Here is a 47084-nt window from a genome sequence, read left to right as displayed (position 1 = left end):
TGTAGTATGATGCGGATGAAGTTTTCCATTTGCATCCCAATTTCGTAATGTCTGAGCAGATACGCCTATAATTTTTGAAAATTCGTGTATAGAATAATATTTACTCAAAGTATCAACTCCTTTCAATAATATTCTAGTCTAATATCTTATAAAACTCAATATCTAGTTATATGATTTTATAATTTATCTTTAACTGTTAATGACCTCCCATATTTCTTCCATCATTCCTCTGGCAATCTCTTCCTGTTCATCCGTCATGGGCTGGTTGTTCTGAAGCTCATAGAACTCTCTTAAAAGCTCCATCGGGGATTTCTCCTCTACTTCTGCCGTTCCTCTCACTGTCCCTGCCGCTCTCGTCCGCAGATTGTCATAAGACAGCTTCATGATATTCGGATAAATGCATCGTAGCTTCCCGATCGCATCCGGGATATCCTCTTCATCAGTCAGCGTAATATGAAGATAATCGTCCGTGTTCATATCCTTGTAAAAATCCAGCGCAGTCACTTCCATATACGTGCCTCTGACTTCCCGCATATCATGTTTCGGCAAAAATGGAATCTGCTGAATATTTATTTTGCCTTTTCCTTCTACATCAACGATGACTGCTGCTTTTTTGTGATTGGTTTCAGAAAAAGAATATTTGAGCGGCGTCCCCGAATACCGCACTGTCTCTTTCCCGATCTTCTGCGGGCCATGGAGATGTCCAAGCGCCACATAATCAAACCCGTCAAAGACAGATGCGTCCACATCATCCACACCGCCTACAGACAGTTCTTCTGAATCACATCTTGTTGCACCGGTCACGAACTGATGCGCAAGCAGGATATTTCGTTTGTCTGTGTCGATCTGCATATGCTGCACTGCCGCATTTACAGCATCCTGATAGGTGATGATCTCTTCCTCTGGATACACTCTTTTTACCAGAGACGGCTTCACAAATGGAAGCATGTAAATATTGATCTCACCGTACCGGTCACTTATCGTTACCGGTTCTACATCCGACTCAAATACCGGTGAAAGATAGATCTGTCTGCTGCTCATCAGTCTTGAACCGAAAGCAATTCTTTCTGCAGAATCATGGTTTCCACTGATCAGAAACACCGGAAGCTCTCTCGCGGCGATCCTTGTCAGGAAATCATCCAGAAGCCTCACCGCCTCTGCGGACGGAATCACCTTGTCGTAAATGTCGCCCGCGATCAGAACCGCTTCCACCTTCTGCTCATCGATAATGTTCAGTATCTCTTTTAAAATATATGCCTGATCCTCCAGCATGGAAAATTCATTCACACGCTTGCCGAGGTGCAGGTCTGATAAATGAAGAAATCGCATGGTTTTCTTCCTCCTTCTCGAATAATTCTTTTGCAGAGCAAACACAGCTTCTTTTATCTACTACTTATGTTAATACATGCTTATTTTCTTTAATAATCTCTATCTTTGTATCATCTACAATTCCCTGATTCAGATTACACATAACACTCACATCCTTTTTCAAACTTCTCTTACCCACAATTCTTCTCTCAAACTGCTCGTTCCCACATACACTTCATACGGAATTGAAAATTCCGCCACAAATTCATTTCTACCCTCATCAAAATATGCCATCTCCCGAATCGGGCAAACCAGTTTCACTTCTTTTTCTTCTCCGGCATCCAGCCGTATTTTCCGGAAATCCTTGAGCACATACTCCGGTCTTTCTACTTTGGAATCAGCTGCTCCCACATACATCTGTACCACTTCGCTGCCTTCCCGCTTCCCTGTATTTTTCGCGATCACAGACGCATACAGATTTTCTTCATCTCTCCATGCTTTCATGCCGGCAAGCGTAAACGTCGTATAAGAAAGTCCATATCCAAACGGGTAAAGCGGCTTCACATGGCTTTTATTCAGGAGTGTATATCCGTGATAGTAATCGTATCGGAACTCTTCTGCATCCCAGTCAATCTCCGGCAGATCTTCTTTTTTCTTCGGAATCACAAATGGAAGTTTTCCACCCGGATTCGTTTTCCCGAATAATACATCTGCGACTGCCTTTCCACCTTCCATTCCCGGATAGTACGCCATCAATATCGCTCCGACTCGATCTTCCCACTCATCCATCAGGATCATGCTTCCGCCAACCAGAACCACCACTGCATCCTGCCGGACTTTTCCGACTGCATCAATAATTTTCAGCTGTTCTTCTTTTAATCCCAGGCAGTCTGTCCTGTCGCCTCCCTCATTCTGAACCGTCACATCTGCCGATTCATTTGCCACACATTCTCCTTCATCCAGATAATCATTTCCCGCTATAATCACAACCACATCTGCCTCTTTTGCAAGCCGCCTGCAATGGGATGCACTTTCTCCGGAATAATAGATCACTTCCGCCTCTGAAGGGTATTCCGTAATTCCCTGCAGGATTGTCACCACATACGGTGCATAGACCTGACTGGAACCCCGGTCACCAATATTTTCTCTGTCAGCGTAACTTCCCAAAACTACGATCTTTTTTCTCTTTTTATAATCTATCGGAAGTAACTGATCTTCATTTTTCAGAAGCGTAATTCCCTCTCTTGCACACTGCAGGGCAAGTTCCTGATGCTTTCTGTAATCACAACTTCCTTCTTTTTTGTGTTCTTCTATAAAATGTTCATGTGCCAGTAAAGTCCGGATGATCCGGAGTGCTGATTCATCAATCGTCTGCTCCGTAACTTCTCCTTCTCTTACTACTTCCAGAAGCTTTTCTCCATAAAAATGTGTGATCGGCATCTCTATATCAAGCCCGCTTGAAGCCGATGCAACGTTATCTTTCACTCCCCACACAAAATCACAGATCGTAAATCCGTCAAAATCCCACTCATTCCGAAGCACTTGTCTGAGCAAATATTCATTTTCCCCACACATCGCTCCCTGATACCGATTGTAAGCACTCATCACAGAACCTGCTCCGGCATCAATACACTTTTTAAAATGGCTGAGAAAAATCTCTCTTTCTGTCCTTTTATCACATTCGATCGACACTTTAAATCTTGCATTTTCCATAGAATTAAAGGCAAAATGTTTGACACAGGCGATCACGCCATTCTCCTGTACTCCGCGGACCAGTGCACTTCCCATCCTGCCAAGAAGATACGGATCTTCTCCATATACTTCCTGCGCCCGTCCCCATCCCGGATGATAGGGCAGGTTCACACATACGCCACCAAAAAAGTTTGCACCAACGTCCAGAACTTCCTCTGCAATGGCGCGCCCGATCTCTTCTTCCAGCTCCGGGTCAAAAGCTGCTCCTCTCATGGACGCCACCGGAAAACATGTTGCTTTTTTGCATCCGCATACAACACCTCTCGTCCCATCTGCAAAAAGCATTGCCGGTATGCCTTTCTCTTTTATACCACCTGCACGATATGGATGTTCATTATAATGTACTTTTAATTTTTTCCGAATTGCTCCCCGAACCTCAGAACGGATTTCTGACCCACTCATCAAAGAAACTTTTTCTTCCAGTGACAGCGTTTTCAAAATATCCTTCGCCTGTTTTGTATATGTCAGCCGGTATGCCTTCCAGTCCATTTTCTTATCCATTCAGAATCTCCCTCAAAATCCTTTTTACCTCTGAAGTCTCATAATTCAGATACCCCTTCAGTGCCTCATCATATTCTTCCACCTGTCCTTTCTCGCGAAAGGCTTTCGGCGTAAACCCGGTTTCTTCCCTGAATACCCGGTAAAACGTTTTTTCCGATCCAAATCCACATGCATCCAAAATATAATTCATATTTTTATCCGTATTCTTCAGAAGATTCTTTGCCTGCTCTATACGCAGATTTTCCATAAGTTCTTTCCCGGTCAGATCCAGTGTTGTCTTCAGATTGCGATCCAGGGATTTACGGCTAAGCCCGATCTTTTTACATACCAGATCCATTACCTTTTCTTCTCCCATATGTTCTTCCATAAGCGTGATTGCCTTTACCGTCAGTTCCTGATCATTCTGTGCAGCTGCATCTTTAAACCTGATATCATAAATAACCTGATCAAAGAGATCTGCGATCATGGTGCACACCTGTGCCCTTATCCGAAATACCTGATGTCTGTCCTCGCGCATAGATTCATATACCAGTTCAGCCATCTTTTTATAAAAATATGCGAATCCTTTTTCCGGCTCTTCCTCGTCTGTACTATCAAGATAAAACCGTACCTCTTTATTGTCCTCCTCATCAAACGCCAAAAGCTCACGGCTCATCTGCACGAACATACACAGATTTTCTTCATTTTCTACTCCTTTTATCGCATGGATCACATTCGGATTCACCAGATAGATATCCCCCTTTTTTAATCTGACCTGCTCCGACTGCACCTGCATCCAGATACTCCCTTTTAATATTCCGATCATTTCATATTCATTATGCCAGTGATAGGTACTGCTCTGAATTGGCGCAACAAATATATTTACAGGAAAACTCTGATTATTTGTTATTGACTCATAAATAGAATGTGGCATATGGACCTCCCGTGTTCATTTCTCCTCAAAATATACTTAAACATTCTTACAAATCATTATACAGGATTTTCTCCCATACTGAAATATATACGCAAAGAATAGCCGCCAATCCTGACGACTATCCTCTGTAATTTTTACAATTTTCTATTTTTCGTTCGCTCTTTTTTCTTCCAGTCCTTTTGCGATCTGTGGATAGATCTTATCCAGATTACAGAAGAACAGTGCAACCATTCCGATAACAATCAGAACTGCCGGAACCATTGTAAATACAGTCTTGATTCCTGAAATGGTTACTGCTGCCTGACCAACTCCTTTAGCGGTAAGGCTTCCATCGTATGCTGCCCATGCAAGTCCCCATCCGACGATTGCGGATCCAAGACCGGCTCCGACTTTCATACCAAAGGATGTAACAGAGTTTGTCATACCATCAAGGCGGACACCTGTCTTCCACTCGCCATAATCAATAACGTCTGCAACCATTGCGAAAAGTCCTGCATTGTGCGGAATTCCACCGATTCCAAGGCAGACAAGTCCGATGACTGCTGTTGTAAATGAAGTTCCTGTAAATGCCATGATCAGTACACCAAGAAGTTCAATTGCATATCCGATCATCATGCTCTTCCATTTTCCAAGTACTTTATTGATATAAGGGTAAATCAGGTTACCGATCAGTTTTGGTAAAATAAAGCATAATGTAAGTGTTCCCATCAGTCCTACATTTCCAAGGACATCTCTTGCATAATAAATACGAAGTCCGTTATTTACACCAAGAACTGTATAGTTGATAACAAATACAACCGTCAGAAGCCAGAAATATCTGTTCTCGAAAAGAAGCTTGAATGATTCTCCGACACTGATTTTGTTTTCCTGTTTCTTAGAAGTATTTTCTTCTGCATGTGTACGCTCTTTTGTTCCTGCAAATGTGATCAAAAGCAATATTGTAGCAATTACACCAAAGATTGCTGCCATTCCGGTCCATCCGAATTTTCCTACCAGGTTATTGCAGTTGTAGTTGATGAAAAGTACCACTGACATTGTAACAAAGAAACGGATAGAACTCATTGTTACACGGTCTTTCGGATCCGGTGCTTCCAGTGAAAGCAGTGTATTATATGCCAGGTTACATGCGGTATAAATAGCAACTGCCATCAGGATATAGGTAATGACCGCATAAACCATCTTTCCTCCGCTGCTCAGTCCGGACGGCACACTGAACATCAGAACCAGTCCAAGTCCCATTGGGATTGCAGTCCATAAGATCCACGGTCTTGCTTTTCCCCATTTGGTATGTGTACGGTCGATAATGCTTCCCATGATCAGATCTGAAATTCCGTCCAGAAGTCTTGTGAGAAGCATCATCGTACCAATCGCTGCTGCTGCAAGCCCTACACTGTCTGTGTAGTATAATGTCAGGTAAGAACCGATTGTTGTCCATACCAGGTTGCATCCACCATCTCCGACAGCAAATGCAAGAATCTCTTTCCATGTTGGTTTACTGTTTTTCATGTTTCTTCCTCCTTAGTTCCTTTTTCCTTTTAGATTTAATGTCAAAAGAGAAAGTACTCCTTCCCCTTTGTATACCAGATACAATTTCTTTTCTTCGGTAAATGTTACTTCTGTTTCAGCGGTTTTCCACCATTTACATGGCTTCAAAGAAATAACTGCCTTTCTTTCTCCATTCTCTTCTGTGTAAATTTCCAGTTCACCCGGGGCATCTGTCTGATAAACGACTTCAATTTTTCCGGTTTCTTCCAGATTGATATACTTATATCCAATTCTCGTTCCATCTTTAATGTTCGTGATATAACGTTCTTCATTTACACTTGTCATATAAGGGAAATCAACTTCCTGGTTGGTTCTTCCAATGGAAGACAATGCTCCCATGTGTCCATTCGTCAGATTACAACAATAAACTGCCGGATAAGATGCATCTCCGGAAAGAGGTCCTGGATTCATTCCGCTTGTCGTAATCGTTACCTGCGGAATCTGTCCGTTCTCATCAAAATACACCTTTTCTGCACATCCCTGTCGGTTATACTGGTTCAGGAAAGTATGACGGTGATAGAACATATACCATTGTCCGTTTATCTCCACCAGACCACCATGATTATTTCCAACAGACATCAGTTTGTCTTCTTCTTTTCTTCCGTTGTATCCGACATCCCCATTGCTTACGATGACTCCACCAAATTCAAATCCTTCCATCGGTCTGTCACTGATCGCATAGCAGAGCTGATGCGTATTTACGGAAGAATAGATCAGATAATATTTTCCGTTTATTTTTCGAATAGATGGCCCTTCAAAGTATTCGTTTCCTTCAAATGAAGTTCCTTTTCCATAATTCAGACTCGGAATGATCACTTGCGGTCCTTTTTTTACGGTGATCATATCGTCTTCCAACTGAAGTACACTTCCGCCTTTCAGATCCTGATCTTTATAACGCGGGATATTGATCATACATGGTGCAAATCCAAAATACAGGAAATTTCCTTCCTCTGTACAGATCACAGATGGATCATAGGTCTGATTTTCCATCATCGTCTGACCGTCTTTGTACTGGACACGTCCGTAAAATTCATACTGCCCTGCCGGTGTATCACAGACAGCCACATTGATGGAATCCTGGAATTTGATGCAATAATATAAGTAATATCTTCCATCACGCCCCTGTACTACATCCGGCGCATATAAAGGAAGCACATTTACGTTATACGGATCCTGATCTTTTCGGTAGATCACACCTTCATAACGCCAGTCAGACAGATCATCCAGCGGTGCCGACCATGATACATAATCCTGCTCACAAAATTCATTCCCATTCTCCAGATCATGACTTCCGAATACATATAATCTGTCTTCAAACACATGCGGTTCCCCATCCGGAATATGTTCCCACAACGGGAGATATGGATTATGACATTGCGTTTTCATACGCTTCTCCTTTCGCTTTTTTATTATTTTTCTTTGTTTTAACGTTTCTTTTTCGTTTGCAATATGATTCTATCTTGAATTTTAAATCTTGTTCTGTCATTTTAGACCTTTCTCACTGTCAAATTTGGACATGTTTTGTGCTTGTTGGTCGTTTTTAACAATTTTATAGTTTTATTTTTATGTATTTTCACTAATCGCATTTTGAAAAGCAGAAAATATCCGATGATTTTGAAAAAAGTCAAAAAAAGAAAGTGCGTGTGAAAAAACAAAAGTTTTTTCACACGCACTTCACACGGCATAGCCGTGAATAATCTAGGCTAATTATACGCAAGTATTTTCTTTTTATCCCTACGCTCTCATTATTATAAACAAATTTCCAATCATTTAATATCAAAAAAGAATGTACCTTTCCGCACATAGTTCACAAAAAGATACCACCCATAACGTGATATGATATTTTTAATTTTTTATAAGAGATCCTTTATTTTTTATCCGGTTCTTCTCTGAGTTCTTTCATCTTTCTGAAATACGAACTCATCTCATCTGCCATTCCCGAAAGCCTGTTCAGCAGTCCGGAAAACTCCGTCAGCATCTCATCGTCCTTGTAATACGGATACACAATATCATGGTCAATCTCGCTCCATCCTTCTTCAAAAAGCGTTCTGCCCTGGATTTCCAAATAGTATCCGTGATACTTGATGATATAATGCAGTGAACGGTAATACCCGCCTGTCCGCACTTCAATCTGCGTACTGTCATAAATCCTCGTATCTCCGGAACGCTTGTATACTTTTGGACGTTCTGCGATATAGCAATGCTCCGGATCCTCATCAAAATCCCGCAGCCTGTCCTCTACATAATTGTTCGGATCATTTTCAAACATCGAAGTGATGAACTTATGAAAATGGATCCAGTCCTCCCGGTAAAGGAAGAAAACCCTGATACCAATCAAATCCGTGATGTATTTATGGTAATTCGATTTATTGATATGTTCAAATTTTGCATAATTTTCTTTCCGCTTCCGGATGATCTTTTCCAGAAGGTGCATTGGATTCTTGGTTCTGTAACGATAGGAATGGATCCCTGCCCGCTCAATATCATAGATATATTCATCTACAAATTCTTTTCCCAGATGACGGAACAATTTCGTTTTTGACATATAATCTTCGTAGATCTCTGTCAGCTCCTCCCAGGAAATCCGGGCAGCCGTAAGGTCGTCCTCTGTCAGATTACAGGTTTTCAGAAATTCCTCTTTATTGATCATTTGCTCTCTCACCCAATTCTTTCCGGCCCATGCGGACCTCTTCCATATGACCGGCAAGCTCCCTGTCCATATGATCGAACAGATAATTTTTCGCACTCTCTTTGTGAAGTTCCCATTCTTCCTGAATCTGCCGGTTCACGATCTTCACCTCTTTCAGGAACTCCCGGGAAGATATGATCGTACCTCCCTGCCCTTGTGTGATCACCTGCTCCACACCGTCTGATGTAACTACCGTCACATGATACTTTCTTCCGACCTCATGTACTACCTTTTCGATGTACATATCCGCCGTCTCAGCTTCTTTTGTATACACAACATGAATGTTGTGGTATTTGAAGATTTCCATTGCTTCGCCTTCAACCTTGTAGGCATCAAATACCAGGATCAGAGGATAGTTCTTGAACCCCTGATAATTGCAAAGCACATCCATCAGTTTATTTCTTGCTGCTTCAATATTCTCTTTTGCCAGTTCTTTCAGATCATCCCATGCGAAAATAACATTATAACCATCTACAAGCAAATATTCCTGTACGCCTTCTTCATCTTTCTTTGCTTTTGGCATTTTCCCTGCAGTCACAGTCTTCGGAAGACGATCGGCTTTTCGCTCTACCCGTCCGTAAGTCCGGATAAAAATCTCTTCCAGCTCCCTGTCTTCTCTGGCATTACGCGCATAATGCCTGCCGCCTCTGGCTGCTGCTTCAGCTGATCCGCTTTTCTCCTTGCGTAAATTTACCGGTACAGTCTCATCCAGACTTTTTTCTGTCTCTCCTGCCAGCCTTTTCCGCTCTTCCAGGATCTTCGGAAGCTGTGCCTCAATATGCATATGTTCCGGCACTTCCTGCCACGGTACATTATATCCTGCTCCATGAGCACAGAATACAGAGCCCGTCGGATTCTCCACATCCCGCTCCGGATCGTAACCAATCGCCTCTACAACCTCGTCCTGGTTATGGCATGGAAAATATCCCTTCAGCGTACAGAACAGTTTCCCTCTTCCTCTGCTGTATGTGGTTACTTCTCTCTGATAATCCTGCATTTCAGACACCGGTGCACTTCCGGTGACCACAGCCATATCATCTTCCGTCTCCGGTCCGTCAAATTCTCCATTCATCCGCTGAATATCCGTAAGTGCACGGCCTGTCAGCTCTGACGGAATTTCCAGACGAAACGCATAATACGGTTCAAGCAGTACATTCTCTGCCTGCATCAGTCCCTGGCGGATCGCACGATACACCGCCTGGCGGAAGTCTCCGCCCTCTGTATGCTTCAGATGTGCACGTCCACTGGCAAGTGTGATCTTCACATCAGTAAGCACCGATCCCGTCAGAACGCCCCGGTGCTCTCTTTCCAGCACATGTGTCAGGATCAGTCGCTGCCAGTTCTTGTCCAGCACATCCTCACTGCAGATCGTATCGATCGTGATTCCACTTCCCGGCTCTCCCGGTTCCAGTATCAGATGCACTTCTGCATAATGACGCAGCGGCTCAAAATGCCCTACTCCTTCAACTGTATTTTTAATCGTTTCTTTGTAAACAATATTCCCACTTCCAAAAGAAATATCCACATCAAACCGTTCTTTTACAAGACTTTGCAGAATCTCCGTCTGCACTTCGCCCATCAGCTGGACCTGAATCTCTCCTGCCTCTTCATTCCAGACTACACGGAGCATCGGATCTTCTTCCTCCAGTTGTCTAAAATTCTGCAGCATCCGGTGGACATCACAGCCTTCCGGCAGCTCCACCCGGTAATTCAGAACCGGCTCCAGTATCGGTGCCGAAGAACTTTGCTGCATCCCAAGCCCCTGTCCCGGATAAGTCCGGGTAAGTCCTGTCACAGCACAGATACAGCCTTTTTCTGCTTCCTGCACCATCTCGTACTTGTCCCCGGAATAAATCCGGATCTGGTTGACTTTCTCCTGCAAAGGTTCTTCCTCTGCCATATATTCCAGGATCTCTTTGACCTTCAGTACTCCGTTTGTGATCTTCATATGTGTCAGGCGGCTGCCCTGTGAATCTCTGGATATCTTATATACCTTCGCTCCAAAAGCTTCTTCAGAATGCGTCCCGCTTACCGGTCCGTCCATGTATTTTTCCAGTCCGTCCAGTAATTCCTGCACACCTTCCAGCTTCAGTGCAGAACCGAAATAGCATGGAAATACCTTTCGTTCCCGGATCAGCGTCTGAATCTGACCTGTCGTGATCTTTCCATTTTCCAGATAGCTTTCCATTACCGTCTCATCGCACATAGACAGCTCTTCCAGAAATTCTTCACCCGCTTCTGTAAAGTCCACACACTCTCCGCTGAGCTTCCGCTTTAATTCAGCAAGTCTGTCCTGTCTGTTCGTACCGTCCTGATCCATCTTATTTATGAAAATAAAGGTCGGAACCTGATACCTTGCAAGAAGATTCCACAGGGTTCGTGTATGTCCCTGCACACCGTCCGCTCCGCTGACAACCAGGATTGCATAATCAAGAACCTGCAGGGTACGCTCCATTTCTGCTGAAAAGTCCACATGCCCCGGTGTATCAAGAAGAGTCACCTGCTTGTCTCCAAGCGCAAAATTCGCCTGCTTGGAAAAAATGGTAATCCCCCGGCTTCTCTCCAGCGTATACGTGTCCAGAAACGCATCTCCGTGGTCAACTCTTCCAAGCTTCCTGATCTGACCGGTAAGATAAAGGATTCCTTCCGAAAGCGTCGTCTTTCCAGCATCCACATGTGCCAGGATCCCGACAGATATATATTGTTTTGGCTTATTTTCAGATGTTGCTGCCATCGAAAAAATGCCCCTTTCTGCTCATAATAATCTCTTGATTATCATATCACAGAAAGGGGCATAAGTCGACACGCGAATCTTTTTATCTGTCCTGCTTTTCATTTGACATTTTTTGCGGTAAGATACAATCAGAACAAATTTCTAAAAAAGGAGAGCGCTATTTACTTATGAAAAATACTGACTTAACCAATACTTACCGCGAACTTGACAGAGAACTTGCCATTTTACATGACCAACTCGAAAGTCACCGTTCTTTTGAAAATATCCTTTTTCTCCCGACTCCCGAAAAGATCAGGTCGGTCCGCGAGAAATGGAATGATTTAAAAACACAGGTTGAAAACCTGGATGCACCGGACAATGTCTATCGTCTGGTGAAGCATCATCTGAAAGACTTCCTGGATTCTCTCAAATTTACTATCGAAGAAAAAGAACACAATCCGGAAGCACCTCTCCTGGATTTTGTCTATTATCTTCAGGAAATTGCTCGCTGTGACAGGCGTTCTAATGAAGTACGTCTCGATGTCCTGACCAGAAAATTACAGGCATTCCATGAAAATCAGGATTTGATCCTTAATCTGATCCATACACAATACGGAGAAAATGAAGCTTCCCTTTCTTCTGCCTTTGCCCGCGCAAGGCTGGATATGCAGCGCGACCAGAAATTGTTAAATGAATATTTCCCGGATTTCACAGAAGAACAGATTGCATCTTTATCACAGTCCTTCCGGATTTTTATCGATCAGCTTCAGGAAATGGCAGATTTACTCGGTTCAGACTGCCAGTCTGACTCTGAAGAATTATTAAAGGATGATCTCTCAAAGACCATCAAGATGGATCCGGAAGCTTACCGCAGCCTTCTGAAAAACCGTCTTGGTGTATCTCTCGACGAACTGCTTGCATGGCATAAAGAAGAAATTGAAAAGACCCGTGCTGAAGTATTCGAAATCGCCTCCAAATTAGAGCTTCCGGAAGGAACTCCGAAGACAATGAAAGAAGTCAGCGATGTGCTTTTCCGCTATGCCGGTCCTTGTGACAGTGCCGAGGAAATGTATACACGTGCCAGAAATTATCTGAAACGTACCCGTGCTGTCGCTCATGAATATGTACGTCTTCCGGAAGATGAAACCTGTCTGTGCGTTCCTCTTCCGCCTTGCTATAAGGATTCTTACCCCTGGGGCGGTTATGAGGGTGGTGATTTCCGTGTCAAACCGCTCCGCGGCCAGATGTTCCTGAATCAGTATAATTATCAGAACATTACCGATGGCTGGATCAAGATGAATACCATGCACGAAACTTATCCGGGACATCATGTCCAGTTTATCCGTGCAGCGATCGATCCAACACCGGAAACTGTAAAAATAGGAGCAAAAAGTGTACCTCTGGAAGAGGGAACATGTATTCGGACTGAACGCGCATTTACCTTTATCTTTGCAGAAGACCCGTTCTTCCCTCTGTTCGTTGCATTCCGCCGTCATCATGCCTCTGTCCGTATCCTGGTTGATCTGCAGCTGTATTATTTTGGAGTGACACTGGAAGATGCTGTAAAAATCTACGAAGAAGAGCTTGGCTTTGACCGCGTAACTGCCCGCGCCCAGGTACAGGCACACCAGAATGCGCCGGGATATTTCACCTGCTATTATTATGGAATGAAGAAAATCTGCGACTGGGAAAAAGAGTATGGATATACGAAATGGGATTATACGGAACTGCTGTTCTCAGCCGGACGGATCAGTATGGAAAGCCTGGAGATGCTGGTTAAGATGACCAAAGAAGAGCAGGGACGTTTCTTTACGGAGTTCCGGAGCTTGCTGATGGATGAATAAGGTAGGTTTTAAGGTGTTGGAGGGGGACGAAAAAACGGATAAATAAATGAATCGGGTATGCTTCCCACGCACTGGGCATTCCGATGAGTCTCTGAAAGCGTATATTGTGTCAGCAATGGCTTCCACAATATACTGAGTCTCATCTCCATAGTGCTCAAGGGAATCTGACCCGATTCATTTATTTATCCGTTTTTTCTGGTACTCCTGCAACTTGAAAATTTTCCCTTATGGAACATCAGCTCGCTGCGCATGGCTGATGGTGATTTGTTTGTCTAGGGTTTTAACCATATTCATAAATTTGAGTATAATGATTTGTTTTAGTTTTTAAAAATTTGTATCTTTAAAATATTTCCAACAACACATTATTATAAAGATATAAGTCTACCAAGTTCTTCACGTTTCTTTTCAGTTATGCCATAGATATTTATGTGGTTCAGGTCACCGCTGCGGTCTGTAAAGGCGGGGAAGAGGAAGCCGGATGTTGGGGATCCGGGTTCGTATTCGCCGACAAGGGGACAGATGGCGCAGATGAGGTAAGGGAACATCTCTTCGGATTCTCCAAGGCGTTCTTTGTCGGTGGCTTTGGCTGGGATATCGTAATTATCATGGAAAACATAGATCGCGTAAGGGGTGGTGATCCGGATGTTTTCCATGATGATATCATAAAGAGTATCCATCAGGGCATCGTTTTTAAGTTCACAGTCTCTGAGCGCCATCAAAAGCTGCCACATACTTCCGGCTTTCTGATTTTCCGGCTGGATCTCGTATTTTTTCAGTTCTGTGTTTGTCTCTGCAAATGGAATCGTTTTGGCGATTGCGAGATTTTTTGTTTTTTCTGACGCAGAGAGTTTGAGGAAGTTGATGTTAAAGCTTCCGTCAAAATCTCCGTCTGCATCTACATAACAGCCTGCTATTCTTGTGAATGATGTTCTTGCAGGCGTCATCCGCCGCGTCAATTCCAGCATATCTTCTCGGTTGATCATTTGTATTTGTTCCTCTCTTTGAATATCAATTGAGTCTCACTCCGTTGACCTGTTTCTATTTTCTAAGTTCTCATATCATCCATTGCTAAAATTCTTCTATTTCAGCAACACGGTCCCCCTGCTTTTCTTTCCAAATCATCAGGTACACTTTGAAATCTACCGAATCTCTCGCCGCAGCAAATGGCTCCTCACGTACAAGTGTAACTTTCTGTCCATTTGACTCCAGCTCTGCTTTTCTTTTTTCGGCTTTTTTCAAAATGTTCTGATATTTCTGATTAAATTTCTCCCCAAAATCCCTCCGTGGATAATTTTCCGCTTCTTTGGCAAGTTTTTTATTTAGCAAGTCTACAACCGCCGCATGTTTCTCCCGATGTAATAGTCGGGCAATCCATCTGCTCATTCTTTTTCCATGATATCTCCGGTATCTTTGCAGCCACCACAACAGACTTTTATCCCCTGCTTCTTTAACAAGCTCTTCCATTACATCCATTGCCTCTTCGGTCGGATTCCACGGATCTTCCATCGGGACAATATATTTTGCCGGAACTGCCGGATAACAGGTATAGTTCAGCGGAGGAAAATGTACCAGTTTTGCAAGTTTCCGTTCTGTATCACTTGTTGCCTTTTCTCCAAGATATTCACATTTATCACTCAGAATCGCCAGACGATATTCCAGAATCCGCAGATACTCATACCCTTTCAACCAGAAATGTCCTATATCTCCGTAATTATAGAGATTCATCTCCAGCGAAAGATCCTGGAAGAAAATAGTCACAACCGTTTCGCCCTGATATACGACAAGTACATATTCTCCATCCTCCTGGCTTAAAGTTGCGTCCAGCTCTCCTTCATAATCCTTCTGATAATGTCCGGTCATCCTCGCACCGATAAAAACCAGAAAGCTTTCCACTGCATCATTCATCAGATACACCAAGCGGATCTCATCCTGGTTTTTGGCATCTTTATCTGGAAACAGAACTTCAAACTGATCCTGACCGAGTAACTGGGCAAGTTTCTGGAAGGCCTCCGGAATTTCTTCATATGCATTTTCTGTATCCATGAACGCTTCCTCTGCTGACATATTTTCCTGTATTTCCAGTTCACTCATCTATTCCTTTTCTCCTTCATTTGCCTCTTCCATATCCACACAGGCAAGTCCTCTGTCCTCCACATAACTGACACGGATCACTGCCTGCGACCAGTTGAGGCTGATCCTGGCAGCCTTCTGCTTCTCTTCTCCGGCTTTCCGGAGCAGATCCAAAAGTTTCTCCAAAACTTCTCTTGTCAGATAGCCACCTCTCCACTGAAAGGTCAATGTCCTGCCCTTCTTAGCCGCCTGCAGCGACCGTTTATAAACATCTTCTTCTTTTGTAAAGGAAAGTTTCTTCTCCCGATAATAAAAATGATCCCCATTCGTACAGACCGGTGCCGGTGCGATCAGCGGTTCATGATCCCGGAAAATCTTCTTGTCGTCCAGATTGAAATAATCATAGCGGATCTCCTGTCCTGCCGCACTGTGTTTACCAAGCGTATTGTCAAAAGTTGCATCCAGATGATAATATGTACCACCAATTTTTACGATATTCCAAGTATGACGGTACTTGATCCCTTTTTCCGGATTGTTACCACAGACTGCGATCATGCACCAGATTCCAAGCGCATCACAGAGTACTTTCACAGATTTTGCAATTCCTTCACATACGCCAACTCCATGTCCAAGTGGACCGATGATCTCATGGGAATACGCCTTTTTCAGCTTATCATAAGTCACATTATCACAGATAAAATCATGAATATATTTCTCCTTTTCCCATTCAGACAAATCTTTTGCCGCCCGCGCAAGTTTTTCTACTCTGGAGGACATTGCCCTCTGATGCTCCCGGATTTTATTTTTGTCAAACAGATACTCCGGTACAAAGATCAGATTCGGAGAGTCCTGATAGTATTTATACTTATATCCTGTCATCCAGAAAATCTCCGGATGATCCAGCCGAAGCCTGAAAAAGACATCATAAAGCTCCGCAATTTCTATGCGCGGTATCTGAAATTCATCCGCAAGTGCATTCGCTCCCTGCATGATTACATGGTATGCTGCCTGCTGCTGTTTCGTCATTTTGGTATAATAGAATGGTTCCATGAAAGTCCTCCTGCGCAATGTTTTGATTCTCCTATTATACATTTTTTCACGAAAACACGAAATGTTTTTCCTTGCTTTTTAACGAAAAACAGAAATGTTTTACGCTAGTTTTTAACGAAAATAGAAAATGTTTATACCCATTTCTTAACGAAATCACAAAATGTTGGCCCTTTTCCACTTCTTTCAGACACATAAATTCCCTTCATTACTTATATAAAAAGGCTCCATATAACAGTTTTTACTGCTACATAGAACCTCTTCCATTCTTTTATTTCTCAGTTTCACTTGATACAATTGCCGGAATCCGGATCGTAACGATCGTACCTTCGCCCTCTTTTGACCATATCTGAAATCTGTATTTATTTTCATAAATATAGTCCAGTCTTTCTTTAATATTTTTTATACCGATATGTTCTCCTCTTTCCATACTTGACAGTTTACGCTGCGGTTTGCTTAATTCATCTAGTTTGTCCTGAGACATCCCTGCACCATTATCTTTTACAATAATCTCAACTTCATCTTCTTCCATTCTGATACGAATCGTAATGCATCCGTCTATTACTTCGCCTTCTTCATCCGTATTACATAGAATTCCATGAAAGAACGCATTCTCTACAAGTGGCTGCAAAATATTTTTTGCAATCAGATATGGCTCAACCCCCGCTTCAATATCAATAACACTTTTAAATATTCCTGTATATCGATATTTCTGAATCAGTAAATATTCTCTCACTACTTTAATTTCCTGCTCTACTGTATCATAAACATTATCCACCTCTATACGTAGTCTGTCCCTTAAAATCTGAATCATAGCTTTATTCACTGCAATCACATCTTCATTCCGGTTTTTCTGTGCCAGATATGTAATCATATTCATGGTATTATAGATAAAATGTGGATCCACCTGCGAAATCATCAGACCATACTTCAGTTGCTGCTCTCTCTTTTCCTGTTCGACCATTTCAACAATATTTTCCTGCAAACGTTTTGCCATAACATTAAATGAAGCGCCTACTTCTCCTATTTCATCTGTTGAATTCACCTCAATTCGTGCATCCAGATTTCCTTCTGCTATTTCATTCATTTGTTTTGATACATCCGTAAGCGGACCGGTAAAATGATTTACAATCGGGATCATAACTAACACAATTCCAAGCCCAAAACATAAAATCAGTATTTCTACCAGAAAAATCAGCGAACGGTTATTGTCCAGAATATCTTTTCTGCTCTGCCTGCAAATAATCTTCCACCCATCTTCTTCCGAAAAACGTACTGTAGTAATCCCATCTTCCTGCTGCCAATAACCTTCCTTATAGCTTTTTCCATACTTCATGTTTTTCAGAGTTGCGTTTACATCTATTTGTGTTTCCTTAACACTTGGCTGTAAAATCTGATTATTTTTATCAAGAAACAGATAATCGTTACTGTAATCTTTCATCTGGTTTGCAATATAGTACAACTGGTCAAAAGATGCTATAACAGTAAGATTGCCTTTCTGCCCATGATATATATATTCCATCGTATATCCATAAACCATGTTAAATATATTTCCAAATGCTGTATCTGATTCCCCGTCATAAGCAAAAGGATTCAAAAAACTTGTCTTTTTCCCTTTTAAATCTAATTCTTTTATTTCACTACAAATATGTTCTTTTACTTTATTCGAAAATCCTACTGTTGAAAAATCATATATTTTATCCGCCTTTTGGACATCCAGATAAATCCCGATGATTCCATATGACTGAATTTTATTTTTTACACCAAGCTGGGATAAAAAAAGACTTATTTTCGCATTATTTGCTTCATTCGGCTCCGACATATATTGATCTATTTTCTGAATAAGTTCTGGTTCTTCTGCCACAATCTTTGTAAATCTTACCAGCTCTTCAAAATTCTGATCTAACTGAGACATGATCTGCTCATTCAGAATCATGGTATCCTCTCTGTCTTTCACACTGATATTTCTATATACCAGTTCCGGTAATGCCATGAGCAATATTCCCATAATTACCAAAAACACACATAATTGTGCTATAACCAATTTATTTCTTAATTTCATGACCTCTTCTACTCTCCGGCTAATAATTTCCTGCGATATTGGTTCGGTGTCAGTCCTGTATATTCTTTGAAAATTTTACTGAAATACTGACTGGAAGTAAAACCTGTCTTTTCTGATACTTCATAAACCATATATTCTTTATCCTGGAACATTTTCTTTGCATTTTCTATTCTGACATTATTGATAAAATCATTTACCCGTATTCCAGTTTCTGTTTTAAATTTCGTTGATAACCAGGAAGACGTCACACCAACATGCTCCGCAACTTCTGCTGCTGTAATACTTGCATCACCATAATTCTGATTGATATAAGCCATTGCATTGATTGTCACATCGGAATAAATCATTTTTTCTTTCTCATTTTTCATTCGACAAATTTCTTCTATCTTGTATTCAATATATGCCTGAAGATCTGTTACTTTTCTAAAATCATAAGAACTGCATCCCTCGGTCATCAAAAATCTCTGACCGCTTGTTTCTCCAATCAGTTTTCCATCAAACAAACTAAGAGCCTCCAAAATATGTTCTATATATTCCAAGTATTCTGTAACATTCTGTTTTTTTTCTGTTTCATGCAATCGGTTTTCTATTTTTTCAATTTCTTCTGTTTTTCCCTGTTGTAAAGACTGATAAATTTCTTCTGATGAAATTCCTGACAGTTTCTTCTCATTTTCCTCTTTTCCGTCATAACGCAGCTCCTGTAACTCTACTTCATTTTTTAAAATATTATTTTCCAGTTGTCTTTGATAATTTGTAAAATTAGACCGGAACTGCCTTACCATACTTCCATGCAAACAATAATATACATGATACAGTTTTTCTTCTCTGTTAATATATTCATACAGCTTTCTTGCAAAATCATAAATTCTGTCATTTATTTCTTTTTGTGAAACAATTCCTTTTCCGAATTCAAGCAAAATCAGATATTCATCTTCGTTTACCGGAAACCTGGCCCCTACATGAATCCCAGTATTTTCAGATACATTTTCGCACGCTCTTTTTATGAGCCGATTATCCAATGTCATCTGATTGTTATCAAGTGGAATATATTTCTTTAAAATCTTCGGAACCTTTCTTTGAGAAACGATAATATAATAATATTTCTTATGCAAACCTATATAATCATTTTCATCAAGAATATCTTTATATACCTCTTCTGAAATATTTTTTCTAAATAATTCCTCTAAAATTGCTGTAATTGTATACTGCTTTTTTGCTTTTTCTTTTATAATTTCTTCTTTTAATTTTAGTATTTTTCTTAAAAATCCATCTTCCTCCAGATCACTTTTTAAGATATAATCATCAATTCCTAACCGGATTGCCTGTTTTACATAATCAAAATTTTTATATGCTGAAAGGAACAGAATATGTGTATTTCCACCATATTCGCGAATTGCATCCCCTAATTCCAATCCATTTAATCCAGGCATCTTTACATCTGATATCACCAGATCCGGTCTGTGTGTCTTGTAAATTGCAAGTGCCTGTTCTGGATTTGTCGTTACCCCGATCAATTCAAATCCATGATACTCCCAATCAATAATATGCTCCAAATACTCCAGTGCCAGCTTTTCATCATCCACTAACAATACTTTTATCATATTTTCTTCCTCCCATTATGCCCTGTCAAATGCTGTCTATTCCGATTATACAGCGACACCCGGAGTATCGCAAGCTGACAGGATGCGTATACTCCGGGTGTCATTTAAATTATTTTTTATTGTGCGTTTGTTCTCACAAGCTCTTTTTTCAGCTTTCGTTCACTGATAAAGTTCATTACTCTCTGGTTGTTGTAAGTAAAGATCATAATAACCAGAAGGAAGATTCCAGATGCTGTATCCTGCAGCGAAGCTGAAAGTCCCATGCTGAGAAGTCCTGTCGTCAGCATATTTAAAATAAAGTTTCCGATAAAGATTCCGATTACCAGATTACAATACTGTTCAAGTGCCAGTCCAACATAAATTCCAAGCATGCAGTTGAAAATAATATTCGTACTTGACATGTACATCGGCGTATCAATTGATCCCTGTATAGAAATCTTCAAAAGTGCCGCAACTCCAAGGAATAATGATGAAACTACATAGCAGAGGAATGCTGTTTTCTTGGTATTGACACCTGAATTTTTTGCAATTCTCTGTGAACTTGCACATGCTCTTACATTATATCCAAACTTTGTATAGTTGAAAATGATGTAGAACAGTACAAACATGATCGCAAAAATAATCAAACAATACGGAAATCTTCCAAGTGTTGTAATTTCTCCGTTAATAGCTGTTACCCATGAAATACTTGCCAGGTTGGATAATGTCTCATATACCATGCAAACACCAAGTGCTGTAACAATTGCCGGAACTCTCAGTAACATATACATAACACCTGAGATTGTTCCAAGTACAATGCCCGCTCCAACCACAATCAATGCAAATGGTATCAATCCGATTCCGTAAAGATATACCATTTTTGCTCCGAACATTGCCGAGAGCATTACAACCGCACCTGCACTAAGATCCATTCTGTTACACAACATGTTCGAACACATTGCGAATGAAATTAGCGTAGGGGCCAGCGTTTGCTTCAGGTTCATAATAAGACTCGCCGGTTTTCCAAATGCTCCGCCGGAGCATATGAAAAACAGAAGATATACAAATACCGGGAGCATAACGACTTTGCATACATTTTTAACTGTATCTGATTTCGTTTTCATACGCCTTCCCTTTCCATATCCGTTAAAGTAGTAATTTATTTTCCATGTCTTGCAATTGTATCTTCAATACTGTAGTTCTTGCCCATTTCAAGCAGCTCATCAGAAGATGCATTTTTATTTTTTGATTTAATCAGCTGATCAACTTCATCTGTTGTCCATGCATATACACCATCATTATGAAGGTATGTCATGTAATCAGAGAATTCCTGACCAGATTTACATACAATAAAGTTAACCGGTACTTCTACTTTGTCAAGAGCATTTCCTTCCAGTGCATTGTAGATAAGTACGAACGGGAATACTGCATCAGCATACTGTCCACCGATTGCACATACTGTTTCACCATTGTCAAGGCTTCCCTGACAATTTTCTGAAAGGTCACAGAATGCGATCTTAACCTGACCTTCACGTCCTGCTGATTTGATTGGTTCTGAGCAGTATTCAATACCAAGAAGTGTAATTGCAATACCATCGATAGAATCATCTGCTGCAAGGAAATCTTCTACTGCTTTTGTGAATTCAAGGCCTCTGTATTCACCAGCTTTTTTAACTTCCGGATGATCTTCAAATGCTTTCATCATACCTTCCCATCTTCTGTCATGGCAGGTAATTCCAGGTTCATAGCCAATTGCTGCAATGTTCTTGCATCCTGAATCAATAAGGCTTGTTACAATTTCATATCCTGCATCGTAATCTGCTTCATAAGATCCACCAACAAAGTAATCACTCTTGTAAACCTGATCTTTGATGCTTTCATCAATCTGTGACCAGCCTACACCAAGATAAACTTCATTTTCTTCACAAATTTTTAATCCCTGAAGGACTGCTGTTCCTGAGAAGTTTGTTGTGATAATACCATCAACACCCTGTGCACAGAGGTTTTCAATTGCAGAAAGATATGTTTCATCTGCAAAGTTTTCAATAATGTAATAGTTAAATTTTACACCATATGCTTTTCCAAGATAATCTGTGTATGCTTTGTATTTTGCGCAAAGGAAATCTGTTGTTGTATGGATAACTACACCAATTGTGTATTTACCATCCGGATCTCCACAAATTTCATCCTGACCTGATTTGTTTCCCCAGACTTCCTCTGTCTTTGCATCTTTTGTCTCTTTTGAACTGCTGTCTGATTTCTTGCTTCCTGAAGAACCACCACAACCGATTACAGAGAATACCATCATAACTGCTAATAAAACAGCTACTGCTCGTTTAATTCTTTTCATTTCTTTTCCTCCTCTTTTCTCCTTGTTTCATCTGTTACTCCAGTACACCATCTTTGTTCTTTACATATGTAAGGAATACTAACAGTAACAGTACCAGTCCCTGAATTCCTTCAACCACACGTTCGTTAACACCCAGGATAATCAATCCATTTCTCAAAAGGATAACAGAAAAGCTTCCGACCACAGCTCCGATCATTTTTACTTTAGAACCTCCGGACAATGGCACACCTCCAAGTACCAATGCTGTGACAACGTTCATTTCCATTCCCTGACCAGTTGAAGTACTTACACTTCCGGCTCTTGCCATAAGGATAAATCCTGCAATACCTACCGTGATACCACTGATAATGTAAGCGATCATTCTGGTTCTATTAACGTTTACGCCTGCCTGCTTTGCAGCGGCTGGATTTCCTCCAATTGCTTTATTATCTTTTCCAATTGCTGTTTTTTCAAATAAGATATAGCAGATAATAAAGACGCCTAACAGCATTCCCAGCTTAAATTTCTGATTATCAAATTCAAAAAGTTCAACCGGAATACTATATTTCTGTGATGCACATACCGTATTTAAGATTCCACGACACATGTACATGATGCATAGTGATGTGATAAATGGCGAAACCTGCAAATATACGGAAACAACTCCGTTCAATACGAACCATACCAGTGCTGCAAGAATGTTTGTAATAAATACTACTCCTGCCGGTACTCCTGTGTTCGCAACTAAAATCGCAACTAAAACGCTGAAACCGATAACACCACCGTATGACAAATCCATTCCGCCATGTGAGTATACGAAAATTGCACCAAATGCCATAATCGCTATATATACGGTCTGATTCAGAATACTGTTAATATTACCTTTTGTCAGCAGTTTCCCTTCTCCTCCGACCTGAAATATGATAATCATTAAAATGATTCCAAGGAAAGGAATTATTTTCTGAAGAATTTCTTTTGCCTTAGCTTTCTCTTTCACTTTTATCCCTCCTAAACCATCTTCTTGATTAATACAGATTCATTTAACTCTTCTGACCTGGTAAATGAATCTTGTATCTGACCATCTTTCATAATCAGAATACGATCACTCATTCCAATCAGTTCCGGAAGTTCTTCTGAAATCATCAAAATAGATTTTCCTTCTTTTTTCAGGCGGTACATCAGCTGATACATAAATGCCTTTACACCAATATCAATTCCTCGTGTCGGGCAGTCCAAGATATAAATTTCTGACTCATTACCAAGCCATTTTCCAAATACAACTTTCTGTTTATTACCACCACTTAAATCACCTACGTTTTGTCCAATCTCTCTGCATTTAATGCTCATATCTTTTACCTGTTTATCGGTAAATTTCTTTTCAGCACCTTTGGTAATTACACCACCTTTTGCGATCATTGACAAGGATGGTAAAACGGTATTTTCCATGATACTTGCTGATAAGATCAGTGCTTCCTGGTCTCGGTTCTTGGATACATATCCAATCTTGTTCTTGATTGCCTGTTTTTCTGATGTAATCTTTTTTCCATTTCCAAGTTTTACTTCACCATACAATGGTTTAACATTTCCAAACAACGCTTTTCCAAGTTCATGCATTCCGCAATCTGTTAACCCACCTATTCCAAGGATTTCTCCTTTATGAAGTTCCAGTGAGACACCTTTGAGGCTATCTCCTACATACAGTTTTTCTGCCGAAAGCACAACCTCTTTCCCATAGCTTCCATCGTAATCACTTCGATAATAATCTCCGGTAAGTTTACGTCCTACCATCAACTCTTTTATCTTTTCCTCTTCAAACTCAGATTTTTCAAGTTCAGCAACAAACACACCGTCTCGCAAAACAATCAGCTTACTGCAAACCTCCATCAGTTCTTCCAGGTCATGGGAAATAAACAGTACTGTCTTATTTTCCTTCTTCATGTTCTTAATAACCTGGTAAATGATATCCCTTCCTCGTTGAGACAAGGCAGTTGTTGTTTCGTCAACGATGAAAATCCTTGGATTCGTATACAATGCTCTTACAACTTCAATCAGTTTTCTTTCTTCCAGACTGTATTTTATGATCGGATCTTCCGGATGAATATTGTCAATTCCGATTTTTTCAAGTGCCTTTCTTGCTTCCTGATACATCTTTTTTCTGTCAACAACACCATGTTTTGTAAACAACTGCTCTTTTCCGATAAAAAGATTATCTGCTACTTTAATTCCCGGAAGTGTTCCCATTTCCTGGGCAATCATACTGATTCCATGATTCTGTGCATCCAGTGTGTCTGCTGGTTTATATGGTTTTCCGTCCAGAGTAAGCTCTCCTTCAGATTGCGGATAAACTCCGGAAATAATAGAGGAAAGAGTTGACTTTCCGGAACCATTTTCTCCGATCAGACCAATAACTTCTCCTTCATCAATGGTTACAGAAACGTCTTTCAATGCCTGAGTAAGTCCAAAGTTTTTTGAAATATGTTTTGCTTCCAAAATCACGCTCATTTCGTTGCCACCTCCCTCTTTCCTTCTTCTTTTATTATCCTAAAACAATTACATTCCATGACATTTTTGGTAATACCACAGAATTTGCAGCTGTTACCTCTTTCTCTTCCATTTCAACTGCATCCGGATGTTCAATTGTGTTCATTACAGAATAGTCATTTCCGGCAAGTACCAGATGTTTCTTTACTTTCTTATCTCCATATCCCTGTAAATCAACTTCAAATTCAACGTCCTCTTCCTGATCGCAGTTCAGAACGAAGATTCTTACTTCATCATTTTCCTCATTATAGATAACTGCTGGTTCAACAACATTTAATTCACCTAAATCGCACTGATATTTCGGTGCATCCACAATGGCTTTCTTAACAGTTCCATGTCCATATTTGCTGAGCATATGGAACGGATGATAAATCGCCTGTTTGAAAATTCCGCCTCCCGGAATTGTTGTAATCGGAGCAATCACATTGATAAGCTGTGCCAGGCAGGCAATTTCAACTGTATCTGCATTGTTCAGCAATGAAATTCCAAGTCCTCCAACAACAACTGCGTCCAGCAGACTGTATTTTTCCTGCAGAATCGGTGGCGCGATTTCCCATTTTCCAGCTGATGTCATCTCGAACGTTGTAAGTCCCATTAAATCATCCAGAGAATCCAGTTTGATGTCCTGGAAATTCCACACATTCCATTCATCCAGACAAATCTTTAAATCTTTATCAAAATGATTTTTAGCCTTTACATACTCAATAACTTTTGCGCTGTTTTTAATATGAGAATCCAGCTGTTTATAGGAAGCAAGATAATTTGTTGTACCCTGCCCAGAGTTCATTGTATAGTTATGAGTTGATAAATAATCAACCTGATTATAAAGATCTGTCAGCATTGTTCTGTCCCATTCCATATAGGTTGGTAACATTTCATAACTGCTTCCGCAGGCAACCAGTTTAATAGAAGGATCAACCCATCTCATGATCTTTGCTGCTTCAAGTGCTTTCTTTGTATAATCTTCTGCTGACAAATGTCCTGCCTGCCAGCTTCCTTCCATCTCATTCCCAAGGCACCAATATTTGATATTATATGGTTCTGGATGTCCGTTCTGGGCTCTCAAATCACTCCAATAGGTTCCACCCGGATGATTGCAATATTCAACCAGATCGCCGGCATCTTTAATACTTCCTGTTCCAAGGTTGACTGCAATCATCGGTTCAATACCAACTTTTTCTGCCCACTGGCAAAATTCATCAATACCGAACTGGTTTGTTTCAATACTTGACCATGCATAATCCATACGTTTTGGTCTTTTTTCTTTTGGTCCAATTCCATCATGCCAGTCATAGCATGATACAAAGTTTCCACCTGGATAACGAATTACCGGAACGCCTAATTCTTTTACTAATTCCATGACATCTTTACGATATCCGTCTTCATCTGCATTTGGATGCCCCGGCTCGTAGATTCCTGTATAAATGCTTCGTCCCAGATGTTCTGTAAAAGACGAGTACATTTTGTCATCAATTTTTCCAATGTCGTAATGGATGTCACTAAAGCATTTTGCTTTTTTCATTTCTCGTTCCTCCCTTAAACTTTCATATTCTCCTGTCGTTCATTTCAAACGATTCTTTGTTATGTGAATATTTTAGAATGGTGCCTGTTTTTTCACTATATTCATTTTTTATGTGAATGTATAAAATTTTTTGGTTTTATAAATTTCTTCCAAAAAATGTGTAATTTTTTTAAGTTTGTTAAGTATTCTGCATAATTTCAAACAAAAGTCACAGTCTTTTACATTAAAAAAGTCCCATATGGCAACCCTTTCCGTCACCATACAGGACTTCTCCTTCTTTTCCTTTTATTCAACATTCTTCGTCGCAACAATATCCACGCCCGTGTCCGCCACATTTTCAAGAATCACATCCCCAATATGAACCGGAGCCGGAACTTCAATTCCTTTGAGCGCCTTCACACATTCAAAGATCTTGCCCTTCGGGATATCTTCTTTCGTCTTCACCGATACCATATCGATGCTTCCGCCGGACACCCGCACGGTCGAAGTTACGATTCTCGTCGGATTCGTCACTTCTTTTCTTGCGTATACATCACCGCGTTTACAGGTATTTCCCGTGACGCTCACTACTTCTTCCCCATTCATTACAACTGTAAGAGGACAGCCCATCGGACAGCCGATACATGTCAATTTTCTCTCTTCCATCGTCTACGCCTCCTCAATCTTTACTGTGATAGTCTGCAGATCCGGATATTTCAGAAGCTGCTCTTTTGTCAGCTTAATCTCTTCCATCTCACCTGGTGCAACAACCGGACGTTTTCTGTGGATCACTCTTTCATCATCAAAATATGCGCTGATATAACAATTCTTATAGACACCGCCCACACGGAAACGCACGGTCAGCTTTTCATCCATCCGGTCTACGTTAATCGTTCCCGGAACTGTATAACGGACACCTTCGACTGGATTCATTTTAATCTCTTTTCCGCCCTGTCTGCGTTCTTCTCCCTGTTTGACGTATTCCGCAGCATTTCTTCCTGCAGTTCCGGCTTCTTCCGATACAAAGTCAACCAGGTCATGCACATGCAGGACATTTCCACAGGCAAATACGCCTTCGATGTTTGTTTCCAGGCTCTCATTTACCTTCGGTCCTGATGTGACAGGGTTCATATCCACGCCCATGCCTCTTGAAATTTCATTTTCCGGGATCAATCCTACGGAAAGAAGAAGCGTATCACAGCTGTATTCTTCTTCAGTTCCCGGAATTGGTTTTCCGTGACTGTCCACCTGTGCCAGTGTAATGCCTTCCAGACGCTCTTTTCCTTTGATATCGACAACCGTATGGCTCAGCTTCAGCGGAATGTCATAATCATCCAGACACTGTACGATATTTCTCTTCAGTCCTCCGGAATACGGCATCAGCTCTGCAACAACCTTAACCTTTGCGCCTTCAAATGTCATTCGTCTCGCCATGATCAATCCGATGTCGCCGGAACCAAGGATCACAACCTCCCGCCCCGGCATATAGCCTTCGATATTGACCAGTCTCTGTGCCGTACCTGCCGAGAAAATACCTGCCGGACGATAGCCCGGAATATTAAGTGCACCTCTGGAACGCTCACGGCATCCCATTGCCAGAATAACTGCCTTTGCCTGAATCTCGAAAAGACCTTCCTCCCGGTTCATTGCGGTGACAACCTTCTGTGGGCTGATATCCATAACCATTGTATTCAGCTTGTATTCAATATTCAGTTCTTTCGCCTGATCAATAAAACGTCCTGCATATTCCGGTCCGGTCAGTTCTTCCTTAAATGTATGGAGTCCGAATCCGTTGTGGATGCACTGATTCAGGATACCGCCAAGTTCTTTATCTCTTTCCAGGATCAGGACACTGTCCACTCCGCTTTTCTTTGCCGAAATTGCAGCCGCAAGTCCCGCCGGTCCTCCTCCAATGATAACAATATCATAAGCTCTCATGATGCAATGCCTCCCTTTTATAACGAATCCTTATTAGTACCTGTGATTATTTTAGAATCTCCACCGGATTTTGTGATCTCGAACATACTCACATGGCGTTCTCTCGCCAGAATCTCCATCGTTCTCGGTGAACAGAATCCTGCCTGACAGCGTCCCATTCCGGCTCTTGTCCTGCGTTTTACCCCGTCCAGAGATTTGGCGCCGAGCGGTCTGTTGATCGCATCCATGATCTCACCCTCTGTAACCATTTCACAGCGGCAGATAATATTTCCGTATTCCGGTTTCTCTTTGATCAGTTCCATTCTTTCTTCCTTGCTGAGTGTATTCGGATCCAGAACGCCTTTTCTTGTTGCGATAAAATCTTCTTTTTCTTCCAGATTCATTTTCTCTTTCAGGATCTGTGCCACCATTTCTCCGATTGCCGGTGCACTGGTAAGACCCGGTGATTCAATGCCTGCACAGTCGATAAATCCTTTTGCATCCTCCACTTCCCCGATCAGGAACTCATGTCCGTCCTCATGTGCACGAAGTCCGGCAAATGAAGTAATCACCTGACGGAGCGGAATATTTTTTACATTCATCTCTGCCCTTTCGATCACCTGATCCAGACCTTCTCTTGTTGTATTGGTTCCTTCTTTATCTTCGATATCGATCGCCGTTGGTCCAAGGATCAGATTACCGTGAACCGTCGGTGCAACCAGAATACCTTTTCCATATTTTCCCGGAAGTGCAAAAATCGTCTTGCTCACATGACTTCCCGCACTCTTATCAAGCAGACAGTAATCTCCTCTTCTAGGGGTAATATGGATCTTCTTCTCACTTACCATATTATGAAGCCTGTCTGCATAGACTCCGGCTGCATTTACCACATACCTTGTCCGGAAAACCCCGTTATTTGTATGGATCTCCCATCCTTCATCTATTGGTTTAAGATCCGTAACTTCCGTATCAAATTTGAACTCCACACCATTTACATTTGCATTCTCAGCCATTGCAATGTTCAGATTAAACGGACATACAATTCCGGCTGTCGGTGCATAAAGTGCGGCATACGCCTGATCGGAAATATTCGGTTCCATTTCTTTCAATTCCTCACGGTTAAGAATTCTTAACTCCTTAACACCATTTGCAACGCCTCGGTCATACAGTGCCTGAAGATTCGGCATATCCTCTTCATGCAGACATACAACCAGTGAGCCATTTTTCTTAAATGGGAAATCCAGATCCTTTGAAAGCTGCTCCATCATCTGATTTCCCCTGACATTCAGTTTTGCCATCAGCGATCCTTCTGCCGCATCATAACCGGCATGGACAATTGCACTGTTTGCCTTAGAAGTACCACAGCATACATCCTCTTCTTTTTCGATTACACATGCCTTCACTTTATAACGTGACAGCTCTCTTGCTGTTGCTGCACCGGATACTCCAGCTCCGATAATTATTACATCATACATTCCCAGATCACTCCTTAATAACTGTTTTTTCTTCCTGAACTTCCTGCTTATGAAAAAGAGCCTGCCAAGTAAACGCATTTCCCTATGCGGTTATCCTGTCAGGCTCTCTCATCTCATGCCATTACCATTTTCAATTCTGAATTTTTACCACGGAATTGCTCCATACAGTAATACTGCTGCGATTGCTCCGATGATTGGTCCGATAATCGGTACAACCAGACCGTATCCGAAGTTTGAATCACCTTTTCCTTTAATTGGAAGTACTGCGTGTGCAAGTCTTGGTCCAAGATCTCTTGCCGGGTTGATCGCATAACCAGTCAGTCCGCCAAGTGACATACCTACTGATACGATAATTCCGAATACAAATAATTTGTCAACGCCTGTGGAAAGTCCTGTCACGTTTCCAATTCCTTTGATCGCAAATACAAGGATAAATGTTCCAACTGCCTCACTGAAAATATTCAGTCCTGTGTTTGCAATCGAAGGTCCTGTACAGAATACACCAAGCTTTGTTCCCGGATCTTCTGTGGCGTCAAACTGTCCTTTAAAAAGTAAATAAACGATACAGCCGCCTACGAATGCTCCTGCGATCTGGGCGATGATATATCCAGGAACCATCGACCATGCAAAACTTCCGTCCACTGCAAGCGCGATCGTAAGTGCCGGATTAAAGGAAGCTCCTGAAGCCTCTCCGAAAATAAATGCCGGAAGCAGAACTGCAAGACCCCAGGCAAATGTAATCTGAACCGCACCGGCACCTTTCATACCGGATTTGTTAAGGTTCACATTTGCTACTACTCCATCTCCAAGAATAATAAGTATCATTGTTCCAAGAAACTCTGCTATATAAGGTAACATAATAAGTCCCCCTTTTCCCTATTCAATGTCCTGTTTTCATTTCCTTTTTACTGTCAAAATCTAATCTTCTTTTGCCCATCCGTAAGCATATTTGACAGCCTTATTCCAGCCTTTGATCCGTTTTTCTCTTTCTTCATCTGCAATCTTTGGCTCGAATGTCTTATCAATTGCCCAGTTCTTAATAACATCCTCTTTACTTGCCCAGTATCCAACTGCAAGACCTGCAAGATAAGCAGCTCCCATTGCGGTTGTCTCTACACACTGCGGACGGTTAACCGGTGCATTGATGATGTCAGACTGTGTCTGCATCAGGAAATCATTTGCACTTGCTCCACCATCAACCTTAAGTGCTGCAAGTTCAATTCCGGAGTCAGCTTTCATTGCTTCCAGAACATCATTTACCTGATAAGCAAGGGATTCCAGAGTTGCGCGGATAATGTGATATTTATTAACGCCACGTGTAATTCCTACGATCGTTCCTCTTGCATACTGATCCCAGTGCGGTGCTCCAAGTCCGGTAAATGCAGGTACTACATAGCATCCGTTTGTATCTTTTACTTTCTTAGCCATGTATTCTGAATCCGGTGCGGAATCAATAATACGAAGTTCATCTCTCAGCCACTGAATTGCAGCTCCTGCCACGAAAATTGAACCTTCCAGTGCGTAATTTACTTTTCCATCCAGTCCCCATGCGATGGTTGTTACCAGTCCGTTCTTTGAGAAGATCGGTTTCTCACCGGTATTCATCAGCATGAAACATCCGGTTCCATATGTATTCTTTGCTTCGCCTGCATTGAAGCATGTCTGTCCAAACAGTGCGGACTGCTGGTCTCCGGCTGCTCCTGCGATTGGAATCGGTCCACCAAGGTAAGAAGGATCTGCTTCTCCATATACACAGCTTGACGGTTTTGGTTCTGGAAGCATGCATTTCGGAATGTTCAGCTCTGCAAGAATCTCATCATCCCATTCAAGTGTATTGATATTGAACAGCATCGTACGGGAAGCGTTTGAATAATCCGTTACATGAACTGCACCTTTTGTCAGTTTCCAGATCAGCCATGTCTCAACTGTACCGAATAATAATTCTCCCTTTTCTGCTCTCTCTCTTGCTCCCGGCACATTGTCAAGAAGCCATTTTACCTTTGTTCCTGAGAAATACGCGTCGATAACAAGTCCTGTTTTTTCTCTGAATTTATCGGTAAGTCCTTTTTCCTTCAGACTGTCACAATACTCAGAAGTTCTACGGCACTGCCATACGATTGCATGATGGATCGGCTCTCCTGTCTCTTTGTCCCAGACGATGGTTGTCTCTCTCTGGTTCGTAATACCGATTGCTGCAATGTCCTCTGCTTCTGCCCCAATCATGTTCATTGCTTCAACGGCTACACCAAGCATACTTGCCCAGATCTCATCTGCATCATGTTCAACCCAGCCCGGTTTCGGGAAATACTGTGTGAATTCCCTCTGTGCAACGCTGCACATTTCTCCTTTTTCATTGAACAGGATACATCTGTTACTTGTTGTTCCCGCATCCAGTGCCATTACATACTTAGCCATACTCTTTTTTCCTCCTTTAAAATAAAAATCGTTGCTTTGCATGTTTTATAGTAAAGCGGATATTCTATGCCGCTTCGCTACTTACTCATCCTCAAATACCTGTACTTTGTTTAAATACATTACTCCTGTTACTTTTGTTTTACATTTTCCAGACTTCGTGATTCGTAGATGAAACTGCGATCGCTCCAGCTGAAAGTGCCGCCATCACAGATTCTTTGTCCGAGATCAGACCGCCTGCAATGATCGGCGTCTTTGACATTTTACAGACTTTTCCGATCACCTTCGGCATCACCCCCGGAAGTACTTCGATATAATCAGGCTTCACGGCGTGCTGTTGCTGCCTGATATTCTCATATGCCATCGAATCCAGAAGGAAATATCTTAGGACTGTGAACATCTTAAGTTCCTTCCCCCTTTTAATCAATGCAGCTTTTGTGGAAATTATTCCATCTGCTTCTGTATTTTTCCGGATAAAATCTACGACAATTTCCTTACTGCTAAGACCGCTTATCAGATCTACATGAACCATCGCAACCTTCCCGGAATCTTTTATCTGTTGGACGATCTCACGGATCGAACAGACATCTCCAAATAAAATAAACACAACCCGGATATCTTCCAAAGAACAGCAGATTTTTAAATCATCCATGTTCTTTACTGCTGCAATGATCGGATTTTCTTCTACTGCTTCATAAAAAAATCTGCTCATCATATCACCCTTTTGCCGCTTTTAGAGTACAAAAAAAGAGCGTTGCCTACCACCAGCCTTCCGGCTGTCTCTCTTACATTCGCTCTCCTGTCACGGCATCTCTTTTCAATTCAATTACTTCCTCAACTGGCTTTACTATATCATATTGCATAAATTTTTTCAATTATTTTTTCAAAAAATATACTTTTTGTATAATTTCTACAATTTTTCATATCATAAACAGGGCTGTTATTTAATTTAAATTGTTTTTCTTTATGCAACTTTTTCGTTACCTTATTGACAATATTGTTAAAACAAAAACTTAGAATGAAGTCCGCAAAATCGGAATCGCATTGATCACCGGTTCTTCATACGGATGAACCTTTTTGACTGCTTCAATTGTCTTGTCAATCGCTTCGGTAAACACTGTTACCTCCACTTTCACTTCAGGCTCTTTACTGATCTCACCTGTGTTTCCTATATACGGATTACATCCTTCAAGCGGACGCCAATACCCGGTTACCTCGCTCGATGACATACAGGAATCGTAGTTACCGATATGTCCTGCATCTACTTCCTGCAGAGCTCTTTGTAATGCAGGCAAGTGCGTTTCCGGAATGAAAATTTCCAGTTTGCAGTATTTGAAATCCATGGTTTGATTGCTCCTTTCTATTACTATACAATTCTATAATATACTACCATTCTTTTTCATATCCAATAACAAGACCATAATCCTTCTCACGTGCTATTCTTTCAGCGACCTCTATGTATCTTTCTTTTTCCTGATTATTCTTTTGCAAAATCAAACTAACAAGTCGATTTTTCATACCTGCTTTATCTAAAGTCTTTAGTAAACTCGTTTTGTACATTCCAAGCTTATCATTTTGTGCATTTCATTGCAATACTCTTTGAAAACGAAACTTTTTTCCGACATGTTATACAATTTACAATTTTACTAAACAATGTTTTGCACAGTGAAATATGTATCTGTTTTCTTTTTTACACAAAAAAGCCTTCGAACTGATGTTTTAAATCAATTCAAAGACTTTTTCTTTTTCTATCTTCTATTCTCCTTTTTCCTGCAGAATATCCACGATTGTCTTCTCAGTTCCAATCATGCCTGGCGAAGCGATTTCTCCCATATGCCGCATCGTATCTTCCGGTGTAAAACCATTGATTCCATGAATATCATCAATAAAAATATCATGCATCGCAAAGTCTGCCGATTGGAATGCAGCGTTCACTGCCACAACACCTTTCATCGTACAGCCCTTATTTCCGCCATGACAGATCATACCGGTAATACTGCTGGACATGTTGTTGATCGTTCTCGCCATTGCATGCTCATCACCTCCATGAAGGAAAACCAATGCACAGGCCATTCCGGTGCCGGCCGCAATACCACAGCCGCAAAAAGCAGAAAGTTTTCCGGAATACTCTTTGATATACATACAGATAAGATAACTTAATGCGGTCGCACGATATAAGGTTTCATCACTTAAGCCCCGGATCTTGCAAACACCGTAAAGTGGCATGGTTGCAATGATTCCATGGGCACCAGAACCGGTGATACTCATAGCAGGTCTGTCAAGACCGATTACCCGCGCCTCAATTGCTGCATTACAAAGTAAGGATGCTGTATTTAACTCATTATCAGAAATAATCTTTCCACCATTTTTCTCAAGCAGATAACGTGCATATGTCGTTCTTGGATTCTGAATCCCTTCTTCGAACAAGGCATAGTTCATATCATAGGCAGCCTTGATAAATTCAATTTCCTCTGCCGGAACTTCTTTTGCATATTCGTAAATCTGTTTTAGTGTATAATTATGGATCAGTGGTTTCTCTTCATGAGCACATTCTTCGGAAGCTTCTTTCTTCTCCAGAACCACCTCTCCATTTGCCTCAATGCGAACAATATTCGTATGAGCATCGCGGATCCGAACCATAGCCTCTCCGCCTGTTGTCTTTACGCGGGCTTCGATAAAAATACGACTCGTAATCTCGCTCATTTTCACAACGATTTTTCCGTCTTTTACCAATTGCTCTGCTGCCACATTGTCGGCTTCTGTTACATTAGCAAGGCTCTCCAGCTCTTTTTCCGGTTTTCCTGCTACCGCCCCTAAAGCTGCTGCGTATTCATTTCCGTAAAAATGACTGTTCGGAATACCACATGTATATGCATTTTTATACATTCCACTATTTAGTAAAAGCGTAACCTGTTCCAGTTCTCCCGGAACATAAGATTTTGCCTTTGAAACCGCATACGCGATCGCTCCCGGCTCTGTTACCCCAAGAGCCGGACGCATATCCTCTTTAATTAATTGTGTTAATTCATGCATTTCTTTTTCCTCCAATCAATTATTCAGACTATTAACCGCATCCTCTAATTGCTTCAATGCTTTCTCTAGAACAGATCTCGGACAGGCTGCATTCAACCGCATAAACCCGTTCATTGTCCTTGTAAAAGACGAACCGTCATTTAATCCAAGCCCTGCCTTATGAATCATAAAATCCTTTAATTCTTCATTATCCATATGCAGTGCTCTGCAGTCCAGCCACACAAGATAGGTTGCATCCGGCATATTTGCTTTGATCAGAGGAATCTTTTTTTCAAAATAATCACATATATAATCAAGATTTCCAGAAATATACGCAAGGAGTTGTTCCAACCACTCTTCGCCCTCATTCAATGCTGCTTCCATTGCAACAGAACTAAACGCATTGTTTCTATGTATATCCATTCCACCCCAATATCCGTCGAACTTTTTCTTCATTTCCAGATTTGGGAATACTGTGGTTGATGCCTGAAGTCCTGCCAGGTTAAATGTTTTTGTCACGGAAATACATGTGATCACCTTATCAGCTGCTTCTGGGACAACAATTGCTGCCGGAATATGTTTTTTTCCATGAAATATGAGATCCGAATGAATTTCATCCGAAACTACCTGAACATCATTTTCAAAGCAAAGTGTCAGCATTTTAGACAGCTCATCTTGGGACCATACGCGTCCAAGCGGATTATGTGGATTACATAAAATGAAGAGTTTCACTGCGGGATCTTTTACCTGCTTTTCAAAATCTTCAAAATCTACTTCCCACACCCCGTCATGCTCAAGAAAGTTATTTTGTACAAGTTCTCTCCCTGTATTTTCTGTGATTTCGAAAAATTCCGGATAAACCGGTGGCTGAATTAAAACCTTTTCTTCTTTCTTTGTAAATAGCTTAATGATCGCTGCAAGAGCCGGAACCACACCTAAACACCAGCTACATAAGTTTGTATCAAGTGCCCATCCGTTTCTTCTTAACTGCCAGTCGGCATACGCTTTAAAATAACTATCTGGGCGGGATGTATAACCCCAGATTCCTTCTTCCGCTTTCTTTTTACATGCATCAATAATAGGCTGCGCTGTCTTGAAATCCATATCTGCAATCCAAAGCGGAATCACATCATCTGTCCCAAAATTCTTTACCCTTTCATCATATTTTGCAGAACGGTTTTTGCTTCTGTCAACAGGCTCATCAAAATTGTATTTCATATTTTCATTTCCTCTTTAATTATGCATTATTCTACCAGATGACAGGCTACATAATGTTCATTTCCAACGTTTCTGAAGATTGGTCTTTCTTCATGACAGCGTTTGGTAGCATATGGGCATCTGGATGCAAATTTACATCCAACCGGTGTATCAATCGGACTTGGGACATCCCCTTGCAGCATAACCGGTTTCTTAGTTTTACTGATCGCAGGATCAAGTTCAGGAACCGCTGACATCAATGCTTTTGTATATGGGTGCAGTGTCTGTTCGTACAATTCTTCTGTCTCCGCAAATTCTACCAGAGATCCAAGATACATAACACCTACTTTTTGGGAAATATGTCTGACCATAGAAAGATCATGTGCAATAAACAAATAAGTAAGTCCAAGACTTGCCTGCAGATCTTCAAGCATATTTACTACCTGTGCCTGAATACTGACATCAAGTGCCGAAATAGGCTCATCGCAGACTACAAAATCCGGATTTACCGCAAGTGCTCTTGCAATCCCGACACGCTGCCTTTGTCCACCTGAAAATTCATGAGGATAACGGCTGGCATGGTCTTTTCCAAGACCAACTGTATTCAACAATTCATAGATGCGTTCCTGTCTTTCCTTACCTTCATAAAGATGATAAATATCCAGTGGCTCACCGATAATATCTGAAACCGTCATACGAGGATTCAGGGATGCATATGGATCCTGAAAGATCATCTGCATTCTTTTTCTGTATGGCCATACTTCAGCTGCACTTAACTGTGCAATATCTTTCCCGTCGAATATGATTTCTCCTGCTGTCGGTTTATAGAGACGCATGATTGAATATCCGGTTGTAGATTTTCCACATCCGGACTCTCCTACCAGTCCGATTGTTTCTCCCTTTTGTATTTTGAAGGAAACTCCGTCCACTGCTTTTACATACTCGATTTTTTTACCTAAAAATCCTTTTTTATTCTCGAAATACATTTTCAGGTCTTTTACTTCCAAAAGTGTATTATTTGGCATGTCGGATTCCTCCTTTCTGACTTTCATACTCTTCATTCCGAGGTGCCTGCGGATGGCACATAAAACAGCTTACACGATGTGTATCACTGATATACTGTTCCGGCACCGGCATAGATGCACATACTTTCATTGCATATTTGCAGCGCGGATAAAACGGACATCCTGTCGGTGGATGAAGCATATCCGGCGGTGTTCCAAGAATCGGAACCAGTCTTTCTTTTGATGCTTCTCCGGTTACTTTTGGTACAGAGTTCAAAAGTCCCATGGTATATGGATGGTGCGGTTCATAGAAGATTTCTTCTGTTGTTCCTTCTTCCATAATTTTTCCGCCATACATAACGATGATTCTGTCACAGATACTTGATGCACATCCTAAGTTATGTGTGATCAAAATAGTAGCTGTTCCAAGTCTTTCATTTAATTCTTTCATAAGAGCCAGTACCTGGGCCTGAATGGTAACATCCAGTGCCGTTGTCGGCTCATCCGCAATCAGAAGCTCTGGCTCACAAGAAAGTGCCATCGCAATCATTGCTCTCTGTCTCATACCGCCTGAAAACTCATGTGGGTAGGAATGAAATCTTTTTTCCGGTGAAGGAATACCTACCAGTTTCAACATTTCAAGTGCACGTTTTTTTGCATCTTCCTTTTTAATTTTATGGTGTGTCAGAATAGCTTCTGTAATCTGATCACCAATCTTAAATAATGGATTCAAAGATGTCATCGGATCCTGGAAGATCATAGCAATGTGATCCCCTTGAATCTTACGCATCTCACTTTTTTTCTTTTTCAAAAGATCTTCTCCGTTAAAGAGAATCTCCCCTTTCTTTACTCTTCCAGGATATGCAAGCAATCCCATAATAGAAAGTGATGTAACACTCTTCCCACTGCCCGATTCACCTACAATACCAATGATCTCACCTTTGTCTAATCCAAAACTGACATCACGGATTGCCTGCACCTCTCCTAAATGCGTAAAGAAAGAGGTATGTAAATTTTTTACATCTAATAATTTTTCACTCATTTGCTTTTTCCTCCTTATTTACGCTGTTTTGGATCGAATGCATCTCTTAAACCATCACTTAATAAGTTGAATGTAAGGATTGTAACTGAAATGGCAATCGCCGGATATACCATCTGATATGGATATACATAAATTCCTGCTAAAGCGTCATTACACAAAGTACCCCAGGAAGCCATCGGTGCAGAAATACCAAGACCTACGAAGCTCAGGAATGCTTCATTGAAAATTGCACTTGGAATCTGCATTGCCATATTTACCATGATAGGTCCCATCATATTCGGGATTAGGTGTTTCACAATAATTCTCTTTGTATCTGCTCCTGTTACGATGGCAGCTTTAACAAATTCCTGCTGTTTCAGCGTCAGAACCTGCCCTCTGACGATACGGGCCATTTTAACCCAGAATGTCAAACCTAATGCAATAATGATGGAAGAAATACCAGGTCCTACTACAACCATGATCAAAATAACATACAGCGTCATCGGAATGGAGTCCAGAACGTCAATAATACGCATCATGATATTATCAACTGTTCCACCGCAGTAACCTGCAATCGCGCCGTAGAATACACCAACCACAAAGTTGATAAATGCCGCAAACAGACCAACCAAAAGAGAAATACGTGCACCATATACAATACGGATAAACAAATCTCTCCCAAGACCATCTGTTCCAAGCAGATAAGTTTTATTTTTTATCTTCTCCTGCTTTGTGAGCTTCTCACCATCACAAGTGATCACTGTTCTTTCTATCTTGTTTTCCAAAATACTTTTGGCTTCTTCAATTGTAACCTCTGTCACATCGCTTCCTGCATAATAGTTTTCAAGATATTTAATTCCTTTGATCGCTACTGTATCTAAATCTTTTTTTGCTGCTTTCTTTTCTAATTTTTTATACTCTTTACTTGCATCTGAATAACCACTATAATCAACACAGATTTCACTGTTTCCGACCGTAAAGAAATTTTTCTTTCCATTGACATCTTTATTCTTTACTTCTGCAAGTCCTTCAAGATTTCCTTTTTTGTCAACCACAACAACTGTATACTGTGGTGTTACATAAATATTTTTTCCGTTGTCAAGCGGATATACTTTCATTACATCCGGAATATTCGCTAATTCCAGATTCTGTGTCTTATAATCATATTTCCAAAACATTGGGATAAAAATAGCTCCGATTGTAATCAAAGCAATTACGATCAAAGAAAGGATCGCTATTTTATTGGATTTTAATCTTCTCCATCCGTCTTGTAAAAAAGTAAGACTAGGCCTTTCCATTTTCTCAGCATTTTTTTCTTCCTGTTCCAACGGTGCCCATAATTCCGGAGAGATAACGTTATTTTTTTCGCTCATATTTTCTCACCTGTTTTACTGATATTTAATACGTGGGTCAATTAATACATACAGAATATCGACTACTAAAATGCAGATTACAAGAATAACTGAGAAAAATACAGTAATACCCATAATCAATGTATAGTCTCGGTTAAGGATACTGTTTGTAAATAAGTTTCCGATTCCAGGAATACCAAATACCTTTTCTACTACGAAAGATCCTGTAATCAATGCAGCAAACATTGGTCCGATATAAGTTACAACCGGAAGCAATGCATTTCTTAATGCATGTTTTCCAAGTACCTTCCATTCAGGAAGTCCCTTTGCCCTTGCTGTACGAATATAATCCTGATTCAAAACATCTAATGTGGAAGTTCTTGTCAGTCGTACAACATACGCAAGTGAGAATAATGCGCTGACAATAACCGGTCCAATATATCCCTTCCAGCTATTCACACCAAACGATGGTACCCATCCTAAAATCTTGCTGAACAGATATAAGAATCCTGTTGCAAATACAAAGCTTGGGATTGTCGCCCCTAGGGTTGATAGCACCATCAAGACTCGATCTACAAATTTATTTTGCCTCAATGCGGCAATAATACCAAAAAATATTCCGAAACCTAAAATAACTAACGAAGCCCAAATACCGATTGCTAAAGAATATGGAAATCCTGCTGAAATAATATCATTGGTTGTGATTCCTTTTTTCATAAAGGAAATACCAAAATCCCCATGCATATAGTTCCGCATATATGTTCCATATTGTTCAATAAACGGTTTATCAAGACCATATTTTGCTTTCATATTTGCAATAATTACCGGATCGTTCATTTTCTCGCTGGCAAATGGGTCACCTGGAATTGCATTCATTAATGTAAATGTCAGTGTCATAATGAACCAGATCGTAATAATCGCAGAAAGTACTCTTTTCGCTATATATCTCAGCATATTACTTCTCCTCTAATAATAGGGAGACCGAAAAGCAAGGTACTTTTCGGTCTTCCTAAAGTCAACAACTACTCAACGATTTCAGCATGGCTGAACATAAATGAATTGCCCAATGTAAGTTCAACGTTTTCTACCTGATCTTCATTTACAAGAGCCACAAATGACGGATAATAAAGTGCTGTGATCGGCATATCATCCATAAGTGCTTTATTCGCTTCTTCCCAGGCTGCATCTCTTTCTTCGCCTAATGAAGCCATTGCTTTATCAAATGCTTCATCAAATGCTTTGTTACCAGGATTTAATGTTGTATCGTTCGGAGCGCCTTTGTATTCTCTCCATCTCCACTGGCATGTATTATTACCATTCTGAGAATAGAAAAGTTTAATAAGTCCACTTGCATCGTATGGGTTATTTGTCCAGCCACCAGGAGCCATCTGATAATCACCTTTACTCTTTGTAGAGCTGAATACACTTGATTCTTCTGCGCGGAGTTTAACTTTGATATTTAAATTTGTTTCCAGCATCTGCTGAATTGCTTCACAAAGTCTCTTGTTCTTTTCAGTATTCGCATATGTGATTTCCACCTCCGGAAAGCCCTCTCCGTTTGGATAACCTGCTTCCGCAAGTTCTGCCTGCGCATCTTCTACCTTAGCCTGACGCGGATCGATTCCATATTCTTCTGCCGGATATCCATCTGCTTCAAGTTCACGAAAATGTGTTCCATCTGTTTTCTGACATGTCGGAGCGATAAAGTTACTTGCCGGGATAGAACCATCTTTTAATACCTGTTCTGTGATCTGCTTTCTGTCGATTGCCTTGGCAACTGCTTTTCTTACATGAACATTATCAAATGGTGCTTTATCTACGTTGAAATTCAGGAACTGTGCTCCTGTATCGGCACTGACAATTACATATGGATCTTCAGCAACAATCTGTGGAATCTGTTCTGCCGGAAGGTGATCCATAACATCGATCTCACCTGCCTGATATGCCTGATATGCGGTATTATCATCTGTAATAAATACTGCTTTGATACCAGGAAGTTTTACTTCGTCTGCTGCATAGTAGTAAGGATTCTTTTTCAGTAATAAATGAGATCCAACCTGATATTCTTCTAAGTAGAATGCTCCGTTACTGATTGCTGATTCCGGTTTCTTCTCCCATCCTTCACCTGCTGCTTCCACTGCTTCTTTTTTAATAGGAAGATAAACGTCATTGGCAACTAACTGCGGGAAGAACGGTGTTGCATTCTTCAAAACAACTTCAAATGTATAATCATCAATTGCTGTTGCTTTGATATCATCATACTCACCTGTTCCTTCAAAATATTCAGTAGCACCTACAACATAATCTGTGATAGCCTGAAGTGCTTCAGATGCAAAATCCGGATCACAAATTCTTCTCCAGGAATATTCGAAGTCTTTTGCTGTCACCGGACTTCCGTCTGACCATTTCGCATCTTTTCTTAAATGGAATGTATATGTTTTTCCGTCCTCTGAAACATCCCATTTTTCCGCGATACCCGGTTTAAAGCCATCGGATGTTGATACGGTGAGGCCTTCAAACAACTGCTTACAAATCGCATCTGATACAGATTCAGAGTTGTTCGTTGGGTCCCACTGCTTTGGTTCAGAATACAATCTCCACATAAGGTATCTTCCCTCTTCTGATCCTTCAGTTTCCGTTTCTGCTTCCTGTTTTGCTGATCCATTGTCAGAAGCTTTTTCTTTTTTGCCACCGCACCCCGCAAAACTAGCGACAACCATCGTCAGTGCTAAAAACAACGCTAATTTTTTCTTTTTCATACATTTCTCCTCCTTTACATCCTTTTTTGAGTTTCGTTTTACGAAAAAGATTTTTTCTGTGTTTTTTACTCACAGTATAAATATTACTGACAGTATAATTCTTTTTGTATATTATGTCAAGATATTGACACAATTCTTTTATTGTTTTATAATATTTTAACAACTGTATGTTTTGTTTTTCTATAAGGAAACAAATAAATTACATAAAGGAGGATTTTCTTATGAAGAAAGCACTAAAAATCTACATTTCTGTAGACATGGAAGGAATGGCAGGTATCACTTCTCCATCTCAGGAACGCGATGAGGTTCCTTCCTTCCGCCGCGCTTTACACAATCAGGTACGCTGGATCATCGAAGGAATTCATGCTTCCTCCAGAAATGATGAAATCGGGGAAATCACCATTTCTGATTCTCATGGAAGCGGAACGAACCTTTCTTATGATGAACTTTGCCAGATGGATGAACGTATCAGCTTAGTAAGCGGTTCTCCAAGAAGACAGTACATGATGTCTTGCCTGGATGAAACCTACGATGTTGTATTTCTGGCCGGATATCATGCCGGTCCGGGAGAAGATTTCGCCAATATGGATCACAGCTTCTACGGAAGAGTTGTTTCCAGCCTTAAGATTAACGGAGCCTATATGAACGAAAGTACAACGAACGCAGCACTTGCTGCTTCTTATAAGGTTCCGGTAGGGCTTATCATCGGTGATTCCGGTCTTCGCAAACAGCTTATAGACAAAGAAATGATGCCATGGGTAAAATTCGTAACAACTAAAGAAGCTCTGTCACGCTATGCAGCAAAATTCCCACCACAAAAAGTTCTCAGGGAAAATACGATTTCTGCAGTAAAAGAAGTTCTTGATTCCGATTTAAGCAAAATTCCTTTATACGAAGTTGCGACTCCGATCAAGCTGGGATTTGAATTTAAATCAACAGCAATGGCCGACACTGTTGCACAAATTCCTCGCATGAAACGCTTAAGCGGTACAGAAGTAGAAATCACATGCGATAACATGCATGAATTAGAATGTGGCATCTCTGCAATTACCGGTCTTGCAGGAACAGCTAACTAAAAATTTCGAAGGAGAAAAAGAAAATGGGAAAATATAATTTTGATGAAATCATCGACAGACGCGGCACATCTTGTAATAAATGGGAATACAATGTTCCGGAAGATGTCGTTCCGATGTGGGTAGCAGACATGGATTTTGCAGCAGCTCCGGAAATTCGCGAAGCAATGCAGAAACGTTTAGATCATCCTGTTTATGGATATACTCATCACAGCAAAGAATTAAAAGATGCCATCGTATCCTGGGTAGGAAGACGTTATCACTGGAATATCCAGAGTGAATGGTTAGGCTTCAGTCCAGGCGTTGTTCCTGCTCTTGTTATGAGTCTTTTATCCTTAACAACACCTGGGGATCGTATTGTGATCATGACACCTGTCTATCATCCATTCTACTCTTCGATTGAAGAAAATGGACGTGTTATCATTAATCATCAGTTAGATTGTGATAAAAACGGATATTATTCCATTAACTTCGAGCGTCTGGAAGCACAGATCGACAACCGCTGCAAAGCGATCATGATGTGTAATCCTCATAATCCGGCTGGTCGTGTATGGACAAAAGAAGAGCTTTTGGAAGTTGCTAAAATCGCCGAACGCCATGAGCTGTATATTATTTCCGATGAGATCCATGCAGATTTCGTATATGGCGGAAAACACCATACTCCGATGGCATCTGTATCGGACTATGCTATGGAACATACAATCACAGCTTTTGCACCGAGTAAAACCTTTAATGTTGCCGGTCTTTGTCAATCTTATGTTGTTATTCCGAACAAGAAATTATACAATGCGTATGACGCAACCTATAATGCGTTTGATCTAGGAGATAATGTTTTCGGTATGACAGCGCTGACTGCCGCATATACAAAAGGCGAGGAATGGCTTACAGAAATGCTTCAATATCTCGAAGCTAACAGAGATTTCACCGTGGAATATATCAGAGAAAATATTCCGGAAATCAGCGTCTGGTCACCTGAAGGAACATATCTTCTGTGGCTTGATTGTTCAAAACTTAATCTGGAAAATGACGAGTTAAATCAATTTTTCTTAGAAAAAGCAAAGGTAAAAATGAATCCTGGATATCGTTTCGGTGCCCAGTGCAGCACTTATATGCGATTAAACATTGGCTGTCCACGCGCGCAACTTCAGGAAGCTCTTACCCGTATTGAAAAAGCAATCAAAAACTGCTAGTTTTTATACTTGAATTGCGAAAGGAGGGGCGGGACCATGTATGGAAGCCGAATTCGCGAAATGCGAAAAAAAAGAGGACTCACGCTCAAAGAGGTAGCTGAAGCTACCGGATACACAATAGGTCATATATCACAAATTGAAAGAGATTTAAAATCTCCTTCACTCGTAGCACTTAGAAAAATTGCAGCCTGCTTAGATTGTTCAGAAGTATGGTTAATCATGGGTGACTCTGAACTCTCTGTTGAGTCATCTGAAGAGAAAAATAATTCAAAAGAAACTTATTTAGTGAGAAAAGAAAAACGAATTCCAATGAAAATCCCGGAAATCGATGTTTCCTACTCCATTTTTACACCTTCTAAACTTCCGGACTCAAAAGAAGCACAAATGACCGGACTTATTGTGAGATTAAACCCTAACACCTGGGTGACTGAGCAGATGATTTCACATGGTAATTATGACGAGAGTCTCCTGCTCCTAAAAGGGGAACTGGAACTCCGTATGGATAACAGTACTTATGTAATCCACGAGGGTGACAGTTTCTATATTCCTAAAAATTGTTTACATAACTACATGAATACATCAGATGAAGAAGCGACTATAATTGTTTACTTTTCACAATTAGTTTATTAAGGAAAACACGATTATGAAATATATTATTGATGCACATTTTGACTTACTCAGTGATGTCGCTGTACGCCGCAAAAACGGCGAGCATAAGGTCATTGAAAGATTATACTATCCAGCTTTTAAAAAAGGAAACGTGACGGGAGTCGTTGCCTCCCTCTTTGTAGATAGCCAGTACCTGCCTTATGGAGGTATTTCAATCGCTATGGAACAGATTGCCGCTCTCCACTGTGAGATAAGCGAAAGTCCGGACCTTCTTATGCTTTGCACGAGCGCAGATGACTTTGTAAAAGCTGCTTCGGAAAATAAAGTCGGTATCCTTCTCTCGTTTGAAGGAGCAGAACCGGTAAGCTCCTGCCTCATGTTACACGCATTCTACGCCGCAGGCGTAAGAGGACTGGGACTTACCTGGAGCCGCAGAAATATGGCAGCTGACGGCTGTGATTTTACCGGGAACGCCAAAAAAGGCGGTCTGACCGACTTTGGAAAAATGCTTGTAAAAGAAGCTGAATCCTTAAACATGATTATTGATCTCAGCCATTTAAGTGACGAGGGCGTGGATGATGTCTTATCCATTACCTCCTGCCCACTAATCGCATCGCATTCTAATGCACGGGCAGTTGCTCATAACAACAGAAATTTAAAAGACGAGCATTTAGCAGAAATTTCCAGACGCGGAGGTGTGGTAGGACTGAATGCCTGCAGTATCATTAACGCAGATGCCGGCAGCACAGCTGATCGCCGGCAAATGCTTAGACACTTAGATTACATGATTAAGGTAATGGGAGAACAGCATGTCGGTTTCGGATTTGACTTTTGCGATCTCTTCTTAAAGAACAGTTCCGCACAAGACTTATCTCTGATGCCGGAGTATCCTTTCGATATTCTGTCCGGCGGTCACGCAGACATTCCGGATTTCCTGCTGGATATGAAAGAACATAATTATTCAGATGAACGGATTTCTCTGCTTTCAGGCAAAAACTGGCTTTATGCATTCGAAAAAATTCTAAAAAAATAATTTATCAGAAGGAGTATTTTTGTAATGAATTCAAATATGACAGAACAATTAGATCAGCTTTTCCGTATGTGGGATCGCGGTCTTTGCCCTGGCGCTCAGGTATTGATTCGCCAGCACGGTAAAACTCTTTACGAAAAATGTTTTGGATATGGAAATCTTGAAAATAAATTAAAAATCCATAAAGAAAGTATTTTCCATGTCGCATCGATTTCCAAAGAATTTACCGTTATGTCTATTCTTCTTCTCTGGAAAGAAGGAAAGCTGGATTTAGAAGACGACATCAGGAAATATTTAAATGAATATATCAACATTGAAACACCGATCACGATCCGCCAGATGATGAATAATGTCAGCGGACTTCGCGACCAGTGGGAACTCTTATTTTTACGCGGTATCAAGATCAACGATCAGATTGACATGGATGATATCAATACAACGATAGCTCTTCAGAAATCGCTGAACTTTGAACCGCAGTCACAGTATTTATACAGTAACACCGGGTTCCACTTATTGGCACTTATCGTTGAAAAGCTATCGCAAATGAGCTTCCCACAGTTTGTAAAAGAACGTATTTTCAATCCACTCGGAATGACACATTCTTTTGTTCGTGAAAGCTTTACACAGATTGTTCCGGA

Annotated in this window: 39 protein-coding genes (1 of these 39 cut by a window edge); 6 read left to right on the top strand and 33 right to left on the bottom strand. The window is 40.9% G+C overall.

All coding sequences use genetic code 11. The features are described from left to right. The 8 genes from PGU50_RS18135 to PGU50_RS07245 form a co-directional block, all read right to left on the bottom strand. Positions 1–108, bottom strand: a 108-nt coding sequence (locus PGU50_RS18135; protein WP_119246015.1) for a MerR family DNA-binding transcriptional regulator, incomplete at its 3' end; no start/stop codon positions are given. Between the two features lie 81 nt (positions 109–189). Next, complete coding sequence (locus PGU50_RS07275; protein WP_270246544.1) at positions 190–1329, bottom strand: exonuclease SbcCD subunit D; 1140 nt, start codon at positions 1327–1329, stop codon at positions 190–192. Between the two features lie 159 nt (positions 1330–1488). Next, complete coding sequence (locus PGU50_RS07270; protein WP_270246543.1) at positions 1489–3561, bottom strand: beta-glucosidase family protein; 2073 nt, start codon at positions 3559–3561, stop codon at positions 1489–1491. After that, complete coding sequence (locus PGU50_RS07265; protein ID WP_270246541.1) at positions 3554–4474, bottom strand: helix-turn-helix domain-containing protein; 921 nt, start codon at positions 4472–4474, stop codon at positions 3554–3556. The genes PGU50_RS07270 and PGU50_RS07265 overlap by 8 nt, the downstream gene beginning before the upstream one ends. Before the next feature lie 144 nt (positions 4475–4618). Next, positions 4619–5980, bottom strand: a complete 1362-nt coding sequence (locus PGU50_RS07260; protein WP_270246540.1) for an MFS transporter — start codon at positions 5978–5980, stop codon at positions 4619–4621. Between the two features lie 12 nt (positions 5981–5992). Beyond that, the gene (locus PGU50_RS07255) at positions 5993–7405 is read right to left on the bottom strand and encodes a family 43 glycosylhydrolase (protein ID WP_270246539.1); all 1413 of its coding nucleotides are present in this window, start codon (positions 7403–7405) and stop codon (positions 5993–5995) included. 481 nt (positions 7406–7886) lie between these two features. Beyond that, on the bottom strand, positions 7887–8669 hold the full coding sequence (locus tag PGU50_RS07250) for a GTP pyrophosphokinase (RefSeq protein WP_270246538.1): 783 nt from the start codon (positions 8667–8669) through the stop codon (positions 7887–7889). Beyond that, entirely contained in the window at positions 8659–11442 is a 2784-nt protein-coding gene (locus PGU50_RS07245; protein ID WP_270246536.1) for a translation factor GTPase family protein, read from the bottom strand. The genes PGU50_RS07250 and PGU50_RS07245 overlap by 11 nt, the downstream gene beginning before the upstream one ends. Before the next feature lie 167 nt (positions 11443–11609). Between PGU50_RS07245 and PGU50_RS07240 the strand changes: the two genes are divergently transcribed. Beyond that, the gene (locus tag PGU50_RS07240; RefSeq protein ID WP_270246535.1) at positions 11610–13265 is read left to right on the top strand and encodes a DUF885 family protein; all 1656 of its coding nucleotides are present in this window, start codon (positions 11610–11612) and stop codon (positions 13263–13265) included. A gap of 365 nt (positions 13266–13630) precedes the next feature. Here PGU50_RS07240 and PGU50_RS07235 read toward each other — a convergent pair whose 3' ends face one another. From PGU50_RS07235 to PGU50_RS07115, 25 genes are all read right to left on the bottom strand, one after another. Continuing rightward, a complete protein-coding gene (locus PGU50_RS07235; protein ID WP_270246534.1) occupies positions 13631–14248 on the bottom strand; it encodes a DUF4317 family protein in 618 nt (205 codons plus the stop codon). An 85-nt stretch (positions 14249–14333) separates the two neighbouring features. Next, positions 14334–15356: a DUF3878 family protein gene (locus tag PGU50_RS07230; protein WP_270246533.1), complete on the bottom strand. Its 1023-nt coding sequence runs from the start codon at positions 15354–15356 to the stop codon at positions 14334–14336. Further along, positions 15357–16385, bottom strand: coding sequence for a transglutaminase domain-containing protein (locus PGU50_RS07225; protein ID WP_117834578.1), 1029 nt, complete (start codon positions 16383–16385; stop codon positions 15357–15359). 268 nt (positions 16386–16653) lie between these two features. Then, the gene (locus PGU50_RS07220) at positions 16654–18444 is read right to left on the bottom strand and encodes a sensor histidine kinase (RefSeq protein WP_118198649.1); all 1791 of its coding nucleotides are present in this window, start codon (positions 18442–18444) and stop codon (positions 16654–16656) included. 8 nt (positions 18445–18452) lie between these two features. Next, positions 18453–20045, bottom strand: a complete 1593-nt coding sequence (locus PGU50_RS07215; RefSeq protein ID WP_055260329.1) for a response regulator transcription factor — start codon at positions 20043–20045, stop codon at positions 18453–18455. A gap of 116 nt (positions 20046–20161) precedes the next feature. Further along, entirely contained in the window at positions 20162–21148 is a 987-nt protein-coding gene (locus PGU50_RS07210; RefSeq protein WP_055247455.1) for an ABC transporter permease, read from the bottom strand. 35 nt (positions 21149–21183) lie between these two features. Continuing rightward, entirely contained in the window at positions 21184–22374 is a 1191-nt protein-coding gene (locus PGU50_RS07205) for a sugar ABC transporter substrate-binding protein (RefSeq protein ID WP_227119754.1), read from the bottom strand. Positions 22375–22408: 34 nt separating this feature from the next. After that, positions 22409–23350 carry an ABC transporter permease gene (locus PGU50_RS07200; protein WP_055247451.1) on the bottom strand — a complete coding sequence of 314 codons (942 nt, stop codon included), beginning with the start codon at positions 23348–23350 and terminating at the stop codon, positions 22409–22411. Positions 23351–23361: 11 nt separating this feature from the next. Further along, positions 23362–24855, bottom strand: a complete 1494-nt coding sequence (locus PGU50_RS07195) for a sugar ABC transporter ATP-binding protein (RefSeq protein ID WP_055247449.1) — start codon at positions 24853–24855, stop codon at positions 23362–23364. Between the two features lie 34 nt (positions 24856–24889). Next, positions 24890–26416, bottom strand: coding sequence for an arabinosylfuranosidase ArfA (gene arfA / locus PGU50_RS07190; RefSeq protein ID WP_055247446.1), 1527 nt, complete (start codon positions 26414–26416; stop codon positions 24890–24892). Positions 26417–26701: 285 nt separating this feature from the next. Beyond that, positions 26702–27061 carry a DUF1667 domain-containing protein gene (locus PGU50_RS07185; RefSeq protein ID WP_055260332.1) on the bottom strand — a complete coding sequence of 120 codons (360 nt, stop codon included), beginning with the start codon at positions 27059–27061 and terminating at the stop codon, positions 26702–26704. A gap of 3 nt (positions 27062–27064) precedes the next feature. Continuing rightward, positions 27065–28333: an NAD(P)/FAD-dependent oxidoreductase gene (locus tag PGU50_RS07180; RefSeq protein WP_270246532.1), complete on the bottom strand. Its 1269-nt coding sequence runs from the start codon at positions 28331–28333 to the stop codon at positions 27065–27067. Positions 28334–28350: 17 nt separating this feature from the next. Beyond that, entirely contained in the window at positions 28351–29787 is a 1437-nt protein-coding gene (locus PGU50_RS07175) for an NAD(P)/FAD-dependent oxidoreductase (protein ID WP_270246531.1), read from the bottom strand. Between the two features lie 144 nt (positions 29788–29931). Beyond that, positions 29932–30645, bottom strand: a complete 714-nt coding sequence (locus PGU50_RS07170) for an MIP/aquaporin family protein (protein WP_022220047.1) — start codon at positions 30643–30645, stop codon at positions 29932–29934. A gap of 60 nt (positions 30646–30705) precedes the next feature. Continuing rightward, entirely contained in the window at positions 30706–32202 is a 1497-nt protein-coding gene (glpK, locus tag PGU50_RS07165; RefSeq protein ID WP_008373317.1) for a glycerol kinase GlpK, read from the bottom strand. Between the two features lie 139 nt (positions 32203–32341). Continuing rightward, positions 32342–32911: a glycerol-3-phosphate responsive antiterminator gene (locus PGU50_RS07160; protein ID WP_117557314.1), complete on the bottom strand. Its 570-nt coding sequence runs from the start codon at positions 32909–32911 to the stop codon at positions 32342–32344. A gap of 301 nt (positions 32912–33212) precedes the next feature. Continuing rightward, complete coding sequence (gene cutA, locus PGU50_RS07155; protein WP_270246530.1) at positions 33213–33542, bottom strand: divalent cation tolerance protein CutA; 330 nt, start codon at positions 33540–33542, stop codon at positions 33213–33215. A 43-nt stretch (positions 33543–33585) separates the two neighbouring features. Next, positions 33586–33759: a hypothetical protein gene (locus PGU50_RS07150; RefSeq protein ID WP_173690587.1), complete on the bottom strand. Its 174-nt coding sequence runs from the start codon at positions 33757–33759 to the stop codon at positions 33586–33588. A 195-nt stretch (positions 33760–33954) separates the two neighbouring features. Beyond that, entirely contained in the window at positions 33955–35232 is a 1278-nt protein-coding gene (locus PGU50_RS07145) for an L-cysteine desulfidase family protein (RefSeq protein ID WP_173825209.1), read from the bottom strand. Positions 35233–35247: 15 nt separating this feature from the next. Next, positions 35248–36429 (bottom strand): MalY/PatB family protein, encoded by a 1182-nt coding sequence (locus PGU50_RS07140; protein ID WP_173825207.1) that lies wholly within the window; start codon positions 36427–36429, stop codon positions 35248–35250. Positions 36430–36455: 26 nt separating this feature from the next. Then, positions 36456–37433: an ABC transporter ATP-binding protein gene (locus tag PGU50_RS07135; protein ID WP_008373311.1), complete on the bottom strand. Its 978-nt coding sequence runs from the start codon at positions 37431–37433 to the stop codon at positions 36456–36458. After that, positions 37423–38454 (bottom strand): ABC transporter ATP-binding protein, encoded by a 1032-nt coding sequence (locus PGU50_RS07130; RefSeq protein ID WP_117824451.1) that lies wholly within the window; start codon positions 38452–38454, stop codon positions 37423–37425. The genes PGU50_RS07135 and PGU50_RS07130 overlap by 11 nt, the downstream gene beginning before the upstream one ends. 14 nt (positions 38455–38468) lie before the next feature. Continuing rightward, complete coding sequence (locus PGU50_RS07125; protein WP_117824450.1) at positions 38469–39806, bottom strand: ABC transporter permease; 1338 nt, start codon at positions 39804–39806, stop codon at positions 38469–38471. A 15-nt stretch (positions 39807–39821) separates the two neighbouring features. Next, on the bottom strand, positions 39822–40739 hold the full coding sequence (locus tag PGU50_RS07120) for an ABC transporter permease (RefSeq protein ID WP_117824449.1): 918 nt from the start codon (positions 40737–40739) through the stop codon (positions 39822–39824). Positions 40740–40807: 68 nt separating this feature from the next. Further along, a complete protein-coding gene (locus PGU50_RS07115; protein ID WP_117824448.1) occupies positions 40808–42544 on the bottom strand; it encodes a peptide ABC transporter substrate-binding protein in 1737 nt (578 codons plus the stop codon). A 221-nt stretch (positions 42545–42765) separates the two neighbouring features. Here PGU50_RS07115 and PGU50_RS07110 point away from each other — a divergent pair, with 221 nt between their 5' ends. The 5 genes in view from PGU50_RS07110 to PGU50_RS07090 are tightly spaced (at most 36 nt apart) and all read left to right on the top strand, a layout consistent with a single transcriptional unit that may run on beyond the window. After that, positions 42766–43620, top strand: a complete 855-nt coding sequence (locus PGU50_RS07110; protein ID WP_243000077.1) for a M55 family metallopeptidase — start codon at positions 42766–42768, stop codon at positions 43618–43620. A 23-nt stretch (positions 43621–43643) separates the two neighbouring features. Further along, the gene (locus tag PGU50_RS07105; protein ID WP_195502201.1) at positions 43644–44807 is read left to right on the top strand and encodes a MalY/PatB family protein; all 1164 of its coding nucleotides are present in this window, start codon (positions 43644–43646) and stop codon (positions 44805–44807) included. A gap of 36 nt (positions 44808–44843) precedes the next feature. Beyond that, the gene (locus tag PGU50_RS07100; protein WP_117836131.1) at positions 44844–45437 is read left to right on the top strand and encodes a helix-turn-helix domain-containing protein; all 594 of its coding nucleotides are present in this window, start codon (positions 44844–44846) and stop codon (positions 45435–45437) included. Between the two features lie 13 nt (positions 45438–45450). After that, positions 45451–46449, top strand: coding sequence for a dipeptidase (locus tag PGU50_RS07095; protein ID WP_270246529.1), 999 nt, complete (start codon positions 45451–45453; stop codon positions 46447–46449). Between the two features lie 24 nt (positions 46450–46473). Next, a protein-coding gene (locus tag PGU50_RS07090; RefSeq protein ID WP_195255341.1) for a serine hydrolase domain-containing protein crosses the window boundary here: on the top strand, positions 46474–47084 show its 5' portion. The gene runs 928 nt beyond the window's last position; the window shows 611 of its 1539 coding nt (coding positions 1–611); the start codon lies at positions 46474–46476; its stop codon lies beyond the right edge, outside the window.

It is taken from the genome of Coprococcus sp. AM11-30B (assembly GCF_027674365.1).
Taxonomy (GTDB): Bacteria; Bacillota; Clostridia; order Lachnospirales; family Lachnospiraceae; genus Allocoprococcus; species Allocoprococcus comes.
Note: the sequence above shows the minus strand (reverse complement) of the source record. Positions and strands in the feature narration are given on the sequence as shown.

Excerpts from the sequence above, each read along its gene's own strand:
- PGU50_RS07180 (WP_270246532.1), bottom strand. The coding sequence starts at position 28,333 with ATGAGAGCTTATGATATTGTTATCATTGGAGGAGGACCGGCGGGACTT.
- PGU50_RS07150 (WP_173690587.1), bottom strand. The coding sequence starts at position 33,759 with ATGTACAAAACGAGTTTACTAAAGACTTTAGATAAAGCAGGTATGAAA.
- PGU50_RS07240 (WP_270246535.1), top strand. The coding sequence starts at position 11,610 with ATGAAAAATACTGACTTAACCAATACTTACCGCGAACTTGACAGAGAA.
- PGU50_RS07100 (WP_117836131.1), top strand. The coding sequence starts at position 44,844 with ATGTATGGAAGCCGAATTCGCGAAATGCGAAAAAAAAGAGGACTCACG.
- PGU50_RS07160 (WP_117557314.1), bottom strand. The coding sequence starts at position 32,911 with ATGAGCAGATTTTTTTATGAAGCAGTAGAAGAAAATCCGATCATTGCA.
- PGU50_RS07260 (WP_270246540.1), bottom strand. The coding sequence starts at position 5,980 with ATGAAAAACAGTAAACCAACATGGAAAGAGATTCTTGCATTTGCTGTC.
- PGU50_RS07250 (WP_270246538.1), bottom strand. The coding sequence starts at position 8,669 with ATGATCAATAAAGAGGAATTTCTGAAAACCTGTAATCTGACAGAGGAC.
- PGU50_RS07245 (WP_270246536.1), bottom strand. The coding sequence starts at position 11,442 with ATGGCAGCAACATCTGAAAATAAGCCAAAACAATATATATCTGTCGGG.
- cutA (WP_270246530.1), bottom strand. The coding sequence starts at position 33,542 with ATGGATTTCAAATACTGCAAACTGGAAATTTTCATTCCGGAAACGCAC.
- PGU50_RS07255 (WP_270246539.1), bottom strand. The coding sequence starts at position 7,405 with ATGAAAACGCAATGTCATAATCCATATCTCCCGTTGTGGGAACATATT.
- PGU50_RS07175 (WP_270246531.1), bottom strand. The coding sequence starts at position 29,787 with ATGTATGATGTAATAATTATCGGAGCTGGAGTATCCGGTGCAGCAACA.
- PGU50_RS07145 (WP_173825209.1), bottom strand. The coding sequence starts at position 35,232 with ATGCATGAATTAACACAATTAATTAAAGAGGATATGCGTCCGGCTCTT.
- PGU50_RS07120 (WP_117824449.1), bottom strand. The coding sequence starts at position 40,739 with ATGCTGAGATATATAGCGAAAAGAGTACTTTCTGCGATTATTACGATC.
- PGU50_RS07215 (WP_055260329.1), bottom strand. The coding sequence starts at position 20,045 with ATGATAAAAGTATTGTTAGTGGATGATGAAAAGCTGGCACTGGAGTAT.
- PGU50_RS07230 (WP_270246533.1), bottom strand. The coding sequence starts at position 15,356 with ATGAGTGAACTGGAAATACAGGAAAATATGTCAGCAGAGGAAGCGTTC.
- PGU50_RS07185 (WP_055260332.1), bottom strand. The coding sequence starts at position 27,061 with ATGGAAGAGAGAAAATTGACATGTATCGGCTGTCCGATGGGCTGTCCT.
- PGU50_RS07265 (WP_270246541.1), bottom strand. The coding sequence starts at position 4,474 with ATGCCACATTCTATTTATGAGTCAATAACAAATAATCAGAGTTTTCCT.
- PGU50_RS07110 (WP_243000077.1), top strand. The coding sequence starts at position 42,766 with ATGAAGAAAGCACTAAAAATCTACATTTCTGTAGACATGGAAGGAATG.
- PGU50_RS07205 (WP_227119754.1), bottom strand. The coding sequence starts at position 22,374 with ATGAAAAGAATTAAACGAGCAGTAGCTGTTTTATTAGCAGTTATGATG.
- PGU50_RS07135 (WP_008373311.1), bottom strand. The coding sequence starts at position 37,433 with ATGCCAAATAATACACTTTTGGAAGTAAAAGACCTGAAAATGTATTTC.
- PGU50_RS07130 (WP_117824451.1), bottom strand. The coding sequence starts at position 38,454 with ATGAGTGAAAAATTATTAGATGTAAAAAATTTACATACCTCTTTCTTT.
- PGU50_RS07275 (WP_270246544.1), bottom strand. The coding sequence starts at position 1,329 with ATGCGATTTCTTCATTTATCAGACCTGCACCTCGGCAAGCGTGTGAAT.
- PGU50_RS07115 (WP_117824448.1), bottom strand. The coding sequence starts at position 42,544 with ATGAAAAAGAAAAAATTAGCGTTGTTTTTAGCACTGACGATGGTTGTC.
- PGU50_RS07220 (WP_118198649.1), bottom strand. The coding sequence starts at position 18,444 with ATGAAATTAAGAAATAAATTGGTTATAGCACAATTATGTGTGTTTTTG.
- arfA (WP_055247446.1), bottom strand. The coding sequence starts at position 26,416 with ATGAAAAAAGCAAAATGCTTTAGTGACATCCATTACGACATTGGAAAA.
- PGU50_RS07125 (WP_117824450.1), bottom strand. The coding sequence starts at position 39,806 with ATGAGCGAAAAAAATAACGTTATCTCTCCGGAATTATGGGCACCGTTG.
- PGU50_RS07235 (WP_270246534.1), bottom strand. The coding sequence starts at position 14,248 with ATGATCAACCGAGAAGATATGCTGGAATTGACGCGGCGGATGACGCCT.
- PGU50_RS07095 (WP_270246529.1), top strand. The coding sequence starts at position 45,451 with ATGAAATATATTATTGATGCACATTTTGACTTACTCAGTGATGTCGCT.
- glpK (WP_008373317.1), bottom strand. The coding sequence starts at position 32,202 with ATGGCTAAGTATGTAATGGCACTGGATGCGGGAACAACAAGTAACAGA.
- PGU50_RS07140 (WP_173825207.1), bottom strand. The coding sequence starts at position 36,429 with ATGAAATACAATTTTGATGAGCCTGTTGACAGAAGCAAAAACCGTTCT.
- PGU50_RS07270 (WP_270246543.1), bottom strand. The coding sequence starts at position 3,561 with ATGGATAAGAAAATGGACTGGAAGGCATACCGGCTGACATATACAAAA.
- PGU50_RS07195 (WP_055247449.1), bottom strand. The coding sequence starts at position 24,855 with ATGAGCGTGATTTTGGAAGCAAAACATATTTCAAAAAACTTTGGACTT.
- PGU50_RS07170 (WP_022220047.1), bottom strand. The coding sequence starts at position 30,645 with ATGTTACCTTATATAGCAGAGTTTCTTGGAACAATGATACTTATTATT.
- PGU50_RS07210 (WP_055247455.1), bottom strand. The coding sequence starts at position 21,148 with ATGAAAACGAAATCAGATACAGTTAAAAATGTATGCAAAGTCGTTATG.
- PGU50_RS07105 (WP_195502201.1), top strand. The coding sequence starts at position 43,644 with ATGGGAAAATATAATTTTGATGAAATCATCGACAGACGCGGCACATCT.
- PGU50_RS07225 (WP_117834578.1), bottom strand. The coding sequence starts at position 16,385 with ATGGAACCATTCTATTATACCAAAATGACGAAACAGCAGCAGGCAGCA.